41 protein-coding genes and 3 pseudogenes (1 of these 44 running past the window's edge) are annotated in these 57,671 nt (G+C 70.8%); 24 read left to right on the top strand and 20 right to left on the bottom strand.

The features are described 5' to 3' along the window. Positions 1-22, top strand: partial view of a helix-turn-helix domain-containing protein gene (locus ABZ441_RS17685; RefSeq protein ID WP_358974410.1) — the final stretch only. It extends 551 nt beyond the left edge of the window; only the last 22 of its 573 coding nucleotides appear in the window; its start codon lies beyond the left edge, outside the window; its stop codon occupies positions 20-22. 179 nt (positions 23-201) lie between these two features. Here the strand turns inward: ABZ441_RS17685 and ABZ441_RS17680 are convergent, their stop codons facing one another. Together ABZ441_RS17680 and ABZ441_RS17675 are read right to left on the bottom strand one after the other, a co-directional pair. After that, the gene (locus tag ABZ441_RS17680) at positions 202-576 is read right to left on the bottom strand and encodes a hypothetical protein (protein ID WP_358974659.1); all 375 of its coding nucleotides are present in this window, start codon (positions 574-576) and stop codon (positions 202-204) included. Between the two features lie 106 nt (positions 577-682). Next, a complete protein-coding gene (locus tag ABZ441_RS17675; protein WP_358974407.1) occupies positions 683-949 on the bottom strand; it encodes a hypothetical protein in 267 nt (88 codons plus the stop codon). A 184-nt stretch (positions 950-1,133) separates the two neighbouring features. Here ABZ441_RS17675 and ABZ441_RS17670 point away from each other — a divergent pair, with 184 nt between their 5' ends. Both ABZ441_RS17670 and ABZ441_RS17665 read left to right on the top strand, forming a co-directional pair. Then, on the top strand, positions 1,134-1,760 hold the full coding sequence (locus ABZ441_RS17670) for a proteophosphoglycan 5 (protein WP_358974404.1): 627 nt from the start codon (positions 1,134-1,136) through the stop codon (positions 1,758-1,760). Positions 1,761-1,871: 111 nt separating this feature from the next. After that, positions 1,872-2,564 (top strand): hypothetical protein, encoded by a 693-nt coding sequence (locus tag ABZ441_RS17665; protein WP_358974401.1) that lies wholly within the window; start codon positions 1,872-1,874, stop codon positions 2,562-2,564. Between the two features lie 69 nt (positions 2,565-2,633). Here ABZ441_RS17665 and ABZ441_RS17660 read toward each other — a convergent pair whose 3' ends face one another. From ABZ441_RS17660 to ABZ441_RS17650, 3 genes are all read right to left on the bottom strand, one after another. Beyond that, positions 2,634-4,601, bottom strand: a complete 1,968-nt coding sequence (locus ABZ441_RS17660) for a family 43 glycosylhydrolase (protein WP_358974398.1) — start codon at positions 4,599-4,601, stop codon at positions 2,634-2,636. A gap of 260 nt (positions 4,602-4,861) precedes the next feature. Continuing rightward, on the bottom strand, positions 4,862-5,437 hold the full coding sequence (locus ABZ441_RS17655; RefSeq protein ID WP_358974395.1) for a hypothetical protein: 576 nt from the start codon (positions 5,435-5,437) through the stop codon (positions 4,862-4,864). A 9-nt stretch (positions 5,438-5,446) separates the two neighbouring features. Then, on the bottom strand, positions 5,447-6,094 hold the full coding sequence (locus tag ABZ441_RS17650; RefSeq protein ID WP_358974392.1) for a 3'-5' exonuclease: 648 nt from the start codon (positions 6,092-6,094) through the stop codon (positions 5,447-5,449). Between the two features lie 361 nt (positions 6,095-6,455). Between ABZ441_RS17650 and ABZ441_RS17645 the strand changes: the two genes are divergently transcribed. From ABZ441_RS17645 to ABZ441_RS17590, 12 genes are all read left to right on the top strand, one after another. Then, positions 6,456-7,643 carry a cytochrome P450 gene (locus ABZ441_RS17645; RefSeq protein ID WP_358974656.1) on the top strand — a complete coding sequence of 396 codons (1,188 nt, stop codon included), beginning with the start codon at positions 6,456-6,458 and terminating at the stop codon, positions 7,641-7,643. 229 nt (positions 7,644-7,872) lie between these two features. Then, positions 7,873-8,829, top strand: a complete 957-nt coding sequence (locus ABZ441_RS17640) for an arabinan endo-1,5-alpha-L-arabinosidase (protein WP_358974653.1) — start codon at positions 7,873-7,875, stop codon at positions 8,827-8,829. Between the two features lie 152 nt (positions 8,830-8,981). Then, positions 8,982-9,776: an ATP-grasp domain-containing protein gene (locus tag ABZ441_RS17635; RefSeq protein WP_358974389.1), complete on the top strand. Its 795-nt coding sequence runs from the start codon at positions 8,982-8,984 to the stop codon at positions 9,774-9,776. Continuing rightward, on the top strand, positions 9,773-10,942 hold the full coding sequence (locus ABZ441_RS17630) for a pectinesterase family protein (RefSeq protein WP_358974386.1): 1,170 nt from the start codon (positions 9,773-9,775) through the stop codon (positions 10,940-10,942). Before ABZ441_RS17635 ends, ABZ441_RS17630 begins: the two co-directional genes overlap by 4 nt. A gap of 204 nt (positions 10,943-11,146) precedes the next feature. Further along, positions 11,147-12,154, top strand: coding sequence for a LacI family DNA-binding transcriptional regulator (locus tag ABZ441_RS17625; RefSeq protein WP_358974383.1), 1,008 nt, complete (start codon positions 11,147-11,149; stop codon positions 12,152-12,154). A 178-nt stretch (positions 12,155-12,332) separates the two neighbouring features. Next, complete coding sequence (locus tag ABZ441_RS17620) at positions 12,333-13,838, top strand: hypothetical protein (protein WP_358974380.1); 1,506 nt, start codon at positions 12,333-12,335, stop codon at positions 13,836-13,838. Then, positions 13,835-14,887 carry an AAA family ATPase gene (locus tag ABZ441_RS17615; protein ID WP_358974377.1) on the top strand — a complete coding sequence of 351 codons (1,053 nt, stop codon included), beginning with the start codon at positions 13,835-13,837 and terminating at the stop codon, positions 14,885-14,887. The genes ABZ441_RS17620 and ABZ441_RS17615 overlap by 4 nt, the downstream gene beginning before the upstream one ends. Further along, positions 14,887-19,218 carry an FxSxx-COOH system tetratricopeptide repeat protein gene (gene fxsT / locus ABZ441_RS17610; RefSeq protein ID WP_358974374.1) on the top strand — a complete coding sequence of 1,444 codons (4,332 nt, stop codon included), beginning with the start codon at positions 14,887-14,889 and terminating at the stop codon, positions 19,216-19,218. The genes ABZ441_RS17615 and fxsT overlap by 1 nt, the downstream gene beginning before the upstream one ends. Before the next feature lie 89 nt (positions 19,219-19,307). Continuing rightward, entirely contained in the window at positions 19,308-20,474 is a 1,167-nt protein-coding gene (locus tag ABZ441_RS17605; RefSeq protein WP_358974371.1) for a hypothetical protein, read from the top strand. Continuing rightward, the gene (locus ABZ441_RS17600; protein WP_358974368.1) at positions 20,471-21,586 is read left to right on the top strand and encodes a caspase family protein; all 1,116 of its coding nucleotides are present in this window, start codon (positions 20,471-20,473) and stop codon (positions 21,584-21,586) included. The genes ABZ441_RS17605 and ABZ441_RS17600 overlap by 4 nt, the downstream gene beginning before the upstream one ends. 101 nt (positions 21,587-21,687) lie before the next feature. Next, complete coding sequence (locus ABZ441_RS17595; RefSeq protein ID WP_358974365.1) at positions 21,688-21,876, top strand: aldo/keto reductase; 189 nt, start codon at positions 21,688-21,690, stop codon at positions 21,874-21,876. 54 nt (positions 21,877-21,930) lie between these two features. After that, the gene (locus tag ABZ441_RS17590; protein WP_358974362.1) at positions 21,931-23,700 is read left to right on the top strand and encodes an HEXXH motif domain-containing protein; all 1,770 of its coding nucleotides are present in this window, start codon (positions 21,931-21,933) and stop codon (positions 23,698-23,700) included. A gap of 149 nt (positions 23,701-23,849) precedes the next feature. Here the strand turns inward: ABZ441_RS17590 and ABZ441_RS17585 are convergent, their stop codons facing one another. The 8 genes and pseudogenes from ABZ441_RS17585 to ABZ441_RS17550 form a co-directional block, all read right to left on the bottom strand. After that, entirely contained in the window at positions 23,850-24,281 is a 432-nt protein-coding gene (locus tag ABZ441_RS17585; RefSeq protein WP_358974358.1) for a VOC family protein, read from the bottom strand. Positions 24,282-24,368: 87 nt separating this feature from the next. Next, complete coding sequence (locus ABZ441_RS17580; RefSeq protein WP_358974355.1) at positions 24,369-25,073, bottom strand: hypothetical protein; 705 nt, start codon at positions 25,071-25,073, stop codon at positions 24,369-24,371. A gap of 33 nt (positions 25,074-25,106) precedes the next feature. After that, positions 25,107-27,326, bottom strand: a complete 2,220-nt coding sequence (locus ABZ441_RS17575) for a glycoside hydrolase N-terminal domain-containing protein (protein ID WP_358974352.1) — start codon at positions 27,324-27,326, stop codon at positions 25,107-25,109. After that, positions 27,323-29,299, bottom strand: a complete 1,977-nt coding sequence (locus tag ABZ441_RS17570; RefSeq protein WP_358974350.1) for a beta-galactosidase — start codon at positions 29,297-29,299, stop codon at positions 27,323-27,325. Before ABZ441_RS17570 ends, ABZ441_RS17575 begins: the two co-directional genes overlap by 4 nt. A 15-nt stretch (positions 29,300-29,314) precedes the next feature. Continuing rightward, a pseudogene (locus ABZ441_RS17565) lies at positions 29,315-29,922 on the bottom strand (1,4-beta-glucanase); the annotation flags it as partial. 173 nt (positions 29,923-30,095) lie between these two features. Continuing rightward, entirely contained in the window at positions 30,096-31,031 is a 936-nt protein-coding gene (locus tag ABZ441_RS17560; protein ID WP_358974650.1) for a carbohydrate ABC transporter permease, read from the bottom strand. Positions 31,032-31,036: 5 nt separating this feature from the next. Next, complete coding sequence (locus ABZ441_RS17555; protein WP_266373403.1) at positions 31,037-32,056, bottom strand: ABC transporter permease subunit; 1,020 nt, start codon at positions 32,054-32,056, stop codon at positions 31,037-31,039. Position 32,057: 1 nt separating this feature from the next. Continuing rightward, positions 32,058-33,731: an extracellular solute-binding protein gene (locus ABZ441_RS17550; protein WP_358974346.1), complete on the bottom strand. Its 1,674-nt coding sequence runs from the start codon at positions 33,729-33,731 to the stop codon at positions 32,058-32,060. A gap of 413 nt (positions 33,732-34,144) precedes the next feature. Between ABZ441_RS17550 and ABZ441_RS17545 the strand changes: the two genes are divergently transcribed. Both ABZ441_RS17545 and yicI read left to right on the top strand, forming a co-directional pair. Further along, complete coding sequence (locus ABZ441_RS17545) at positions 34,145-37,078, top strand: glycoside hydrolase family 3 C-terminal domain-containing protein (RefSeq protein ID WP_358974343.1); 2,934 nt, start codon at positions 34,145-34,147, stop codon at positions 37,076-37,078. Next, complete coding sequence (yicI, locus tag ABZ441_RS17540; protein WP_358974339.1) at positions 37,075-39,342, top strand: alpha-xylosidase; 2,268 nt, start codon at positions 37,075-37,077, stop codon at positions 39,340-39,342. Before ABZ441_RS17545 ends, yicI begins: the two co-directional genes overlap by 4 nt. A 99-nt stretch (positions 39,343-39,441) precedes the next feature. Here yicI and ABZ441_RS17535 read toward each other — a convergent pair whose 3' ends face one another. Beyond that, a complete protein-coding gene (locus ABZ441_RS17535) occupies positions 39,442-40,368 on the bottom strand; it encodes a hypothetical protein (RefSeq protein WP_358974336.1) in 927 nt (308 codons plus the stop codon). 488 nt (positions 40,369-40,856) lie between these two features. Between ABZ441_RS17535 and ABZ441_RS17530 the strand changes: the two genes are divergently transcribed. The 6 genes and pseudogenes from ABZ441_RS17530 to ABZ441_RS17505 all read left to right on the top strand — a co-directional run. Beyond that, positions 40,857-42,389 (top strand): aldehyde dehydrogenase family protein, encoded by a 1,533-nt coding sequence (locus tag ABZ441_RS17530; RefSeq protein WP_358974333.1) that lies wholly within the window; start codon positions 40,857-40,859, stop codon positions 42,387-42,389. A gap of 76 nt (positions 42,390-42,465) precedes the next feature. Continuing rightward, positions 42,466-44,037 carry a GMC oxidoreductase gene (locus tag ABZ441_RS17525; RefSeq protein WP_358974329.1) on the top strand — a complete coding sequence of 524 codons (1,572 nt, stop codon included), beginning with the start codon at positions 42,466-42,468 and terminating at the stop codon, positions 44,035-44,037. Beyond that, entirely contained in the window at positions 44,034-45,098 is a 1,065-nt protein-coding gene (locus ABZ441_RS17520; RefSeq protein ID WP_358974326.1) for a glycine betaine/L-proline ABC transporter ATP-binding protein, read from the top strand. Before ABZ441_RS17525 ends, ABZ441_RS17520 begins: the two co-directional genes overlap by 4 nt. Further along, positions 45,098-47,080: an ABC transporter permease subunit gene (locus ABZ441_RS17515; protein ID WP_358974323.1), complete on the top strand. Its 1,983-nt coding sequence runs from the start codon at positions 45,098-45,100 to the stop codon at positions 47,078-47,080. The genes ABZ441_RS17520 and ABZ441_RS17515 overlap by 1 nt, the downstream gene beginning before the upstream one ends. A gap of 1 nt (position 47,081) precedes the next feature. Next, positions 47,082-48,065 carry an ABC transporter substrate-binding protein gene (locus ABZ441_RS17510; RefSeq protein ID WP_358974320.1) on the top strand — a complete coding sequence of 328 codons (984 nt, stop codon included), beginning with the start codon at positions 47,082-47,084 and terminating at the stop codon, positions 48,063-48,065. Between the two features lie 108 nt (positions 48,066-48,173). After that, positions 48,174-48,758, top strand: a pseudogene (locus ABZ441_RS17505) (ABC transporter permease); the annotation flags it as partial. On the opposite strand, the gene ABZ441_RS17500 reads toward ABZ441_RS17505, so the two are convergent. The 6 genes from ABZ441_RS17500 to xylB all read right to left on the bottom strand — a co-directional run bounded on the left by ABZ441_RS17500 (position 48,751) and on the right by xylB (position 57,337). After that, the gene (locus ABZ441_RS17500; RefSeq protein WP_358974317.1) at positions 48,751-50,001 is read right to left on the bottom strand and encodes a low temperature requirement protein A; all 1,251 of its coding nucleotides are present in this window, start codon (positions 49,999-50,001) and stop codon (positions 48,751-48,753) included. The pseudogene ABZ441_RS17505 and the gene ABZ441_RS17500 overlap by 8 nt on opposite strands. Positions 50,002-50,148: 147 nt before the next feature. Then, positions 50,149-52,038, bottom strand: coding sequence for an ABC transporter ATP-binding protein (locus ABZ441_RS17495; RefSeq protein WP_358974314.1), 1,890 nt, complete (start codon positions 52,036-52,038; stop codon positions 50,149-50,151). A 100-nt stretch (positions 52,039-52,138) separates the two neighbouring features. After that, positions 52,139-53,506: a cytochrome P450 gene (locus ABZ441_RS17490; protein WP_358974311.1), complete on the bottom strand. Its 1,368-nt coding sequence runs from the start codon at positions 53,504-53,506 to the stop codon at positions 52,139-52,141. A 158-nt stretch (positions 53,507-53,664) separates the two neighbouring features. Next, positions 53,665-54,492: a hypothetical protein gene (locus ABZ441_RS17485; RefSeq protein WP_358974307.1), complete on the bottom strand. Its 828-nt coding sequence runs from the start codon at positions 54,490-54,492 to the stop codon at positions 53,665-53,667. Further along, on the bottom strand, positions 54,492-55,778 hold the full coding sequence (locus ABZ441_RS17480; RefSeq protein WP_358974303.1) for a VWA domain-containing protein: 1,287 nt from the start codon (positions 55,776-55,778) through the stop codon (positions 54,492-54,494). The genes ABZ441_RS17485 and ABZ441_RS17480 overlap by 1 nt, the downstream gene beginning before the upstream one ends. A 71-nt stretch (positions 55,779-55,849) precedes the next feature. Beyond that, on the bottom strand, positions 55,850-57,337 hold the full coding sequence (gene xylB / locus ABZ441_RS17475) for a xylulokinase (protein WP_358974300.1): 1,488 nt from the start codon (positions 57,335-57,337) through the stop codon (positions 55,850-55,852). A 161-nt stretch (positions 57,338-57,498) separates the two neighbouring features. Between xylB and ABZ441_RS17470 the strand changes: the two are divergent. Then, positions 57,499-57,671: pseudogene (locus ABZ441_RS17470) on the top strand (xylose isomerase); the annotation flags it as partial.

Raw genomic sequence — 57,671 nt, 5'->3', positions numbered from 1 at the left:
GTTCGGCCTGCCCGCTGACTGACCGGCAGCCGGCAGCCGGCCGACGGTCGTTCGGGTCGAAGGTCGACCAGCGGCGATCGTCCGGATGGCCCCACTCCAAGGGATGCCTGCGGAGGGCGTGGGGTGGGCGGCGGCCGAGGCCACCGCGAGACGGTCAGGTGGCGGGCTGCCTGACCTGGTTGTCGAGGTGGCAGCGGGCGATCAGGCGTCGGGGTCGACTTCGGGGTGCGTGAATCGCACGGGCTTGCCCAGAGAGCGGGCATAGGCGATTTCGGCTCGCGTGCTGTCTCCGATGTAGTCGCCGACCACGAGCACCTCATCAGCGAGCAGGATCTTCGCCCGGTGCAGATCCTCGAGTCGAACCTTCAGCGCCTCGGCCTCGACGGGATCGGACCAAAGTTCGTGTGGCGACTTCATGTCACAGCCAGGTTTGACGACGATCCTTCCGGCTTTGGTCTCCCGCAGATCGGCCTCGTTCATCTGGGTCATGAAGCGGGTGGAGCCGCAGATCACGACGATACGCGGAAGGCTCAACAGCTTCTTCGCGTCGGCGAGCTTCTCCTCGGGGGTGAACAGTTCTTGACCTCCTGGCAGTCGAACGCGAGCTTCTGCGAGAGCGCCCCCGGCGCGCCGAACGCGGACGACTTCAGGGGGTACGAGAAGTCAGCAGTACGGGCGGATGTCAAACGATCCGGGCGAGCTTCTTCGCCGTACTGCAGTGCTTGGTGCGCCCGTGCCGCCGCAACTGCACCGCGGTCAGAGTGAGGAGCGCGGCGAACACCGCGAGGAAGATGCCTGCGATCGCCGCCTGACGGCCGTTTTCCGGCGAATTGCCGAGGGAGAGCAGGCCGAGGACGGAGAGCAGCACCCCCGCCACGTACACCGAGCGGACGCGCCGCAACTGCCGAACCGCACGAGGAGCAAGAGCAACACGCTTCACGAGAGCCATGCTCACCTCTGTACCCCCTGTGGGGGCGATGAGACACCGATTCGCGGGGCGATCTCCCCACGGGGGCGGCCTCTTGGGGAGGAGTGCCGCGCCTGCGGGCGGAAACGTGTCAGCTGCGTGGCGGCCGGGGCTTTCCGGGCACCAGAAGGGCTGACCGTCAATCGACCGGCGTGAGGAGCCCACCGTGTCCCTGGTTCAGCTCGATCTTCCCCACCCGACGGTGATGCGAGGGCGCTGGGCGGCACTCGCCGCTGTGCAGGCCGCCGCGGGGCACGGCGAGCAGTGCCGGGCCCTCTGGCCGCTCTGGCACTACGACGACGGGCACGGCAGCTGGGCCGACCTGCACCACCTCGACGAGGGGCACGCGGTGCTGCTCGGGCAGGACCGGAACGACTCCGAGACCTTCTACGCCGAGGCGTCCGACTTCTTCGAGGAGCCCGAGACGGACCTGCTGGCCGGTGCGCCCGACTGGTGGGAGCCGCCCGTGCGCAGGGTGCGTGAGGCGCAACTCTTCCTCGGCTTCGTGTACGGCTTCGACGGCAACATCTGGCAGCGTGCGGAGTACGACCTCGAGGACGGTTTCGAGAGCGTCCGGCTGCCGGCGCTCAGCACCGAACGGACCCGGGAGGCGGTCCTGGAAACCGCCCGGCAAACAATCGGCCGGGGCATCCCCGAGCCCTCCCAGGCGTGCGTCGACGCGCTGATCGCCGCTGATGCCGCCGTCGATCCGTCCCAGGTAGCCGCTGTCGTCGACACCGGCTGGGACGCGGATGTCGGGGCAGCGGCGGCCTGTGCGTTCCGCGCGGGATGACGACGCGGGATGGGAGGCGAGATGGCGAGGACCCCTCCCTGCCTGTCGAGGGTCGCTCGTCACCAAGTATCTTGATTATTGAAATACATGCAGAGGTGGAAGAGGAGTCCTGTGATCTCGTCGGTGTTCGCCGTGCTTGCGGCCGCCCAGTTGTGCCTGGCGGTGTCCGCGGGGCGCTACTGGCGTTCGGCACCAGGGCTGTTGGCCGCTGTGCCGACCCTGGTGTGTTCCGCGCTGGTCTGGGACAACGGCGTCATCGCTGTGGGGAGTTCGGTGGGGGCCGGGCAGCTGCTGGAGACGATGAGTGTCCCCCGCTTCGTGGCGCACGCGCTGCTGACCCCCCTCCTCGTGCTCTGGTCACTGTCGGCGGCGGAACACGCGGGGCTGCGCTGGGCGAGGCGCAGGGCGGTGCGGGGCGCTGCCGTCGGCCTCACGGTCCTGCTGGTGGCAGCGGGGGTGCTCCACGACGTCCTCGGCCTGACGCTGCGTACGGAGCGATGGGCGGACACCCTGCGCTACGTGAACGATGCGGCGTCTCCCGCAGGACCGCTGCCGGCCATCATCACGGGACTCGTGGTGCTGTCCGCCGGGATCGTGCTGTGGCGGTCCACCGGGTTCGTCCTGCTGGCGGTCACCGCCGCCGTGATGGTCGTGGTCTCCGGGGCGGCCGTCCAGATACCCGTGCTCGGCAACGCCGGGGAAGTCGTCCTCAATGTCGGACTGCTTCTGACGGTACGCAGGCTGCTGCCCGGCCGCGCACCCCGGTCCAGCGCCGGGAAGGTGCCCGCCGAGTCGTCCTCGTAGCCCGAGGGCGAGGGCTGCGGAGGGATCGGGGCCGACCGGGCCGCCGCCCGGCCGGCCCCCTTCATCAGCTCACCAGGCCCGGAAGGTTGCCCCCGACCGGTCGGCGGCGGTGACCTCCTCGACGTACAGCAGAGCGTCGCGGTGCCTCAGGTAGTGGCCGGGTGAGCCGAAGGACTCGAAGGACACCAGGGACCGGTCGGACAGGCCCGGAACTCGCCGCCACGTCGCGTCCGCGCGGAAGCCCGCGTCGTCGGTGCGCTCATCGATCCACACCTCCCCGTCCCGCTGCCGGAGGAACGTCCCGGGGAAGTTGACCGACTCCAGGGACACGGCCGCCGGGTCAGCCAGGCCGGGAACCACCTTCCACCGCATGTCGGCGTACGGCGTGACGTCGGCGTCCACCCGGCCTCGGCTCCACGCGTGGCGGACGAACCGGTTCGGCGCGTCGGCCGACTCGAAGCTGAACACGTCGGACCGGACCGAGATGTTGTCGAAGCGTGCGACAGTCCTGGCGGCGCCCGGCGTACCGGCCTGTGACGACTGCCGGGTGGCGGCGTGTACGCCGTTGGAGCCGGAAGCGAAGGACGCGTCCGTCGTCCTGATCTTCGGCTTCGTCATGTCGTCGACGTAGACCTCGATGGAGGATCCGACCGCCTCGACCTTCACCCGGTGGGTCGTGCCGACCGTTCCCTTCAGCCGGGTCTCCGCCAGAGGGGTTCGCACGTCGCCCGTCGCCTTGCCGAGGACCACGCCCTTCGTGGTGAGGTCCGCGTAGTAGCCGTGGAAGCCCGCGCCCGAACCCGGTTGCGTGGCGCGGAAGACGACCCCCGCCTCGCTGCGGCCGTGCTCCAGCGTCACGTCTGCCTCCTGGACCAGGTCCGAGAAGTCGGTGTCCTGGACGGCCAGGCCGCCGGAGGGCGATGCCGTGGTGGCGGAGTAGGAGCCGTTCTTCGCGGCCCAGCCGGCGTCGCCGTACGTGCGCCAGCCTACGGAGTTCCCGTCGTCGAAGTCGTCGTTGACCTTCATGGTGACCGGCCGGATCGTGCCGTCCTCGTTGAAGTGGATCCGGTCGTAGGCCAGGGCCCGGTGGTTGCCGTCCGTCTCGCTCAGCGGGCGCCGGTGGTAGAAGATGTACCAGATGTCGGTGCCCGGCACGTTGAGGATTGAGTTGTGCCCGGATCCTCGGGCGACCGCCTGGTCCTGGGCCAGCACCCTGTCGATCTTCTTGAACGGGCCGGTGGGGGAGTCCGACATCGCGTACGAGACGGAGTAGTCCGGGCCGGTCCAGCCGCCTTCGGACCACATCATGTAGTACGTGCCGCCGCGCTTGAACGTGAAGGAGCCCTCGGTGTAGTTCTCCGGCGTGATCTCCTTGAACGTCGAACCGTCGGAGAAGGAACCGAGGCTGGTCATGTCCGCGTTGAGCTTGACTACGTTCGCGTGGCCCCAACCGCCGTAGTACATGTACGCCTGACCGTCGTCGTCGATGAAGACGTCCTGGTCGATCGGCTGCGCGCCGTTGTGGAACTGCGAGATGAGCGGACTGCCGATGGCGTCCTTGTACGGGCCCTCGGGGCGGTCCGCGACGGCGACGCCGATGCCACCGTGCTCGGAGTTGTCCTGGATGTCGTTGGCGGCGAAGTAGAGGTAGTACTTGCCGTCCCGGAAGACCGGCGCGGGCGCCCAGAGCGCGTACTCGGCCCAGGGGACGTCGGCGATGTCCAGCACCCTCGGGTGCTTGGTCCAGTGCACCATGTCCGTCGAGGAGAACGCGTCCATGAAGGTCTGTTCGCCGTAACTGCGGGACGTGGTCGGGTAGATCCAGAAGCGGTCGCCGTAGACCGCGACGTCCGGGTCGGCGTACCACCCGTCGACGATCGGGTTTCCCGACTCCGCTGTGCTCGGGGCCGGTGTGCCGACCGACGGGGCTGCGGGGCGGTGGCCGGCCCCTGCGGAAGGGGGTGCGAGGCCGACCAGCAGAACGGTGGCCAGCGCGGCGGTCAGGGTGGCGGAGAGCTTGTGGATGGTGCGCACCATGGAGCGGAGTCCCTTCTCGCAGTGCGACAACGTTGTCGAGCGTCGGGCATGGCAGGGCTTCGGTGCGGATTCGAGGGTGGTGCGGGCGATGCGGAAGGAGCGGGCCGTCCGGCTCCGTGCTTCTGCGGGCGGCTGTCGGCAGGGTCCGGAGCGGGCGTGGTTCGACGGGGTCGGCAGGAGCCGTGCGCGGCACCGGGCGCACCGGTGAAGCCACGTCACATCGGGCCTCGCCCGCAGTCCTTGTACTACGTTGGAAATGACTATGACGTGAGCATCACAACATGGGCTCGGCGCTCTGTCCACCCTGCCTCCCACCACGACGACGCCGCCCCCGTCCATCCGCAGCGACCCTCGTCCACGATGACGGTGAGGGGCAGCTCGACGCTGGTCACCGCGGGCTCGGGCTCCGGCGGGGACACGCTCAGGCAGTAGACGGTGTCGACGTCCTCGGTGCCGGCCTCGAAACGGTCCACCGTCGTATCGGCGTCCCGGTCGTACGTGTCGTCCACCTCCGAGACACGCACCACGCCGCCGGTCGAGGGACCCTCGCCGCTGTCCTCGATCGCGTCCCGGATCATGCTGCTGTAACCGCCCGTCCAGGAGGCGAACTTCTGGTCCTCGGCCTCCAGCGTCCGGGCCGCGGAGTGCACGGCGTCGTGCAGTTCGCCCTCACTCCACGACGAACTCGCGCGGAGGTGGTAGAGGGCGCCCGCGGCGAACAGCACGGAGCCGATGATGAGGGTGAGGCCGATCGGGTTGCGTGGGTTGTAGACGTATCGGGTGGTCCCCCACTCCGAACGTCTGAAGACGGGCTCGTCATCGTGATCTCTGTGCACAGGACGAGCCTACGGGCCGCCCCGTGACCCTCGGCGATCAAGCTCCGGACGGTCCCGTGGAAGCGTGAGCCGGACGGTTGTGGCCGCCCCCGGCCACGCCCCGCGGCCCGCCAGATCGAGGACGAGTGCGGCGATGTTCCACGCGTCGTCCCCGGCGCGGTGGTGGCGGCCCTCCAGCGGCAGACCGGCGATCCGTAGAGCCTGGTCCATGCCGGGTTTCCTGCGCAGCCCGTAGGCTTCGGTGAAGACGGCCTTGGCGTTGGTGTGGGTGCGCTCCGCCGGGAAGCCGAACGGGTAGGCCACCCCGTCGGCCCGGCTCTGCCGGGCGAACTGCCGTCGGTCGTACTCGCCCCAACTCGCCCAGGGGCGCTCCCCGGCACCGTACTCCTCGACGAGGATCCGGCACGCACCGGCGAAGGTGACTCCCCGTTCCACCTCGGCCTGCGTCAGTCCGGTCAGTTCCGTGCAGAAGTCGCTCACCGCCGACCGTGCGGGGCGGACCAGGACGCGGTGGCGGGACAAACGGCTCCCCGCCGACAGGTCCACGACGGTGAGGCCGATCTCGATGATCTCGTTCACGGAGCCGGGCGGCGGTTGTCCGTCCCAGCAGGTGGCTTCGACATCGATGACGTTCAGGAGGGAGGGCCCGTGGCGCATGGGGGTGAGAGTAGGTGTGCACGCAGGGTTCCGGCACCTCCATTTCCACGGTCGCCGGTGTCGCTGTCACTCCCCGAAGTTCCACCCAACCCCTCTATATTGGTGCCGCGTTGAGCGTATGGCCGCAAGGCGCGAAGCCGTCTCCGGGAGTCCGTACGATGACGACCACCCCTATGACCGGCGGCTGTCCCGCGCATACCGCGACCGCCCCCGTGCCACTCAGCGGGTCCGCCTTCCACGTTCCCGCCGGTGCTCGGCCCCCCACGGCGAGTACCGCTGCCCCTTCCCGGCCGGTTCGCCCCCGTACAGACGAAGGAGACCAGCTGTGAACTGCCCCTACGCGACCGTGGTCATCGACCCCATGGTCCAGGACCTCGACGGTGAGACCGAACAGCTGCGGACCTCCGTACCGCTCGCGCGCATCGAGCTCCTCGGAGTACCCGCCTGGACCGTCACCCGGCATGCGGAGGCCCGCCAACTCCTGATGGACAGACGCCTGGTGAAGGACCTGGACGCCTGGGGGCTCTGGCAGAGCGGGAAGGTCACCCACGCCTGGCCGCTCATCGGCATGATCGACGCGGGACGCTCCATGTTCACCGTGGACGGTTCGGAGCACCGCCGGCTGCGGACGAAGACCTCCCAGGCCCTCACTCCCCGGCGGCTGGAGGAGATACGCCCGGACATCGAGAGATTCACCGAGCACCTGCTGGACGCACTCGCCGAACAGGGCAAGGACGGGGCCGTCGACCTCAAGACCGTCTTCGCCCAGCCGCTCCCGATGAAGGTGGTCGGGCTGCTGATGGGGGTGGACGAGGCGCTGCACCCCATGCTGACCCGGCAGTACAAGGCGTTCTTCTCCATGCTCACCCCGCAGGAGGACCGGCTGGCGCTGCTGGCCGAGCTCGACGTCTTCTACGCCGTGCTCGTACGGGAGAAGACCGCGCACCCCACCGACGACCTCACCAGCGCGCTGATCCTCGCCGAGGAAGGCGGTGAGCCCCTCACCGAGGAGGAGGTCGTCGGCAACCTCAAGGCGATGGTGGCCGCGGGCCACGAGACCACGATCGGGCTCATCCTCAACGCCGTACGGGCACTCCTCGCCCACCCCGACCAACTGCGCAAGGTGCTGGACGGGGAGATCCCGTGGGAGACGGTCGTCGAGGAGACCCTGCGCTGGGACACGCCCACCACCCACCTGCTGATGCGGTTCGCCACGGAGGACATCCAGGTCGGCGACCAGGTCATAGCCGAGGGGGAGGGCGTGGTGATCTCCTACCGCGCCATCGGCCGCGACACCGCCCACCACGGGGACGACGCCGACGCCTTCGACATCACCCGGCCGACCCCGATCCGGCACATGACCTTCGGCCATGGGCCCCACATCTGCCCCGGCGCCGCGCTGTCCCGGGTCGAGGCGGGCATCGCGCTGCCCGCGCTGTTCGGACGCTTTCCTCGGCTGCGGCTCGCGATCGCCGACGACGAGATCCGCAAGCTGCCGGTGATGACGCAGAACGACATGGAGGCCTTCCCCGTCCTGCTCCATGGCTGACGACTGACGGCCGGCAACCGGTGGGTGCACGCCCGCGCGTGACGGTGTGCACCGGCGGCCCCGATGTCGCAACGCGACCTGCGCGTAACCCTGTTCGGTATTTCGCGCGACGTGCGAATTCTCGGTCAATGCGGGTGGCGCACGGCAACCGATGCGGTCACGGCGACGACTGCCGAGTGGACTCCCCACCCCCGGCCCTCAAGGAGGCCCCCTCGTGAACCGCACTCCGATGAGAACCCTCGCCGTACTCCCCGCCGCGCTCCTCCTGGCCCTCGTGCCGGGCAGCGCCTCCGCCTACCCCAACCCCGGCACGGTCAACGGTGACATCGTCGTCCACGACCCCAGCATGGTCCGCAGCTCGTCCGGCCAGTACCTGCTCTACTCGACCGGCGAAGGACTGCAGCTGCGCACCTCCGCCGACCGCACCGCCTTCGGCCGCTCCGGAAACGCCTTCACCACCAAGCCGGGCTGGTGGAAGAACTACTCCTCGGCATCGGACCCCTGGGCCCCGGACATCTCGTACCGGGGCGGCAAGTACTTGATGTACTACGCCGTCTCGTCCTTCGGCTCCAACACGTCGGCCATCGGCCTGGCCGCCTCCACCAGCGGGCAGGCCGGCAGTTGGAGCGACTACGGAATCGTGTACACATCGAGTTCGTCGAGCGACTACAACGCCATCGACCCCAACCTGTTCGTGGACGACGACGGCAAGTGGTGGCTGTCCTTCGGTTCCTGGTGGACCGGGATCAAGATGATCCGCATCGATCCGTCCACGGGCAAGCAGTACGCCGGGGACACCACCCGCCGCTCGCTGGCCGCCCGGCCCACCGGGACCAAGGCGGTCGAGGCGCCCTCCATCGTGAAGCGCAACGGCTACTACTACCTCTTCGCCTCGTACGACACCTGCTGCGCCGGCACCAGTTCGACGTACAAGATCAAGGTGGGCAGGGCCACCGGCGTCACCGGGCCGTACAAGGACCGCAACGGCGTCGGCATGCTCAGCAACGGCGGCACGCCCGTCATGGAGTCCCACGGACGTTACATCGGGCCCGGCGGCCAGTCGGTCCTGGCGGACTCCGACGGCGACCTGCTCGTCTACCACTACTACGACGGTCAGGACAACGGCACCCCGAAGCTCGGCGTCAACCTTCTGAACTGGAGCAGCGGATGGCCCGTCGCCTACTGACCCCCTGCGACAGGGGAGCCGGCTGAACCACACCTGTCGCCTGTTCGAGCTCGTCCCGGCCGCCCGTCGAGCTCGTACCGGCCGCCCGAGACCCCGGCTCGGTCCAGGTCCGCCGCGGTTCACGGGCACCGGCGCCCGTATGCTGCGGCGGCATGGCCGATCTCCTCGCCCTCGCCCCGCACCGCTCCACCACTGCCACCCTGCTGGCCCGAGCGGCCCGCGAGCGCGGCATGGACGTGACGGTCCTGCCGCGCGGCGCCCACCTCGCTCCGCGGTCCCCGGACACCCGGGCGCACTACTACGGCGGTCCGCACTTCGCCGACAGGGTCGCCGGCCCCCTCGGGATCGCGCTGCTCGAACCGGGCGACGGCTGGCTCGGCGCACTGCCGCACGCCTTCACCGGACGCCACGTCCGGTGCGTACCGCTCAGCGAGGCCCGCCGCAGCCCGGGCCCGCTCTTCGTGAAGCCGCCCACCGACAAGAGCTTCCCGGCCGCCGTGTACGCGGACGGCAACGCGCTACGCACCCCCTCGGGACCTCAGGGCGATCCCGTCGTCCAGATCAGCGAAGTGGTCTCCTGGGTGCGGGAGTTCCGACTTCACGTGCTTGACGGGGAGATACGCACCGGCTCGCAGTACGCCACCTTCGGCAGGCTCGACGCGGCGCCGCTCGCGGGCCACCCGGATGAGCCCGCCGTACGCGAGTTCGCCCGGCGACTTGCCGCGGCGCAAGCCGAGACCTGGCCCAGCGGGGTGGTGCTCGACGTCGGACTGATGCGCGGGGGCGACGACGCGGGGGACGCTCGGTGGGCGGTGGTCGAGGCCAACATGGCCTGGTTCAGCAACGTGTACGCCGCCGACCCCGCCCGGGCGCTCGACGTGGTGCTCCGCTCCGCGGGCCCCGGAGCCGCCGTTCGTGCGAGGGACGCGTGCTTCCGGCGCACGTGACACCGGCACCCGGCAACCTTCGGGAGGGCTGCGGCGACTACTGCCCGGAACCCCACCTCTTCCCCGACGAACGGATAGCCATGGCAGCCGAGCGACGACGACACAGCGACCTCCACCCCGGACCGCGCCACGTGACGAGGGCAGGGGCGGCGCTCCTGGCCGTCGCCTCGGTCTGGACCTTCGGGACGGCCTCCGGTGCCGAGGCGGCGACCACCCTCACCGTCGCCAGGGACGGCAGCGGGCAGTACACCACCGTGCAGGCGGCCGTGAACGCGATACCCTCCGGCAACACCGCACGGGTCGTCGTGTCCATCAAACCGGGCACCTACCGCGAGCTGGTGAAGATCCCCTCGACCAAGCAGAACGTCACCCTCCAGGGCAGCGGGTCCAGCCGCAACGACACCGTCATCGTCTACGACAACGCCTCGGGCACCCGGAAGCCCGACGGATCCGGCACCTACGGGACCAGCGGCAGTGCGACCGTCGCGGCCGAGGCCGACGGTTTCCAGGCCCGCAACCTCACGATCTCCAACGACTTCGACGAGGCCGCGAACCAGAACATGAGCGGGCTCCAGGCCGTGGCCCTGCGCACCGCCGCTGACAAGGTCTTCCTCGACTCCGTGATCGTCACCGGCGACCAGGACACCCTGCTGCTCGACACCGCGTCCAAGGCGAAGCTCGGCCGTGTTTACATGTCCAACTCCTACGTCACCGGCAACGTGGACTTCATCTTCGGCCGTGCCACCGCGGTGATCGACAAGTCGGTCATCACCCTGAAGAAGCGGTGGGACGGCAGCTCCGGCGGATACATCGCGGCCCCCAGCACGGCCGCGGACCGCAAGGGCTTCCTGATCACCGGCTCGACCGTCAACGGTGACGTCTCGGCGTCGTCCTTCCATCTCGGCCGGCCGTGGCACGCGGGTGGTGACGCCTCGCTCGACCCGATGGCCACCTTCCGCGGCACCACTCTCAGCTCGGCGGTCAGGTCCGCCCCGTGGACGGACATGAGCGGCTTCTCGTGGAAGGACGACCGCTTCGCGGAGTACCGGAACACCGGGCCCGGATCCGGCCGGGCGAGCAGCGACCGGCCACAGCTCACCGACTCCCAGGCCGCCGAACAGGAGACCGCCGACTGGCTGGCAGGCTGGACACCCTCGGCGTCCTGAGACACGGTGGCGGCAGTGGAACAGCGACAACGACGACCGGCGGCCGGTCGAAGCGCTTCGACTCCACTCTGGACAGTACCTGTGAGCAAGTCTAGGCTCGATACTGTCTGTGCATGTCAGAGTGCGAAGGGGAGCACAGCAGGGCGCTGTCGAAGCGCTTCACCCGCTCTCCCTTGCGGTCGCCCACTGTGAGGGAGAAGCCGAATGGTCACGCTTGCCGAGGTCGCCCAGCACGCCGGAGTCTCCGCGAGCACGGTGAGCTATGTCCTCAGCGGCAAGCGGTCGATCTCGGCATCCACCCGGGAGCGGGTCGAGAACAGCATCCAGCAGTTGGGCTACCACCCCAACGCCGGTGCGCGTGCCCTCGCCAGCAGCAGGTCCAACATCATCGCGCTGATGGTGCCGCTGCGCACGGACATGTACGTGCCGGTGATGATGGAGATCGCCATCGCCGTCGCCACGAGCGCCCGTACGCACGGCTACGACGTCCTGCTGCTCACGGGCGAGGAGGGCCCGGCTGCCGTACGGCGGATCGCGGGGAGCTCACTGGCGGACGCGATGATCCTGATGGACGTCGAACTCCACGACGAACGGCTGCCGCTGCTCCGTGATTCCGGCAGGACCGCCGTTCTCATCGGCCTGCCCGCCGACACCTCCGGGCTGACGTGCGTGGACCTCGACTTCGAGGCCACCGGAGCGCTCTGCGTGGACCACCTCGCCGGCCTCGGACACCGGGAGGTGGCGGTGATCGGCGAGGCCGCCGCCGTCTACGAGAGGCACACCGGCTTCGCCGAACGGACCGTCGACGGCATACGGGCCAAGGCGCAGGAGGCCGGGATGCGGATCCTGCACCGCCCCTGCGAGGGCGGGTACGCCGCGATGGCCGGCACGCTGGGCCGGATCTTCGACGAGCGGCCGGGTACGACCGGCTTCATCGTCCAGAACGAGTCGGCCGTCGAGCCGCTGCTCAACCTGCTCCAGCAGCAGGGGCGTGCCGTGCCGGAGGACGTGTCCGTCGTGGCCATCTGCCCCGAACAGGTCGCCACGCAGGCATCGGTACGGCTCACCTCCGTGGCCATTCCGGCGCAGGAGATGGGGCGCAGATCGGTGGAACAGGTGGTCGCGAAGCTCGCCGGCCGGGGTACGGACGAAGTGGAACTGCTGGAGCCCGTCCTGACGGTGCGTGCGAGTTCCGGGCCGGCGCCGGTCTGAGCGGGGCGTCGCGCGTTCACCCGTCCGGGTGGTGCCTTTCCCGGCGTGCTGTCCCGCAGCCCCAGCGCATGCGGAGCAGGTGCTCAACAGGGCCTGGATTGAGCCTGGTTGCTGAAGATCCGGCGTGATAACTTCACGGTCTGTCATAACGGCGTTACCGACTCGACGGGGGTGGTCGGTGGTGGTGCACGGGCTGCCCGGAGTGGTTGAACCGGACGAGACCAGGGCGCAACTCATCGGAAGACTGGTCGAATTCCTGTGCGTGCAGGACTTCGTGACCGACCGCGACCAGTGCGCCCAGTTCATCGCCTTCGCCGCGGAACAGCTCGGTGCGCAGTTCACCTACCGGCGACAGAATCCACGTGCCGACATGTTGTTCTTCGTCAGGGACCTCCTGCGGTACGAAACGGGCCTCGGAGCCCTGGCCTTCACCGCGGGCGTCATCGGCGGACCCGAATGCGCTGCCCATCTGACCCGGCTCTCGGAAGCCGTCCAGCCCGACGGGACGGGCGCCGGCGGCTCGCCCGACTTCACCGACAGATCGGTGCGCGAGATCCACCGGCTGCTCGCCGACGTGCGGCGCGTCGACGACGGCCGGCTGCACGCCCTGCTCAACCACGAGTTGGGTGTCGACATCCCGTACGGGCAGACACCGGCCCAGCGGTTCGACCACCTGTGCGGGGTGAACACCCAGGCCGACGGTCTGCCGCCGGCGCTCGTACTGGTCGAGATCACTGCGTTCCTGGAGCAGACGGCGCTGCGCGAAGAGCTCAGGGAGTGGTCGGACACATGGGCCCGCGAGGTCGGCCCGGAGGCCGTGCAGGCGCTGGGGGAGCGCAGGCGTGCGATCGCGGCCCTGCCGACGGCTGATCCTGGAGTGGCACGTTGCCTCGTCGTGATGGTGGAGCCCGCGGACGACAGTTCGGCCGATATCCACGTACGTCACTGGGTCAACGCCGCGCCAGGTTATTGGGAGCCCGTCGCCGGTGAGGTGCGCCGCACGACCCTCGACGGACTGGCGGACGAGGTCGAGCGAGCCATCGGGCGTGGTCAGAAGCGCTGGGCGGGAATGCCGGTGACGGAGAGCGAACCGACTCCGCAGGTGGAGTTCGTCCTGCCGTTCTCCCTGATGAACCACGACGTGGCCCGGCTGGAGATGGGGACCTGGAGTGGTGACCCGCTGCCGATCAGCCTTCGCTACCACGTCCATCTGAGGTCGCTCGAACGCATGAGAGCCGCCCGGAGGGACGGATATCTGCCTCTGTGGCGGGAACGCTGGACACAACTCAGGAACGCCGGTGTGGCCGAGTCGTACCGCTGGCACGGCGAAGAGGGTGAGCGGCTCGACCGCTGGCGTGCCAAGCTGATAGCGGATCCAGGTCTGACCGCGGTCATTCTCGACGTACCCGCACTGCCCGGCCTCGGTCTGGAAGCACTCGTCACCGCGATCGCTCAGGGGGTGGGCCTTGCAGCATGGGACCGGAGAACGGACAGCCCCGAGCTGTCCGGCGAGGTGCTGACGCTGCTGCTGGCGCACCCACCCTCACAAATCCCCTCGAAGGTCAGCGCGTTGCGCAAGAAGGCCGAGGGGATGAACCGTGACCACTGGTCCCTCGGAAAACATCTGGCACTTCTATGGGACGACCCCAACCGCCTGGTCGACTGCGAGGAGTTGACAGCATGACCGAGCAGGTCTCGGTGGCGCAGTCCGTCACGCCCCCCTCCTGGAGGGTGTTCCACGCAACGGGGCAGCCTCCTGCCGGGGACGCCCCGCAGCTGCCGCAGCCGCCGCCCTGGCGGGTGTTCTCCGGAAGCCCTCTGCAGCAACCTCCGCCCGACGACTCGCAGTCGGCGCTGCGCCGGCTCGGCACCGTGCAGGAAGGCCCACAGTTACGCGAGGAGGAGATCAACGCGGTCAACGCCGCCCTCCTGCTTCGCCGCCCCCTTCTGATCACCGGCCCGCCCGGGGTCGGCAAGTCCACCCTCGCCTACCTGATCGCGAGGGAACTGGGACTGGGCCGGGTGCTGCCGTGGAGCATCGTCAGCCGCACCACGCTGCGCGGCGGGCTGTACGAGTACGACGCCATCGGCCGGGCCCAGGCCATCGCCGCCTGGCGGGCCGAGGGCGCCGCCGAACCGGAGAGTGAAACGGGAAGGGCCCCTGACCTGGGGGATTTTGTGACGCTCGGCCCGCTGGGGACGGCTCTGCTCGCGTACGAGCGTCCTCGTGTGCTGCTCGTCGACGAGCTGGACAAGAGCGATATCGATCTGCCCAACGACCTGCTCCACGTCCTGGAGAACGGCAGCTACGAGATCCCGGAACTGGTGCGCGCCAAAGTGGCCGAGGTGTCCGTCTTCACCGACGACCCACAGGGCCGGGCCGTCATCGGGGCCGGCCGTGTCGAGTGCTCGGAGTTCCCCGTCGTCGTGATCACGAGCAACGGCGAGCGCGAGTTCCCGGCGGCCTTCCGGCGCCGCTGCCTGCCGCTGGAGATGCGTCCGCCCAGCCGTGAACAGTTGGTCTCCATCGTGGTGAGCCACCTGGGCCGGCGTCCCGAAGGCATCGACGACCTCGTGGACGACTTCGTCAGGCGTCTGGACGGCGGGGGAACCCAGTCCGTCGACCAGCTGCTCAACGCGGTGCAGCTCACCACGGCTCACGGGTTCCGCACGGACGGCGACGGGCTCAAGCTTCTCGAGACGCTCCTCCGCGACCTCTCGAAAGGCCGCTGATGCACGGCTCGCCACGGGAACGCGCCCCGGACGCGCAGCCCGCGCCGAGCGGCGGCCACCTTCGGGAAGCGGACGGCGAAGCGAGCTGGCAGGACCTCGCCGACGCCGTATGGCTGGCGGCGGCATGGCATCGGGCCGGCACCCGCACGGACGGAGGGGAGGAGCCGGACCCCTTACGCTCACCTGACGGCTCGGCAGAGCTGTCATCCGATGTCGCGGCCCCGCCCATGGAGCAGGGGTCACCGGAGATCGTGCCCATCCGAAGCGGTGGTGCGAACCTTCACGGTGCCGAGGTCAGCGGCCTCCAGGAGAGCCGCCAGGACCTGCCGGAATCGATTCTTCCGCACGAGACGCGCCCCACCCGCCCCGCTGTGCCGCTGCGCCTGGCCAAGGCCCTGCGCGGCTTCGGCCGGCGGGTCCCCTCGCGCCGCGAGAGCAAGCTCGATGAGGCGCGCACCGCGGAGAACGGTGTCATCGACGGACTGTGGATCCCCTACCTCGATCCGGTGCAGGAACGCGCCTTCGATCTGATGCTGCTCGTGGACAGGGCGCCCACCATGGCCGTGTGGGGCAGTTCCCTCCGCCGGCTGTCCGACGAAGCGGTGCGCAGTGGTGCCTTCCGGGACGTCCGCACGGTCGACGTCACGCTGCCGGGCGGGGACGCACCCGTTCTGCGCTGGCCCGGCAACCGGCGCGCCGACCCCGCCGAGCTGCTCGACGGTCGCGGGTCACGGCTCTTTCTCGTCGTGACCGACGGGCTGGCACCCGGGTGGGCGGAGGGCGGCGCCGACGAACTGCTGGGGCGGCTCGCGTCGTCCGGGCCGACGGCGCTGGTCCATCTCCTGCCGCCGTATCTCCGCCACCGGTCCTCGGTCTACCCGTTCCGCGCGCGGCTCGACGCTGCCGGGTTCGGATCGCTCAACCGCCACGTCCTGTGCCATCCACCGCAGGGCGTACCCGAGCACGCACACGTCCTGCCCGGCACCGGGGACGGATCGGTGGCTGTACCCGTGCTCAGCCTGCGCCCCGGTTCGTTCAGGGCCTGGGCCGACCTGGTCACAGGGGAACGCGGTGTACGCCGGGCGCTTCCGGTCGTACTGGCCGGGGCGATGGCCAAGGGGGTGCCCGCCCCCGGCCTGCGGACGCCGAGGCTCGACGGGCCCCGCTCGGCGGCGGACGCCGTACGAAGGTTCTTCTCACTGGCCAGCCCGTTCGCCCGACAGCTCGCCGTGCTGCTGGCCGTGGCGCCGGTGCGGTTCGACGTCATCGAGGAACTGCGGGACCGCGCTCTGCCCGAGACGCGCCCGGAGCACCTGTCCGAGGTGCTGATGGGCGGCCTCATCGACTGGGACCGGGAGGGCGAGGGTGGACCCGACTTCGCCGACGGCATACGCGAAGCCTTGCTCGCCACCGGAAGCCGTACCCAACTCGCCCAGGCGGTCGGCCTGCTGGCGGAGTCGCGAACCGGTCGTGACCACGGGATACGTCTGCGTGCGGCCCTGCGTGACCCGGTCGGCGCGGCGCTGCCCGACCGTGCAGGGGGGCCGGCCTGGGTGCGCATCGAGGTGGCGGTGCTCCGGGCACTTGGAGGCCTGCCGTACCGGCGCCGGGCCGCGCAGTTGAACCAGGGGCTGTCGCGTGGCGCGGGAGCGCCGACAGAGGGGACAAGAGATGATAAAGAGGCACCTGATGTGAATGAGAACGGCCCCGCTTCCCCGTCGCAATCGACGGTTCCACCTGGAGGACCTGTGTCGCCGACGACACCACCCGTAGACACCGAACCGGATGCCCGGAGGGTCGACGAGCGTACGCACACGACGGCGCCGGAGCTGCGGTTCGTCCGCACGGGCCAGCCCAAGATCATGGGCAACGTGCCACCGAAGAACCCGAACTTCACCGGGCGGGAGAGTCTTCTGGCAGCCGTGGAGCGGCAGTTGCGGGAGGACGAGACCACAGCGGTCCTCCCGCACGCGCTGCACGGCATGGGCGGTGTCGGCAAGTCGCAGATCGCCGTGGAGTACGTGTACCGCCACAGCGGCGAGTTCAACGTCATCTGGTGGATCCCCTCGGAGCAGGAGAACCTGATCCTGGGGGCGCTCGCCGACCTCGCGCGGAGCCTCGGCTTGGAGGTGGGACCGCAGGCCAACGCCGCGGTGCCCGCCGTGCGCGAGGCACTCCGTACGGGCAAGCCCTTCGACAACTGGCTGCTGGTCTTCGACAACGCCGAGGACATCGAGGCCGTCCGGTCCTATTTCCCCAACGGTGGACCCGGCAAGATCATCGTCACCTCGCGCAACCGTGAGTGGGAACGCGTCGCCACGCCCCTGAGCGTGGACGTCTTCGACCGGGACGAGAGCATCGCGCTCCTGCAGCGCCGCGCCCGCGGCCTGAGCTCCCGTGACGCCGACCGGCTCGCCGCGGCGCTCGGCGACCTGCCCCTCGCCGTCGAGCAGGCGGGCGCCTGGCACGCCGCCACCGGAATGCCCGTCGACGAGTACCTCACCCTGCTGGACGAGCGCCGCCCCGAGATCCTCGAACTCGATCCGTCCCCCGACTACCCGCTGCCCGTCGCGGCGGTCTGGGACATCTCCCTGGGACGTCTGTCGCAGGACAATCCGGCGGCACGCCAACTCCTGGAGATCTGCGCCTGCATGGCGCCGGAGCCCATCCCGCTCAGTCTCTTCCGGGGCGGCCGGAACGTCGAGGTCACTCCCGAACTCGACCCGGTCCTGCGGGACCCCCTGCTGCTCGCCCGCGCGACCCGCGACCTCAGCAAGCTGTCCCTGGTGAGGCTGGACCACAAGACCGCGACCCTGCAGATGCACCGGCTGATGCAGAACGTGATCGTGGCCAGGATGGACCCCGAGGAGCGGGCCAGGATGACGCGGGCGGCCCACCTGCTGCTCACCACGGCCAAGCCCGGTGCCCCCGCCTCCCCCGACCAGTGGCCCGCCTACCAGGCGATCCTCCCGCACGTGATCGCGTCCGGAGCGGTGGAGAGCTCCGACGCGTGGGTCCGCGACCTCGTCTACGACATGGTGTTCTTCCTCTACTACTGGGGAGCGCACGAATCGGGCGCGGCCCAGGCCCGGCTGGCCTGGTCCGCGTGGCGCGCGCAGTCCGGTGACGAGGACCTGCACGTCATCAGGATGACCAAGCTTCTCGGCTTCTACCTACGGCTGCTGGGGCGCCCGGGTGAGGCGATCGTGCACAACGAGCGGGCCCTGGCCATTTCACGCGGGGCGCAGATCCCCGACGAGGAACTCATCGACTCCATGTGGCAGATGGCCGGCGCGCTACGGCACCAGGGTGAGTTCACTCAGGCGCGCGTGCTGGCCGAGGAGGCGTTCACCCGGGCGAGCGACCTGTTCGGTCCCGAGGACCCCGCGACGCTGAGCGCGGCTCACGACTACGGCGTGGCGCTGCGGCTGAACGGGAACTTCGCACTCGCGCGTGAGATCGACGAGGAGACCGCGCGGCAGAGGGAACTGCTGTACGGACCGGTGAACGGGCTCACCCTGAACACGTTGAACGGCCTGGCCATCGACCTGCGTGAGGCAGGCGACTACCTGGGTGCCCGCGCACTCCAGGAGTCCAACTACCTCCCCTACGTCGCCCACTTCGGTGAGACGAACGCGGCCACCATCCGTGCGGCGCTGAATCTCGCGGTGTGCCGGCGCAGGGCCGGTGTGGTCGAGGGAGGAGCCGCACTCGCCGAGCAGACCCTCGAGCGGTTCACCAGCCGCTACGGCCTGAACAACACCGATGCGCTGTGCGCCGCAGTCCACGCCATGGTCGAACGCCGCCTGCACGGCGACCTCGTCGGCTCCCGCGAACTGGGGGAGCAGGCCCTGTCCGCGTACCTCAAGGTGCTCGGCGACCATCATCCCTACACCCAGTTCGCCAGGGTGAACCTTGCCGCGACCCTGCGGGCCCAGGGCGACACGGACCGGGCGGAGGCGCTGGACACCCGTGCGCTGGAGGGTCTGGAGAGCGCCCTGGGGACGCTGCACATCAGCACGCTGACGGCGGCGATGTGCCGGGCCAACGACCACTACGCGCGACTGGACTTCGCACAGGCCATGGCCGCCGACGCAGATCTGCTCCCCAAGCTCACGGAGACCGCCGGGCCCGAGCACCCGCTGACACTCGCCTGCACGGCGAACCTGGCACTCGACCGCCGCGGCCTCGGCGAGTCCGATGAGGCCGACCGGCTCAACCGCTCGGCGGCACAGGGCCTTTCCCGCCTGCTCGGCGCGAGCCACCCCTGGCACACCGCGGCCAGGCTCCACCAGCGCATCGAGTGCGACATCACTCCACTGCCGATGTGACGTCGCGAAGGACCGAGCAGTCACACGCCCCGTCCGCCGTCTCCTGACGGCGGGCAGGGCCGCCGCACACAGGCAACGGGGGGCGACTCATGACCACGGTGGTCTTCATACACGGCACCGGCGTGCGCGAACCGCACCTCGGGACGCTGCTCGCGCGGATCGTCCCAGGTCTCGCGGCAACGGCTCCCGGTGCACACGTCGTCGCGTACGACTGGGGCGGGCAGCACGGAGCGGAACTCGCCGCGGACGGCGCCAGCATCCCCGCCCCTCCCGGCTCCGGGACCGGACGCGGCACCGGGGACCTCGACGACAGTGACGAAACGGAGGAGTGGGCCCGGCTGTACGAGGACCCGTCGGCCGAGCTCGCCACCGCAGCGGCCGGAGCGAGCCCACGTGTCACAGCGCCCGGCGCGGCTTTTCCGGACGAACGTCCCAGGGCGGTCCTCCGGGAGATCGCGGCGGAGGGTGTCTGCCGGGCGGATGCGCTCGGTCCCGAACTGACTCGGGAAGCTGCTGAGTTGGCGCGCAGTCCTCTCCTCCGGCCCGCCGCCGAGGCGCTGGACCAGGAGACCCTCGCATGGGTGCTGGCCCGTGCGCTCGCCGCTGCGGCCGTCGCCGCGGATCTCGCGGCCGACAGCCCCGTGCAGTGCGGGGGAGGCGTCAGGGACACTGCCGTCGCCGAACTCGCGGAGCGTCTGGGCGCCCCGCCCGCCGGTACCGGCCGCGGCCCCCTGCTCCGGATGGCCGGCCGCCCGCTCGTGCGCCTCGGCTCGCGCTACGCCGTGCGACGCCGACGCGCGCTGACCGACGCCGCGCATCCGGCGGCCGGCGACATCCTCAAGTACCTCGCCAGAGGCGAGGGCATGCGTGAGGGGCTGCGCGAGCTCGTGGCCACCCTGGAGCCGCCCGTCGTCCTGCTCGGACACAGCCTCGGCGGCATCATGGCGCTCGACACCCTCATCTCCGCCCCGCTGCCGGGGGCCGAACTCCTGGTCACGGTCGGCTCTCAGGGCCCCTTCCTGTACGAGACGGGCGCGCTGCCCTCACTGCTCCATCCGGCTCTGCTGCCCGGTCACGTACCGCCGTGGCTGAATCTCCATGACCGCCGCGACCTCCTGGGCTACGCCGCCGAGCCGCTCTTCCCCGGCCGGGCCCACGATGTCGCCACCGACAGCCGACAGCCCTTCCCCGTGGCGCACAGTGCCTACTGGACCGATCCGGCTGTCTACCGCGCGATCGGGGAGCGGCTGCCGTGAACCGCAGGCCCGTGCCGCCGGACCGCGTCTTCGCCCTGGTCGTCGGCATCGAGCAGTACGCCGCCGGATCCGGCTGGGACCTTCCCGGGCCCGCCCGGGACGCCATGCGCTTCCGCGACTGGCTGCTGGCCCGCGGAGTGCCCGACAGCCAGATTCAGCTCCACCTCGCACCGGTGACCGGAACCGCCCCCGGCATTCCGTTCCACCCGGCCGACCACGACTCGCTGAGGCGCGCCTTCATCAAGGACATCCCGGAGCGTGGGGAGGATGCCCTGTGGGTGTGGTGGGGCGGCCACGGCGTGCTGGACCAGGACGAGAACACACGGCTCTACACCGCCGACGCCACGCAGACGGACCGGCGCAACATACACGTCGAGTCCGCACTCGCCCGGCTCAGGAGTGACGTGGCCCCGGGCCTCGGAGTGCAGATGTGGATGGTCGACGCGTGTCGCACCTTCGACGAGATGCACCACTTCCCCCAGTCGCTGCCCACCGAGCGCCTTCCCGCCGGGACGCGCGTCGCCGCGCACGAGCAGACCCTGATGTTCGCCGCCGGTCGTGGGCAGCGGGCGGGCAACGACCCGGAACGCCGCCTCGGGTTGTTCTCGGACATCGTTCTGCGCGAACTGCCGGACGATCCGCTGCCGGAACCCCTGCCGTTGTTCGGCGCGGTCAAGGCGAGGATGAGCGCTCTTCGGCAAGCGGGCCTCACCGCCCAGGGGCCCGGCCTCCGTTTCGACGCCCCCAGCCTCCGTCTCGAAGCGCCCGGACACCGCGAGCTCATCGGTTGGGGCAAGGAGACGCGTCCCCGGCCGGCGGTACCTCCGACCGCGCGGGTCGTCTCGGCCCTGATGGCGTATCCGCTGATGGGCGACCGTGACGAACGGCAGGCCCTGGTCAACGAGCTGCCCGCCGCCGTCGTCGCTCGGATGCCGAGGCACCCCATGCCGCGGACCGATGTGATCGGGATCTTCCGCGCCCTCAGAACTCAGCCGGACGGTCTGTGGAAGCTGTACGCCGCAGTGACACTGATCGATGACGATCCCGCCCGAGCCTCCGAACTGAAGGCAGCAATACAGGACTTCCTCGCATACCCGGGGCCCGCCATGTGATCCGCTGGCGTGATCACACGGGTTTCGGGAAGGAGTTTCAGTCGTCATGATGGAGTAAACGGTGGCATCCTGTGCCACCGCACGCGAAGGGGGAGCGCGCCTTGTACCAGCCGGTGCCCGCCGACGGCACATCCGACCACCTCGAATCCGACCTCATGGACCTGGCCTCCGTGGGCGTCGCCGATCTGAGGCACCTGACCGCTCCGGACGGGGCAGCACGGCTCCTTGCCGAACTCCGCCGCGCGCGCACCAACGCGATGGGCGGCGGTGAACCGGGGCGGGCCGAGTAGGCGGGGGCGTAAACGGGACCGCCGCGATGAGACCCGTCCACGACAGGGAGCGATGTGTACGAGCCGATCCGTATGCCCGGCCCGCTGTTCGACGAGATCGCCGCGGGCGGTGGCTCTCCCGAAGCCGTGGCGTTCCTGGTCCGGGGCGAGCGTACGCGTCGTCTCCTCCTGCTCCGTGAGCTCCTCGACTTCTTCGACGCCGACCCGAGTGTTCTGGGGAACCTTGAGTCCCGGGTGATCTGGCCTGTCCTGCAGGCCGCCGCCACCCGGGCTCCCGAGGCGGTCGACGCGCTGCTGCTGACCCCTCAGGTCGGCAGCTGGCTCGCCCACATGCTCCGCCGGCTGCACGGAACGGCGTCCGGGCCGCCGATGTGGGCGGACGCCGGACAGATCGCCGCCGTCGCCGCGGCGGCGGCCCTCCATGCCGGTACGGACGCCGAACTCCTCCTGCCCGCCAAGGGTGCGGCGGCCGGCCTGCCCGCCCTCGGAATGGTCCGGCTGCCCGGCCCCGACGACGGCGCGTACCGTACGGTGCGGGTGTCGGTGTCCGACGGAACCCTCACCGTCCGCACGGAGCACGGGCCGGACGTCGTCGTCACCCCGCTCACCGAGCCGGAGTCGGAGCGCTGGCTACCGGTGCACCGGCTGGACACCGGGCCGGGGTCGCGCGCCGTCCAGCTCGACGACCTCGACCCCTACCGTGACCTGGACGAACCGATAGCCCCTGGACGCCTCGCGCCCGAGGAACTGCGAGCCTGGCAGGGGCTGTTCAGGGACGCCGTGGCGATCCTGCGACGGGGCGGCAGCGGCCCCGGCGGGCTGCGGCCCGAGGAGATCAGCCGCATCGTGCCCTGGCAGGCCAAGAACGGCGACGCGGTTCTCCCGGTGCCCGCCGAGGGGCTCAGCGCCTCCACCGGGGACGCCTTCGCCTCCATGGTGATCGCCCGCCCCGGGGACGGCCTCGCCCTCGCGGAGACCCTCGTCCACGAATTCCAGCACAGCAAACTCGGGGCGCTGCTCCACCTGTTCCCCCTCCTCGAGGAGGACCGGTCCGAGCGTCACTACGCGCCCTGGCGCGCCGATCCCCGGCACCTGCCCGGCCTCCTCCACGGCGCCTACGCCTTCGTCGGTGTCACCGGATTCTGGCGGGAGCGGATCAGGGACACCGGCACCGACCCGGACGGGCGGGCGGCGTTCCTCTTCGCGATGCGCCGGCTCCAGACCCGCATGGTGCTGCGTACCCTGGCGACCCACGCGCGGCTCACCGCGCCCGGCCTGCGGCTCGTCACCCGGCTGTCCGAGACGGTCGACAGCTGGCTGAGAGAGCCCCTGGCGCCCGCCACCGTGGCCAGGGCGCGGGCGGCGGCGGTCAGTCACCGGGTGGAGTGGCGGCTGCGCAACCTGCGGTGCGCCGAGGACGACGCGGTCGGCCTCGTCGAGGCGCTGCGCCGTGGTGCCGCCCCCGCACCCGGCGGTGGGCCGCTGGTCGCGCCGGACGCGGGACGCGGATACTGGCAGGACGACCGCGCCCGCCTCTATCAAATGCGGGAGTTCGAGGCGGGCAGGTCACCGGCTGCCGACGAACTGCTGGTGGCCGGGGAGACGGAGGCGGCACGCGCGGCGTACACCGAACAGCTCGGCGGCACCGACCCGTTGGACCCGCACGCGCTGGCCGGGTGGCTGCTGGCGCACACCGCCCTGTATCCGCGTGACCGCCGGTTGCTCGCCCGGCCCGAGCGGTTCGCGGCGCTGCTGCGGGAGTCCCCGCCCGACCGCTGGACGCGGACCGCCCGCTGGCTGGCCGGTGGCCCTGTCGCTCGCTGACACCTGGTACGAGGACTCACGCAGGCACGGGGAGGGGTGACCGGGACTCATCCGCGAGCGCTGAGGTACGCCTCCCGCTCCGGGTCCCGGACGCGCTGTCCGCGCGGCCGCCGCTGCGACACTCCTGTCCCGGCTGCAGGCCGCACCACTCAGTCGAGACAGAACTCGTTGCCCTCGACGTCCTGCATCACGAGGCACGACTCGTAGTCGCCGTCGGCAAGCATCAGGCGCACACGTACCGCGCCGAGCGCGACCAGTCGTGTGCACTCGGCCTCCAGTGCGGCGAGGCGCCCCTCACCCACGAGCCCGGTGCCGACCCGCACGTCGAGGTGCAGCCGGTTCTTGACGACCTTGCCTTCGGGCACGCGCTGGAAGAACAAGCGGGGGCCCACCCCTGACGGATCGACGCAGGCCGCCGACCCCTGGTGGTCGGGCGACAGGGTGCGGTCGAAATCGTCCCAGGTGGCGAACCCCTTCGGCGGCGGCGGTACGACGTACCCCAGCGCCTCGCACCAGAAGCGGGCGACGCGCTCGGGTTCCGCGCAGTCGAAGGTGATCTGGACCTGCTTGACCGTGGACATCGGACCATCGTAGAGGCGGGTCCGATGCCGGGGCCATCCCCGCGTACGCGTTGACGGCCCCGGCGGCCTCCGGACGGGCCGGCCGGATCAGCTCGACGAGACGTGGAACCCGTTGGTCGTGAAGTTCAGCCCGCCCGACGACGACGTGATCTCGTAGCCGAACTGGACGTCACCGATGGTCTCGTTGCCCCACCAGCCCTTGGTGTCCTTGATCCACTTCAGGATCGGCAGGATGTTCACCGTGCCGGAGGAGGAGTCCGAGGTCCGCAGGAACGAGAAGACCTCGTTGGCGCCGTTGTCGCCCTTGTAGACGGCCCAGGTGTGCCCGCCGAGTGTGACGGTGCCCTGGGACGTGCCGAGGGGGCCGACGGCGCCGTTGTGGTTCACCCAGAGCATCACCTCGTAGTCGTAGTCCGTGTCCCAGATGTCGTACGACGTGTTGTACGCGCCGGATGAAGGGACCGTCACGTTGTAGCCGCTGGTCAGCGACGAGAGTGACGTGATCGGCTTGTCGACGATCTTCTTGGCGTTCGGGTACGACTTGATGCCGCCGGTGTTCGGGTGGTTCGCCGTCACGCCCCAGTTGCCCGACGAGTTGGCCCAGATGCTCTGGCTGCCCGCTCCGGAGCCCCAGATGTTGTTGTAGAGGATGTAGCCGTCGGATGTGGTGTAGTTGCCCCACTGCTCCGACGAGGTCCAGATCGCGGCGTGGGCCGGAGCCGCCGCGAAGCCGATCAGTGCGGCGACCGCTGCCGTCGGGGCCAGCAGCCTGGTCAGGGTGGATCGTGCCATCGGGTGTTCCTTCCATGTGGGGATGGAGGAGTGCTACCGCGGCCCCAGGGTGAGGACGCGGTCCACGCCGGCCGTCAGCTCCAGCGGAGCCGGGGGGTTTCCGGCGGAGGTCTCGGTGAGGGTGAGCCCCGCGCCCGTACGCAGATCGACGCGGGCGTCGCGGGTGGGTCGCAGCACGGCGGTGGCACCGTCCGCCGACCACCGCAGATCCAGATGCGCGCCGAACCGGGTCCGAACGCCCCGGAGTTCACCGGCCGGGTACGCCGCGGGAACGGCGGGCAGCAGAACCAGGCGGCCGGGCGTCGACTGGACCAGCGACTCGATCACGACGGCGGGCAGGGCGTGTGCCGCGTCCGCGTTGTAGACGTTCCGGGACGGATAGTGCGCGCTCATCAGCGAGTCGTGGAAGAAGTCGCCGCCCAGCACCGAGCCCAGCGCCGCCGACACCCGGGACGGGTCCCGCAGCCGTGCGGCGATCAGGGCCTGGTGCAGATGCCCGTGGGCGGAGTCGTTCTCCGAACCGCGCAGTTCGAGGGCGCGGTGCGCCGCCGTGGCCAGCTCCGGGGTGTCGTACGGATTGATCGCGTCCAGCGGCCACACCGGGTAGAGGTGGCTCAGGTGGCGGTGGTCGTACGTCTCCCTGAGACCCGGCCACGCCCACTCGGCGAGGGCCCCCTCCTCGTTCACCAGGTAGTCCGGGAGCCGGGCCGCGAGTGACTGCCAGTGGCCGGCCGACGGGTGCCCGGGGGCGTGCGCGGCGGCCGTCGTCAGGGCGTGGCGGGCCGCGGCGATGTCCATCGTGGCGTTCACCGTGCCCCAGCCGGCGTTGGCCGGCCGGTTCTCGGGGGAGTACGACGGCACGACCGCCAGGTTTCCGTCCGGGTCCTCGTGGCTGAGGAAGTCCTCGTAGAACAGCGCCGCTTGGACGAGGGCGCCGGTCAGCGCGGCGTCCGGAGTCCCCGCCGTGACCTCGGCGTGCTCCAGGAGCGGCTGCAGCAGCCAGTCCGCCCCGGCCGTCCACAGATGCAGCGGATAGGCGCGCTGGAAGTGCCGGGTGTGCCCCGACGTACCGTCCGTGTGGGACGGCGCGACGATGCCCCGTGCCCCGAAGAGCGCGCGGGCGTTGTCCCGCCAGTCCGCCAACTGCCCGTGGACGAGTGCCGCATGGGCTTCGGTGACCTCGGGGAGTGCGGCTGCCGCGGCCGAGGCGACCTGGAGGTTGAGGTTGGCGTTCGTGGTGAAGGCTCCGGACCACGCCGTGTCCCAGTCGCCGGTCCACAGGCCGGTGAGCCGGGGCGGCAGCAGTCCGGAGGAGGAGAGCAGGTGGTAGCGGCCCGCCGCGAAGAGCCGCTCCAGGAGCGCGGGCGACCCCGGCGCACGCAGCAGCTCGCTGCCGGGCAGCTCCCGATCCGGTGCGGCGTCCCGCAGCGTGAAGGAGGTGCGCCCGTACGCCGTACGGTGCAGAGGTCGGTGGCGGTCCAGCAGTGTGGCGTAGTCCCCGTCCGGCAGGGCCGCCCACAGTTCCCCGAGGTCGGGGCGGCCGGCCCCACGGACGACCCGGGTCGTCAGGGTGAGGCTCCTGGCCCCCTCGATCCGGATGCCCTCCCCGGACACCGAGACCGTGCCGCCGTCCACTCGCGCCGCCGTGACTCCCGTGTACCCGAGCGCGCTGCCCGGATAGCCCACCCGCAGGGCCAGACGCGCGCCCTCCGGGGTCAGGACGGTGGAGCGGCCGACCGCCAGGCGGGCGGGGGCGCCGGGCAGGGCGTGGTCCAGGACGAGGTCGGCGGTCAGCCCGAGGTCGGTGACGTGCTGCACGATCACGTCGTCGGCCCGTGAGACGAAGACCGCGCTGCGCCAGGCCTCGTACGACGCGGTCACCTCACCCGTCGTGAAGTCGACCTCGCGCCGGTATCCGGCGACCGCGTCGTGCAGCCCCCGGGTGCGGCGCACGCACGAGCGGAACGCCGGGTGGAAGGGCTGGACCCACACCAGCGGACGCCCCGCGCCGAAGCCCTCGGCCGCCTTCGTGTCGCCGGCCAGGAGAGCGTCCTGGAGGCGGCCCAGCCCGTCGGCGAGCTCCGGCGGCCGGAGGTCCTCGCTGCCGTTCGGCCGGACCAGGGTGTGGTGGTTGACGATCACCCGGTCGTCCGCCGGGTCGCCGTGGACCATCGCCCCGTGGTGGCCGTTGCCGCTGAGGAACGCGTCCTCCCAGCGGGTGGCGGGGAAGGGCTCCCACGTGCCGTCGATCATGCGGAGACGTCTCTCAGGACGGCCACGCCGTAGCGCTCCAGCACGACCGAGCCGTCGGTCACGGTACCCGTGAGCAGGTCGGCATACCTGCCCGGCAGCTTCACCCCGGCCGGGGACCGGCCGTGGTTCAGCAGGAAGAGCAGGCCGCCCCGCCGCACCGCCTCGACCCCGGCGGGCAGCCCCTCCAGGACGGGGCGCACGCCCGCCCCGGCCGCCGCCCGGCCGAGCAGGCCGCGCAGCGCCTCCGGCTCGGGCAGCGTCGAGACGTACCACGCGGTGCCCTTGCGGAGTACAGCCGGAAGCCCGTCCAGCTCGCCCTCCCGATATGCGGCGACTGTCTCCGCGCTGCCGTCCGGTTCCAGCTCCTCCGACCACAGGGTGCCGCGGAAGCCGTCGCATTCCACGGTCGCCCCCGCGTCCAGGGGCCACCACTCGTGCACCGTACGGATGCCGAACAGCTCACGCAGCCGCCCGTCCATGCCGCCGGGCCTGATCCGGTCGTCCACGTCCGCGACGCCCGTGAAGAACCCGCACACGAGTGTGCCGCCGCCCCGCACGTACGCGACGAGGTTGTCGATGGCCGCGTCGGTGAGGAGCTGGAGCTGGGGCACGAGCACCATGCGGTAGGCGCCCAGGTCGCCGCCGGGGCGGGCGAACTCCGTGCTGATCCCGATCTCCCACAGACCCCGGTGCCAGGCCTGGACCAGCTCCGTGTACGAGACGAGTGAGGACGGCCGGCCCTCCTGCGTGCTCGACCACCAGGCGTCCCAGTCGTGCAGCACGGCCACCTCGACCGGTACCTCGGTCCCGCTCACCTCGGCTCCGATCTGGGCGAGTTCTGCGCCGATGCGCTTGACCTCGCGGAAGGTGCGGCCGTGCTCACCGGCGTGGCTCAGCATCCCGGAGTGGAACTTCTCCGCCCCCTGCCGGGACTGCCGCCACTGGAAGTAGCAGAGGGCGTCCGCGCCCCTGGCCACCGACTGCAGCGACCAGAGCCGGTTGAGGCCCTGTGGCTTGGGGTGGTTGACGCCGCGCCAGTTGACCGTCCCGGCGGCCTGCTCCATCACCATCCACGGTCCGCGTGCCTGCGAACGGGTCATGTCGGCGAGCATCGCGTTGTACTGGCCGCCCCGGGGGTCAGCCGGATCCGGGTAGACGTCGACGGAGACGATGTCCTCCTGCTCCGCCCAGGCCCAGGCGTCCTGCCCCGACCACAGCGGCATGAAGTTGGTCGTCACCGGGATGTGCGGGGTGTGCCGGGCGACGATGTCCCGCTCGGCGACGTAACACTCCATCAGGGCATCGGAGGTGAACCTCTTGAAGTCCAGCTCCTGCGCGGGATTGCGCATGTACTGCGCCCGGCGTGGCGGCAGGATCTCCGCCCAGTCGTCGTAGCGCTGACTCCAGAACGCCGTACCCCAGGCGTCGTTGAGCGCGTCCAGGGTGGTGTACCGCGAGGCCAGCCAACGGCGGAAGTGGGCCGCGGTCCCGTCGCACCAGCAGTGCGTGCAGTACTCGTTGTTGATGTGCCACACGGTGAGCGCCGGATGGTCCGCGTACCGCGCGGCGAGGTCCTCGGTGAGGGCCGTGGCGTAGCGGCGGTAGACCGGGGAGCTCGGACAGAAGTGCTGCCGGGAACCGTAGTTGACGAGAGCCCCGTCCTCGGTGCGCGGCAGCGTCTCCGGGTGCAGGGCGCCCATCCACGGGGGCGGTGACGACGTCGGTGTGGCGAGGACGACCCCGATCGCGTTGTCCGCCATGAGGTCCAGCAGCCGGTCCAGCCAGCCGAACTCCCGCGCACCAGGGCGTGGTTCGATGGCCGCCCAGGAGAACACCCCGACGGTGACGGAGTTGACCCCGGCCTCCTTCATCAGCCGGACGTCATCGGCCCACACATCCTCGGGCCACTGCTCGGGGTTGTAGTCGCCTCCGAAGAGGATGCGGCCACGGGCGGCGTCGTGCAGGGACGGCATGGACTTCTCGTTCCTCTACTGGGGATCTGCGTACTGGATGCCCCGGCCGTTGGTGCCCAGGTAGACACGGCCGTGGACGCGGGGGTCGCCGGTGACGACCTCACCGGTCCACCCCCACTGGAGGGCGTCGTCGTTGATGCGAACCCAGGTCGCGCCCGCGTCGTCCGACCGGAGCACGGCGACGCCGTCGTACGTCGCAAGGACCCGCCCGGTCCGGTAGACCGCCGGATAGCCGGCCCGCCCCTTCGAAGGGGCGGCCTTCCCGAAGCCGAGGGCGTGCGAGGCCTGGCAGCCGGCCAACGGTGTGAACGTGCGGCCGCCGTCCGTCGAGCGGAGAAGCCCGTTGTCCTCGGCGGAGAGCCACAGGCCACCGGAGCGCCCCGAAGCCGCGACGATGCGGAACTGCACGTCGCCGGAGGGGAGTCCGGTGGCTCCCTCGGCGAACGTCAGGCCCCGTCCGTGGAGAGGAGCACCGCGCCCGTGTCCGTGTCGTACACGTAGAGGCGTTTCGGGTCGAGCGGGTCTGCGACCGGTGTGCCGCTCTTCGGGAACGACGCGACCTCGGCCCATGTGGCGCCGCCGTCCGTGGAACGGTGTGCCGCGTACTTCGTGCCGTCCCCGTGGGACGGCACCCGCCGTCGGAAGCACGGACGCCGAGGCCGCGGCCGCCGCCGCACCGGCCAGGACGGTCCGGCGTCGGGGGTGCGAGGCGGGTTCCGGCTGTGGGACGGACGAAGCGCGCATGACGGGGACCCTCCGGTGGGGGAGTGCGGGACGTGCGGTACGGGTGCGGGGTTCAGCCCTTGACGGCGCCGGTGAGCATGCCTTCCTTGAAGTGCTTCTGGACGAACGGCGACAGGAACGCGACCGGGATCAGTGCCAGCACCATGACCGCCATCTGGACGGCGAGCAGCGACAGGTGACCGGTGTTGATGACCTGCGTGAGACCCGTGGGCCGCTCCTGCTTGAGGACCAACTGGTTCATCACGTTCTGCAGCGGCAGCATGTCCGGGTCACTGATGTAGATCGACGCGTTGAACCAGGCGCTCCAGTAGCCCACCGCGTAGAACAGCGTGATCACGGCGATCACCGCGCGGGACAGCGGCATGACGATCTGCCACAGGATGCGGAAGTCGCCCGCGCCGTCGATACGGGCGCTCTCGATGAGCTCCTGCGCCGTGCTCATGAAGAACGCCCGCAGGACCAGGATGTTGAAGACGTTCAGCGCGCTCGGGAGGATCAGCGCCAGATAGGAGTCCGTGAGACCGAGCCCCTGCACCACCAGATAGGTCGGGATCAGTCCCGCGCCGAAGAACATCGTGGCCAGCATGAAGAGCAGCAGCGGGCGGTGCAGCACGGAACCGGTACGCGAGAGTCCGTAGGCGCACAGGATCGAGACGGCCATGCTGAAGAGCGTCCCGACCACGGTCACACAGATGCTGATGAGAGCCGCACGGGTGACCTGGCCGCCGCCCAGGAGCTCCTGGTAGGCGACGAAGGTGACGCCGCGCGGGATCACCACGAGACCGCCGGCCTCGGTGATGGTCTTCACCGAGGACAGACTGGTGACGATCACGACCCAGAGGGGGAAGAGGACGGCCAGGCAGATCAGGACCATCACCACGCCCTTGGAGGCGAGGCCGGGCTTCGACGGCTCCTCCTCCCACACGGGACGCAGGCGGCCACGGGTTCCCGGCTTCACACCACCCAAGCCGGTCAGGCCGGAGAGCAGGCTGCTCACTTCTTGTACACCCCCTGCTCACCCATGAGATGGGCGACCTTGTTGGCCCCGAGGACCAGCAGCAGACCGAAGATTCCCTTGATGATCCCGACGGCCGCCGCGTAGCTGAATCCACCGTTGGTGATGCCGACGTTCCAGACGTAGGTGTCCAGCACCTCCGACGCTCCCGGGCCGACCGCCGTGCGCTGGAGCAGGATCTGCTCGAAGCCGACGGTCAGCGCGTTGCCCACCTGGAGCACGAGCAGCAGGGCGACGACGGGACGCAGGGCGGGCAGGGTGATGTGCCACATCCGGCGCCACCGGTTCGCGCCGTCCATGGCGCTCGCCTCGTAGAGGTCCGGACTCACCGCCGCGAGGGCGGCGAGGAAGACGATGACGCCCCAGCCGGCGTCCTTCCAGATCATCTCGAAGGTGATCAGGAACTTGAACAGACCGGGGTCGGTCATCAGGTCGAAGCCCTCGTGACCGTTCTCCCGCAGCGTCTGCGCGATCAGCCCGGCGCCGCCGAACATCTGCTGGAACACCGTGACGACGAGGACCCAGGAGAAGAAGTGCGGCAGATAGAGGATCGCCTGGGCCACCGCCCGGACCCGGGGCCGCACGAAGCTGTTGATGAACAGCGCGAGCAGGATCGGCACCGGGAAGAACAGCGTCAGCTGCAGGAGGAAGATCGTCAGGGTGTTCCGCAGCGCCGACCAGAACAGCCGGTCGTTCACCATCTGCTGGAACCACTCGAACCCGACCCACGGGCTCTGGGCGATCGCCTGGAACGCGTTGTCGGCGATGTACGGGTCGTAGTCCTGGAACGCCACGACGTTCCCCGCCAGGGGGATGTACGCGAAGACCAGCAGCAGGACCATCGCCGGCAGCGTCATCAGGATCAGCGTGCGGTCCCGCCGCAGCCGGTGACGCAGCGGCATGTCCTTGGTGACGGGCCGGTCACCGGCCGCCGCCCTCGTCTTGACCGGCGGCGTCCGTGACTCCTGCGCGCGCCGGTCGTCTGTGCTCAGTGACATGTCAGGAGGCCGACTCACCGGTCTCGTCGAGCAGCTTCTTGTACCAGTCGCGAAGCTTGTCGCCGCCCTTGGTCTTCCAGTCGGAGACGGCCTGCTGCATGTCGCCGACCTTCTTGCGGCCGCGCACGATGTCCTTCTCGAGGTCCTCGAACTGCGCGTTGAGCTCGGTGTAGCGGGTCGGCTCCTGGATCTGCATGCCGTGGAAGAGGGGCTTCTGGAGGTGCGCGCCCTGACGCTGCTGCCACTCGATGACGCCCTTGGCGACGTCCGGGAAGTCCGGGTAGGCGCGGAAGGGGGCCGGGGACGCCACGTACTCGTAGGTGGCGAAGACCTGGTTGTTGCCCTGCTCCGTCTTGACGAGGACGCCGTCCTTGAGGGTGTGGTGCGTGCCCTCCAGGCCGTAGGCCTTCAGGCGCTGCTCCTTGGTTCCGTAGGGGGCGGCGGTGTAGTTGGCGAGGGCGAGGACGTCCTGGACGGTCTTCTTGTCTGCGTTCTTGTTGACGAAGCACCAGATGTTGGAGGGCGACGCCTCGTAGATGACCGGGTCACCGCCGGCGGCGGCGAAGAAGTCCATCGCCCCCATCCGGAACTCCGGCTTGTCGAGGCGCTGGACGGCGGTCGCGGCGTACCAGTCGGAGATGTCCGCGTTGTACATGAGGACGTTCCCCGAGGAGAACGTGGTCCGCATGTCACCCGTCTCGGCCTTGGCGTCCGGGTGCACGAAGCCCGCCGAGTACAGCGAGCGCGACCACGCCAGCGCCTCCAGGTACTCGTCGGTCTCGTAGCGGTTGACCAGCTTGCCGTCGACGAGCTTCCAGTAGTACGGCTTCTCCGGCAGCACCCCGAAGAAGACGAACGCCGACCACGTCATGTCGCTGCACGCCCACACCTTGCTCTTCGGGGCGTTGATCTCCTTGCAGAGGTCGTAGAACTCCTGCGTGGTGGTCGGTACCTCGTACCCCTTCTCCTCGAAGATGTCCGCACGGTAGAAGGGCGTGATGTTCGGTGTCGCCTCGGCGGGCATGGGGAGACCGCGCAGCTTGCCGGCGAAGATCGCCCGCTGCCAGGCGCCGGTGGGAATGGCCGCCAGGTTCGGGTAGTCCTTGACCTTGTCGCCCGACAGGTAGGGGCCGAGGTCGGCGAACTTGTTGGCGATGGCGCTCGGTATCTTGCCGCCCAGTTCCCAGCCGGGGACGACGACCGCGTCGGGGATGTCGCTGGAGGCGAGCACCGCGCCGAGCTTCTGGCCGTAGACGTTGCCGTCCTGGTTCTGCCACTTGACGCTGACGCCGGCCGCCTCGTCCATCGCCTTCCAGTACGGGTTGCCCTCACCCGGCGACGTGCCCCACAGCGGTGCCATGACCCTCAGCTCACTGCCCTGGCCCAGCTTCTTCGGCACCGACACCGCGAGCCGGTCGGCGGGGAGCGCGGTCGTGAAGCCGGCCGCGGAGCCGTTCTTGCTCGGGATGTCCGGGGTGACCGCCTTGGAGGGCACGTAGGCCGGAAGGATGTCCTTCAGCTTCTTGCCCGTGGTCGTTCCCTCGTTCTTCGCACCGCCGGAACCGCCGCCGCAGGCGGTGAGGAGCGGCATCCCGCCGCCCACGGCTGCCGCGACGACCACGGAGGAGGCGAGGAATCGTCTCCGGCTGGGAGCGGAGGGGGAGTTCGGCGTCATTGCGTCAACCCTTCGTGGTGCAACAGGACGGCCCGCGGCGGCGACTGCCGCTCGGCCCTGTGTCTGAGGTAGGGGCGTTACCGGCCGAGCCGGTGGAACTGCACCGGCTGAGCTGAAGCGGTCGGACGGGCTGCCTCGTCGAAGCGCTTCGATGTTGCAGCGAGATTAAGTGAAGGGTCTCGGCCGCACAAGAGTTCGTTTCGAGATTCCTCCGACCTGTTTCCGAACCGTTTCCCGGGGCGACGCGACTTCGATACGTCCACATGAACCTCTTTGCGGCGGTAGCACCCTTGACACCTGCGGGGTGAGGCACAGAGCATCGAAGCGCTTCGAAAGATCTTTGCCTGCGCGTCGAACGGTCTTTCGGCGTCGGCAGACCGGAAAACCTCCCACCTCTCCAAGGGGCCCCGCACGTGACGGACCATCCGCTTCCCTTCCGCGACCCGCAGCTGTCCTTCTCCCGGCGCACCGACGACCTGCTCGGACGGCTCACGCTCGACGAGCGGATCGCGATGCTGCACCAGTTCGCCCCGGCGGTGGAGCGGCTCGGGCTCGGCCCGTTCCGTACCGGACAGGAGGCCCTGCACGGGGTCGCCTGGATGGGCCCCGCCACCGTCTTCCCGCAGGCCGTCGGCCTCGGCGCCACCTGGAACGACGACCTGGTCCGCCGCGTCGGCGAGGCCGTCGGCAACGAGGTGCGGGCCAAGCGCGCCCAGGACGACCGTGTCGGCCTCAACGTCTGGGCGCCGACGGTGAACCTGCTGCGCCACCCGCTGTGGGGCCGGGGCGAGGAGGGGTATTCCGAGGACCCGGCACTCACCTCCGCCATCGCCGTCGCCTACACGCGAGGACTGCGCGGGGACGACCCGCACTACTGGCGCACCGCACCCGTGCTCAAGCACTGGCTCGCGCACAACAACGAGACCGACCGCGACACCGCCTCCTCCTCGGTCCGCCCGCGCGTCCTGCACGAGTACGACCTGCGGGCCTTCCGTGACGCGGTGCGGGCCGGGACCGTGGCCGGTGTCATGCCCGCCTACAACCTCGTCAACGGCCGCCCCAACCACGTCTCGCCCCTCCTGGAGCAGCACCTGAGGAGCTGGACCGACCAGCCGCTCGTCGTCTGCTCGGACGCGGGTGCGCCCTCCAACCTGGTCGATTCCGAGCACTACTTCGACACCCACGAGGAAGCCACAGCGGCCTCCCTCAAGGCGGGTGTCGACAGCTTCACCGACCACGGCACGGACTCCACGGTCATGACCGGCCGCATTCGTGACGCCCTGGCCAAGGGGCTCCTCGACGAGAGCGACATCGACACGGCGGTCCGCCGGCTGCTCGCCATGCGCTTCGCGCTCGGTGAGTTCGACCCGGAACTCGACCCGTACGCCCAGGTGGACGACCTGGACACCGCGGAGCACCGTGCGCTCGCCCTCGAGGCGGCCGAACAGGCGGTCGTCCTCCTCAAGAACGACGGACTCCTGCCTCTGGAGCCCGGGCAGGGACGCACCGTCGCCGTGGTCGGACTGCTGGCCGACGACTGCAAGCTCGACTGGTACAGCGGCACGCTCATGCACCGCTCGACCCCGCTCGACGGCATCCGCGAACGGTACGGCGCCGAGAACGTCCTCCACGCCGATGGCGTGGACCGGGTCCGCCTGAAGACCTCCGACGGCTGGCTCCGGGTGCCCGTCGCCGACGGGGCGACGGACGGGGCGGCGCGAGGCGCGGAAGGCGCGCTCGACCCCGCGCTCCTCGCCGGCCGCACCGACCTGCCCCCGCTGACCTGCGGCGACGAGGCCACCGAACTCGCCCTCGTCGACTGGGGAGACGGTGTTCTGACCCTGCGCACCGACGAAGGGCTGTACCTCTCCGTCGCCGACGACGGATACGTCAGGGCCTCCGCGGACGAGCCGGGCGGCTGGGTCGTCCAGGAGACGTTCCGCAGGGAAGCGGCGGAAGGACACGACGGCGGGCACCGCCTTCTGCACATCGGGACCGGAGGATACGTCTCTGTCGCCGCCGACGGCGCGAAGGTTGCCGCGTCCGGCGAGAAGATCTCCCGGGACGACGCCACGGTCTTCGAGACCGAGACCGTCGAGCACGGCGCGGACGCCGTGGCCAGGGTCGCCGCGGCCGCCGACACCGTGATCGTCGTCGCGGGCAACGACCCCCACATCAACGGCCGCGAGACCGAGGACCGCACCACCCTCGCCCTCCCCGCCCAGCAGGACCGGCTGTGGCGCGCCGCCCTCGCCGCCAACCCGCGTACGGTCCTCGTCCTGTCCTCCGCCTACCCGTACGCCGTCGTCGACGCGGCCGCCGCACTGCCGGCCCTGCTCTGGACGGCGCACGGCGGCCAGGCCGCGGGTACCGCTCTCGCCCGCGTCCTCGCCGGCGACGTGTCCCCGGCCGGGCGCCTGCCGCAGACCTGGTACGCGAGCGACGACGATCTGCCCGGCCTCCTCGACTACGACGTCATCGGCTCACGGCAGACGTACCTCTATTTCCGCGGCACCCCGCTCTTCCCCTTCGGACACGGCCTCGGCTACACCGACTTCACCTACTCCGGGCTGCGGACGGAGCTGGACGGTGAGCTGCTGCGGGTTTCGCTGACCCTCACCAACGACGGCACGGCCGCCGCCGACGAGGTGGCCCAGGTGTACGTCCGCCGGGCCGGGCCCGTAAGGGCGGCCCTGCCGTCGCCCCAGGGCCTGGGACGGCTGCTGGGAAGCCTGGACGACCCCCTGGACCTGCCGCTGCGCAAGCTGGTCGGCCACCGCCGGGTGCACCTCACGCCCGGCGCGCAGGAACGCCTCGACTTCACCGTGCCCCGGGAGGAGTTGGGGCACTGGAGCGTGGCACACGGCCGGTGGACCGTCGAGCCGGGCGCGTACGAGATCCTCGCGGGAGCGTCCAGCGCGGACATCCGGCTCACCGCGATGGAGGTCGTCGACGTCGAGGCGCAAGGCCCGAGGCCAATGGCGGCACGAGGTCTGGAGGCCGTCGACTTCGACCGCCAGAAGGGCACGGTCATCCTCGACCGTTCGAAGACGGACGGTGACGTCGTCGCCCCCGCTTCCGCCGGGGAAGAGGGCCATCTCTTCTACCGGGCGTGTGACTTCGGCGAGGGTGTCGAGGGACTGGCCTTCCTGTATTCGGGGGAGGGGAGCATCCACGTGAGCGCGGTCGGGCACAGCGTCCAACTGCCGGACACCGGCGGCCCGTACACCTACCGCACCGTCGCGACCGACGTCGACCTCCGTGGAGTGCGCGACCTGAGCATCAGTCTCTCCGGTTCCGTGCGGCTCGCCCGGATCGACGCCGTCCCCGGCAAGGAGTCCGCGTGAAGTTCACCGACGGCTTCTGGCTCATGCGCGAGGGCGTCCGCGCCTCGTACGCGACCGAGATCCGCGACCTGAGGGTCGAGGACCACCGCTTCACCGCGTACGCCGCGGTCAAGCGTGTCGCCGCACGCGGGGACACACTCAACACCCCCCTGATCACGGTCGAATGCTTCTCCCCGGCCGAGGGCGTCATCGGGGTCCGCACCACCCACCACGCGGGAAAGGCCCGTCGGGGGCCCGACTTCGAGCTGTCGGCCGGCGATGCCACGGCCCCCTCGGGCAACACCCGTCGGGACGGAGCGGTCACCGAACTCACCAGCGGGCCCCTGACACTGCGGATGGACGGCGACGGGCCCTGGGGCATCACCTTCCTCGACGGCGACGGGAAGCGCCTCACCCGGGTGGACCCGAAGGGGACGGCGTTCGCCACCACACCCGACGGCGTCCACCACATGATCGCCCAACTCGCCCTGGACGTCGGCGAGAACGTCTACGGCCTCGGCGAGCGCTTCACCCCGTACGTGAAGAACGGCCAGACCGTCGACATCTGGCAGGCCGACGGCGGCACCAGCAGCGAACTGGCCTACAAGAACATCCCGTTCTACCTGTCCTCCTGCGGCTACGGCGTCTTCGTCAACCACCCCGGCAAGGTCTCCTTCGAGGTCGGCTCGGAGTCCGTCGGCCAGGTGCAGTTCAGCGTCGAGGACCAGTCGATCGAGTACTACGTCGTCGCCGGCCCGACCCCGAAGGAGGTCCTGTCCCGCTACACGGCCCTGACCGGCCGGCCCGCGCTGCCCCCGGCATGGTCGTTCGGCCTCTGGCTGACCACCTCCTTCTGCACGTCCTACGACGAGGAGACCGTCACCTCCTTCGTCGACGGCATGGCCGAGCGCGGCATCCCGCTGAGCGTCTTCCACTTCGACTGCTTCTGGATGCGCGAGTACCAGTGGTCGGACTTCCTCTGGGACCCGGAGGTCTTTCCCGACCCGGAGGGGATGCTGGCACGCCTCAAGGAGCGCGGGCTGCGCATCAGCATGTGGATCAACCCCTACATCGCCCAGAAGTCCGCCCTCTTCGCGGAGGGCGCCGAGCACGGCTATCTGGTGCGCCGCCCCAACGGCGACATCTGGCAGTGGGACCTGTGGCAGCCCGGCATGGCCCTGGTCGACTTCACCAATCCCGCCGCCCGGGCCTGGTACGACGACAAACTGCGGGTACTGCTCGACCAGGGCGTCGACTGCTTCAAGACGGACTTCGGCGAGCGCATCCCGACGGACGTCGTCTGGCACGACGGCTCCGACCCGGAGCGGATGCACAACTACTACGCGCAGATCTACAACCGCACCGTCTTCGAACTCCTGGAGAGGGAGCGGGGCGCGGGGGAGGCGGTGCTGTTCGCCCGGTCGGCGACTGCGGGCGGCCAGCAGTTCCCCGTGCACTGGGGCGGCGACTGCTTCGCCTCGTTCACGGCGATGGCGGAGTCGCTGCGCGGCGGGCTGTCACTGAGCCTGTCCGGGTTCGGCTTCTGGAGCCACGACATCGGCGGCTTCGAGGGGACCCCCGATCCGGCCGTCTTCAAGCGCTGGCTCGCCTTCGGCCTGCTCTCCTCGCACAGCCGGCTCCACGGCAACGTCTCCTACCGCGTGCCGTGGGAGTTCGGCGAGGAAGCCGTCGACGTGGCGCGGAAGTTCACCCTGCTCAAGCACCGGCTCATGCCCTACCTCTACGGGGTGGCCGCCGAGGCGCACCGCACGGGCGTCCCGATGATGCGGCCCATGCTGGCGGAGTTCCCCGGCGATCCCGCCTCCCGCACCCTGGACCGGCAGTACATGCTCGGCCCCGACCTGCTGGTCGCCCCGGTCTTCACGGAGGACGGCGAGGTCGAGTACTACGTCCCCGAGGGCACCTGGACCTCGCTGCTCACCGGTGAGCGCGTCACCGGCCCCGCCTGGCGGCACGAGACGCACGGCTTCGACAGCCTGCCCCTGCTGGTCAGGGATGGTGCCGTGCTTCCGTGGGGCGCCGACGACCAGCGCCCGGACGGCGACTGGCTGGACGGCCTCACACTGCGTGTCTTCGGATCCGCCACCGGTGAACGGGAGGTCACGGTGCCCGACCTGGCCGGCAGCCCGTCGGCTGTGTTCAGCGTCGTGCGGGACGGCACCGTCGTGCGCGTCACGGCGCGGGGCACCGAGCGTCCCTACCGCGTGACCGTCGAGGAGTCCGGCGCCACGGAGGAGGGAACGGGCACGGTCTCAGCCGGCTGATCCCCCGGCCACGGCGGTCAGAGGTCACGGTGGCCCGGTGCGCTCGCACCGGGCCACCGTGACGCGGTCCGACCGCTCGGCGCCGTGACCCTCCCGTGACTACGTCCCCCGCCGGGGGCGGTGGCCCTCGCCCGCCGCACGCCCGGCCTTCCCGCCCGTCGACCGTTTCGCCACGCTGCCGGCCTTCTTCGCAGCGGGTTTCGCCGAAGATGCCTTCTTGACGGCGGCCTTCCTGCCCGAAGCTCCCTCGGCAGGCCCGTCCGACGCGGTGGTGGCCCTGGCTGCCGACTTCTCACCCTGTGCACGTTTCCTGGCGTCACCGGTCGTGCTCCGTTTCGTGGAGCCGTGTTCGGAGGCTCCGGCCCGACGGCGGGCGGACGGGCGCCGGGGCTTCTGCGCCTCATCGCCGAGTTCCTCCCCGACTCCGTCCCGGACCGCCTCGACCGCGCCCGCACCGCTGCGGCCCACGTCCTCGACGGCGTCCCCCGCTCCCTCGCCCACGCCCTCCACCGCCGTACCCGTGCTCTCACCGACGGACTCGACCGCGGCCCCGGCGGCTCGCCCGACATCGCTCACGGCCGCACCGGCACCCTCTCCCAGCTGTCCTACGGCCCTTCCGGCTCCGGACCCGACGTTCTCGACGGCCGCGCCCGCGCCGCGCGTCAGTTGCTCGAGGATCTCGGGATTGCGGTCCACCGTGGCCAGCAGCCTGGTGACGATGGCGGCGATGTGGTGGAGCCGTACCTTGAGCTGGGCCTGTACATCCACACCCTCGATGTCCAGCTTGACCCGACCGAGCCGCACGTCCGCCCCCACGTTCAGCTTGAGGAGGTCGAGCACCTCCGCCTGCAGGGAGACGTGGGCCTCGAGATCTTCGACTTCCAGGTCCAGTTCGTCCACATGGAGAGCGGGAACATCCAGAAATACATCCGAGGGACCCGCCCCCGGCCCGTGGTCCTGCGGGAGCGTGCTCCCGTCATGGTCCAGGTCCTGGCGTTCGCGGTCTGCGCCGTCTGCGCTGGGCATGATGCGTACACATCCTTGCTGACCCTCCGGGGCAACTTCACGTCCAAGTGTCGACCGGCTGAAACCATCACGCAATCGCCCGGCTGACACCCCTTGCCGCGACTCGCAGAGCTGTCGGCGCCGCCGTGGAGCGGTCGCCGGCGTCGTACGCCGTCATCGTGCTCCTCACGATTGCTGATCTCCGGCATGAGCGATGCGACTCCCCTCCTCGACCGGCGCGCCTCTCGCGGCGGCGCCGCGCCCGTCCGCCCGACCACATCGGTCTGCCCGGATCAAGGGGAATCCCTGGTCGGAGCACCGTCGGGTCGGATTCCCGCAATGCCACCGGGCGTCTCAGTGAGTCACATCACCCAGAGTGAATATCTCGGCATACATCTCGCCGGAACGGAAAGGTTCCCAGACTGCTGGTGCCGAATCCCGGTACACCGGCGCGTATGTGCTCGGCCGGACCGGTGCGGAGCAATCAGGCACGGAAGGCAGATCACCACATGTCGGCTCCCCGCTCGTCGGCCCACCCCCCGGCCGCCCTGGAAACCCTCCACATCGACGGTACCTGGCAGGCTGCCGCATCCGGCGCCACCCGCGAGATCCTCGACCCCGCGGACGCCACCGTCCTGGCCCTCGTCTCCGAGGGCGGCACCGAGGACACCGACGCGGCCGTGGCCGCCGCCCGCCGCGCCTTCGACGACGGCCCCTGGCCCCACCGGCCCGTCGCCGAGCGCGCCGAGCTGCTGCGCAGGGTCGCCGGCCTCCTCCAGCGGGACCGCGAGGAGATCGCGATCACCGAGAGCCGCGACACCGGCAAGACCCTGGAGGAAGGCCGCGTCGACGTCGACGACGTGACCAACGCCTTCCGCTACTTCGCCGACCTCGTCATGAACGAGAGCGGCGGCCGGGTCGTCGACGCGGGCGACCCCGACGTGCACAGTGTCGTCGTGCACGAGCCGGTCGGCGTCTGCGCCCTGATCGCCCCGTGGAACTACCCGCTGCTCCAGGCCAGCTGGAAGATCGCCCCCGCCCTCGCCGCGGGCAACACCTTCGTGCTCAAGCCCAGCGAGGTCACCCCGCTCTCCACCGTCCACCTCATCCGACTCCTCGCCGAGGCGGGGCTGCCCGACGGCGCAGCCAACCTCGTCACCGGCGCGGGCGACCCCGTCGGCGCACAGCTCTCCGAACACCCCGACGTCGACCTGGTCTCCTTCACCGGCGGGCTCGCCAGCGGTACGAAGGTCGCCCAGGCGGCCGCGCCCACCGTCAAGAAGGTCGCCCTGGAGCTCGGAGGCAAAAACCCCAACGTGGTGTTCGCCGACGCGTGCGCCACCGGCGAGGGTTTCGACACCACCGTCGACCAGGCACTGAACGCCGCGTTCTTCCACAGCGGCCAGGTCTGTTCCGCCGGGGCCCGCCTCATCATCGAGGAGTCGGTCCGAGACCGGTTCGTCACCGAACTCGCCCGCCGCGCCGACGCGATCCGGCTCGGCCGGGGCACCGTCGACGGGGTCGAATGCGGCCCGCTCGTCTCCGCCCAGCAGCTCGCCAAGGTCGAGGCGTACGTGGCATCCGCCCGCGAGGAGGGCGCGGTCGTCCGCTCCGGTGGGGCCCGCCCCGAGCCGTCCGACATCCGCCCGGCAGACGGTTACTTCTACCGGCCGACCGTCCTGGACGGCTGCCACCGCACGATGAAGGTGGTCCGCGAGGAGACCTTCGGCCCGATCCTCACCGTCGAGACCTTCCGCACCGAGGAAGAGGCCGTCACCCTGGCCAACGACACCGACTACGGTCTCGCCGGCGCCGTGTGGACCACCGACGCGGGCCGCGCCCGGCGCGTCGCGGGCCGGCTGCGTCACGGCACCGTCTGGATCAACGACTACCACCCCTACCTCCCGCAGGCCGAGTGGGGCGGCTTCGGCAAGTCCGGCACCGGCCGCGAGCTCGGCCCCACCGGTCTCGCCGAGTACCGCGAGTCCAAGCACATCTACCAGAACCTCAACCCGCGCCCCCAGCGCTGGTTCGCCGGCTGAGCGCAACCGCCCTGCCCCGCCCGGCTGTTCGCAGCACCACGTACACGCAAGAACCTTGCAGAAGGAGCAGTGACCGATGCCCCCGCCCCCCAGCACCGCACGCCCCGAACCTGTCGACTACGTGATCGTCGGAGGCGGTACGGCCGGTTCGGTCATCGCCTCCCGCCTCACCGAGGACCCCGACGTCACCGTCACCGTCATCGAGGGCGGCCCCACCGACATCGACCGCGACGACGTACTCACCCTTCGCCGCTGGCTCGGTCTTCTCGGGGGTGACCTCGACTACGACTACCCCACCACCGAACAGCCCCGCGGCAACTCCCACATCCGGCACAGCCGCGCCCGCGTCCTCGGCGGCTGTTCCTCGCACAACACGCTGATCAGCTTCAAGCCGCTGCCCGGCGACTGGGACGAATGGGCCGAGGCCGGGGCCGAGGGCTGGGACGCCGCCGCCATGGACCCCTACTTCGACCGGCTGCGCAACAACATCGTGCCCGTCGACGAGAAGGACCGGAACGCCATCGCCCGCGACTTCGTCGAGGCCGCGCGGGCCGCCGCCGAGGTTCCCCGGGTGGAGAGCTTCAACCAGCAGCCGTTCCACGAGGGCGTCGGCTTCTTCGACCTGGCCTACCACCCGGAGAACAACAAGCGCTCCTCCGCGTCCGTCGCCTACCTCCACCCGCACATCGAGGCCGGTGACCGCCCCAACCTCTCGATCCTGCTGGAGACATGGGCGTACCGCCTGGAGTTCGACGGCGACCGCGCCACCGGCGTGCACGTGCGGACCAAGGACGGCGAGGAGACACTCCTGCGCGCCACCCGTGAAGTGATCGTCTGCGCGGGCGCGGTGGACACCCCCCGGCTGCTGATGCACTCCGGCATCGGACCGGCGAAGGACCTCACCCGGCTCGGCATCCCCGTCCTCCACGACGCCCCCGGCGTCGGCGAGAACCTGCTCGACCACCCCGAGTCCGTCATCGTCTGGGAGACCGACGGGCCCATCCCGGAGAACTCCGCGATGGACTCCGACGCGGGCCTCTTCGTGCGCCGGGACCCCGGATCCAGGGGGCCGGACCTGATGTTCCACTTCTACCAGATCCCCTTCACCGACAACCCGGAGCGCCTCGGCTACGAGAAGCCCGAGCACGGTGTGTCGATGACCCCGAACATCCCCAAGCCGCGCAGCCGCGGCCGGCTCCACCTCACCAGCGCCGACCCCGAGGTCAAGCCCGCCCTGGACTTCCGCTACTTCACCGACGAGGACGACTACGACGGCCGCACCCTGGTCGACGGCATCAAACTCGCCCGCGAGATAGCGAAGACCGAACCTCTGGCCCACTGGCTCAAGCGTGAGGTGTGCCCCGGCCCCGAGGTCACGTCCGACGAGGACATCAGCGAGTACGCCCGCAAGGTCGCGCACACCGTCTACCACCCGGCCGGCACCTGCCGGATGGGCGCTGAGGGCGACCCGGCGGCCGTCGTCGACCCCCAGTTGAGGATCCAGGGCCTGCAGGGCATCCGGATCGCCGACGCGTCCGTCTTCCCGACCATGCCCGCGGTGAACCCCATGATCGGCGTCCTGATGGTGGGCGAGAAGTGCGCCGAGCTGATCCGAGCGACCCCGACCACCGGAGACGATGTCCGATGAGTGAAGCCGGTACCCCTGTGTTCAGCGTCCGGAACCTCTGGAAGGTCTTCGGGCCCAAGGCCGACCGCATCCCCGGAAGCGAGTACGCCGCCCTGCCGCCCGCCGAACTGCGTGAGCGCACCGGCTGCACCGCTGCCGTGCGGGACGTCTCCTTCGACGTCAACAAGGGCGAGGTCTTCGTCGTCATGGGCCTGTCGGGCTCGGGCAAGTCCACCCTCGTGCGCTGTCTGACCCGGCTCATCGAGCCCACCAGCGGCACCCTCGCGATCGACGGCGAGGACGTCCTGGCCATGGACACCACCCGGCTGCGCGAACTGCGCCGCCACCGCGCCGCGATGGTCTTCCAGCACTTCGGGCTGCTGCCGCACCGCACGGTCCTCGACAACGTCGCCTACGGCCTGGAGATCCAGGGCCTCGGCAAGGCCGAACGGCGCGCCAAGGCCGCCGAACTGGTCGAGAAGGTCGGCCTCGCCGGACTCGAGGACCGCCGCCCCTCGCAGCTCTCCGGCGGTCAGCAGCAGCGTGTCGGGCTGGCCCGCGCCCTCGCCGTCGACCCGTCCGTCCTCCTCTTCGACGAACCGTTCAGCGCGCTCGACCCGCTGATCCGGCGTGAGATGCAGGACGAGGTGGTCCGCCTGCACCGCGAGGAGGGCCGCACCATGGTCTTCATCACCCACGACCTCAGCGAGGCCCTCCGCCTGGGCACCCGCATCGCGCTGATGCGAGACGGAGGCATCGTCCAGCTGGGCACCCCCGAGGAGATCGTCGGTTCGCCCGCCGACGACTACGTACGCGAGTTCGTCCGGGACGTCCCCCGCGAACAGGTCCTCACCGTCGCCACCGCCATGCGTCCGCCGACCGCCGGCGAGAGCGAGAGCGGCCCCGCCCTGCGCCCCGGGGCCACCGTCTCCGAAGCCATCGAGGCCGTCGCCCGATCCGGCGAACCGGTCGCACGGGTGACCGAGGACGGCAGGCTGCTCGGCGTGGTCGACCACGCGTGCCTGCTCGATGTCGTCGCCGGGGCCGGCGGGGGCCCGGGAGCCCATGAGGTGACCGTCTGATGGCCACCGCCCAAGCCACCACCCGTACCGCGTCCGGCCCCCCGGGGAACGGCCCGCTCGCCGCCCTGCGCGGCCGTCCCGCCCTCGGCAAGATCCTCCTGCTGCTGGTGATCGCCGCCGTCGCCGTACCCCTCGCACACGCCCGCTGGGGCGGCGGGGTCTGGCCCGGCGCACTGACCGTCGACCTGAGCGGACCGCTCGGCGAGGTCAACGACTGGATCATCGGCAACCGCGACAGCCACCCGCTGTTCCTCTACTTCTTCGGCCACATCAGCAACGCCGTCGTCCTGTCGGTGCGCGGCGTCTACCTGGCGCTGCTCGCACTCGGCTGGGCCGGTGTCACCGCCGTCGCCGCCCTCGTCGCCTGGCGTACCGCCGGATGGCGCCTGGCACTGACCGCCGGACTGTCCTTCCTCCTCTGCGGGCTGCTCGGCATGTGGGTGCCGACCATGCAGACCCTCGCCCTGATGACGGTCGCGGTCCTCGCCTCCGTGGTGCTCGGCCTGCTCCTCGGGCTCGCCGCCGGGCTCTCGGACCGTACGTTCCGTGTCCTGCGCCCCGTCCTGGACACCATGCAGGTGCTGCCCGCCTTCGCCTACCTGCTGCCCGTCGTGCTGGTCTTCGGTATCGGTGTGCCCGGCGCGGTCCTCGCGACCGTCGTCTACGCGGCTCCGCCGATGGCCCGGCTCACCGCTCTCGGGCTGCGCGGCGCCGACGCCGGCGTCATGGAGGCCGTCGCCTCGCTCGGTGCGACCGGCCGGCAGAGCCTCTTGAGCGCACGGCTGCCGCTGGCGCGCAAGGAACTGCTCCTCGGCCTCAACCAGACCATCATGATGGCGCTGTCCATGGCCGTCATCGCCTCCGTCATCGGCGCCGGCGGTCTCGGCGACCGCGTCTACCAGGCGCTCTCCTCCGTCGACGTGGGCGCCGCACTCGCCGCGGGCATCCCCATCGTGCTGCTGGCCGTCGTCCTCGACCGTACGACCGAGGCGGCCGGACGCGGAATCGGCACGGAACCCACCGGCCCCGCCGCCCTGCGCGGGGCGCGCGGCTGGGGGATCGCCGCCCTGATCGCCGTGGCCGTCGCCGTCGTCGGCCGCTTCACCGGCGGGCGGATCTGGCCCGAGGGCGGTGTCGTCCCCATCGCGGAACCGGTCAACACCGCCAAGGACTGGATGGTCGACCACCTCTACACCGGCATCCCCGTCATCGGGGGAACCGCCGACTGGGCCGCCCACTTCACCAGCTGGATCCTCAACCCGCTGCGCGACGGACTGCAGGGCCTGCCCTGGTGGGCCGTCCTGCTGATCGTCGCCGCCCTCGCCTGGACCATCGGCACCTGGCGCACCGCGCTCACCGCCGTGCTCGCCATGGCCGCCATCGGGGTCCTCGGTGTCTGGGACCTGTCGATGGACACGCTCAGCCAGGTCATCGCCGCCGTCGCCGTCACCCTGGTCCTGGGCTTCGGCATCGCCGTCGGCGCCGCGCGCAGCCGGCGCCTCGAACGGCTGCTGCGGCCCGTCCTGGACGTCTTCCAGACGATGCCGCAGTTCGTCTACCTCATCCCGGTCGTCGCCCTGTTCGGCGTGGGCCGCGCCCCCGCGGCTGCGGCGGCGGTCGTCTACGCGCTGCCCGCCGTCGTCCGCATCACGACGCAGGGCCTGCGGGGCGTCGACCCCGCCGCGATGGAGTGCGCCCGCTCGCTCGGCGCCACCAGCGGCCAGCGACTGCGCCAGGTCCAGATCCCGCTCGCCAGGCCCGCACTGCTGCTGGCCGTCAACCAGGGCGTCGTCCTGGTCCTCGCCGTCGTCATCATCGGCGGTCTCGTCGGCTCCGGCGCGCTCGGCTACGAGGTCGTGTTCGGCCTCGCCCAGGGCGACCTGGCCACCGGTCTCGTCGCGGGTGCCGCCATCGTCTGTCTGGGGCTGATGCTGGACCGCGTCACCCAGCCCACCGCCCGCCGCCAGCGGAAGGAGAGCTGACATGGCTCGCACCCGAACCCGCGCCCGTCTCCGTACCTCCGCGATCATCGCCTCGGCGGGCGCGCTGCTCGCCGTCACCGGCTGCGGCGCGGCGGACATGACCAAGCAGTCCTCTCCGTTCGCGGCCCCGGCCGACATCAAGACCGTGACGCTCTCCGTCCAGTCGTGGGTCGGTGCGCAGGCCAACGTGGCCGTCGCCCAGAAGATCCTCGAAGACGAACTGGGTTACCGCGTCGACCTCGTGCAGACCGACGAGGTGCCCGCCTGGGACGCCCTCAGCCAGGGCCGGGTGGACGCCATCCTGGAGGACTGGGGCCACCCCGACCAGGAGCAGTTGTACGTCAAGGACAAGAAGACCATCGTTCCCGGGGGCGACCTCGGGGTCACGGGCCACATCGGCTGGTACGTCCCCAAGTACTGGGCGGACGAGCACCCCGACGTCACGGACTGGAAGAACCTCGACAAGTACGCCGACGAACTGCGCACCCCGGAGAGCGGTGACAAGGGCCAGTTGATGGACGGCTCGCCGTCCTACGTCACCAACGACAAGGCGCTGGTGAAGAACCTCGGCCTGGACTACAAGGTCGTCTTCGCAGGTTCCGAGGCCGCGCAGATCACCCAGATCCAGCAGTTCGCCAAGGAGAAGAAGCCCTTCCTGAGCTACTGGTACCAGCCGCAGTGGCTGTTCAACGAGGTGCCGATGGTCGAGGTGAAGCTCCCCGAGTACTCCGACGCGTGCGCGGCCAAGGACCCGGCGGACATCGACTGCGCGTACCCGACGACCCCACTCCAGAAGTACCTCAACGCGGACTTCTCCGAGCGGGGAGGGGAAGCCGCGGCCTTCCTGAAGAAGTTCAAGTGGCGGGAGGAGGACCAGAACGAGGTCTCCGAGCTGATCGCCTCCGAGCGGCTGTCACCCGACGAGGCCGCCGGGCGCTGGATCGAGGAGCACCCGGACACCTGGAAGAAGTGGCTGGACCGGTGACCTGAGCCGAGATCCCGTCCGACGACGTCAGCCGCCCCGGCACCTGCCGGGGCGGCTGACCGCGTTCCCGGCCGCGGAGGGCACCGTCCCACACCAGCGGCCTTCCTGGGCCGCAGGCTCACGCTCCGCGCGGAGAGCCCGGCGGTGCTCATCGCCGCGAGCCGCCTCCGACACGACCCGTGGGCCGCCGCGCGGACGCATGCCGCGCTCCGGCTCGTCACGGTCGTCGGCGTGGGTTTCGTGGGCGTGCGCGGGGTTCTCCTCGAGGCGCTGTCGGTCGGCTACCAGCCGATGGAGAGGGCCTTCTACGCCATCGGCATCGACCTCGCCGGATCGGCCGTGCTGATCGCCCTCGCGATCAGCCTCTGCGGACTCGCCGTCGGCACCGCCGAGTCAGTGGTCACCCGCCGCAGGGGCCTCGCCGCCCAGTCCGCCGCCGGGGTGTCCCACCGGGTCCTGGCCCGAGCCGCACTCCTGGAGACCGCGCTCCCGCTGGCACCCGCGCTCCTGCTCGCCGGGGCCGGAGGCACGGTGGTGTACCTGGTGTACGCCACCGTCGCGGGCACCGGCTTCGTCACGCTGCTGCCACTGCTCGTCCCGGTGGCCCTCTACGCGGCCTGCCTGCTTGCCGCGGCGACGTCCCTGCCGCTCCTGCGGCGCGCGGCTCACCCGGCGGAACTGCGTTTCACGTAGTGGTCCCCGGCGCGCGGCGGCCCTGACCGCCGACTGCGCGCCCGGGCTCCTCCCCTTCCGCCGCGCGTTCCGACCGGCCGCGCGCACGCGCCGCGACGACGAGCGTCGTCGCCACGAGCACGGAGGTGATGACGCCGGTGGCGAGCACCGGACCCGGGGCGAACGTCACGGCCAGCACGGCGAGGACCGCCACGGGGTGGATGAGGTCGTTCCGGCTGCGGAGTTCCTCAGCCCGGTGGTGGAGCAGCCACACCAGGGTGATGAAGACGGCCACCGGAACGGTGAACGCCGCCGCGGCGGCGCGGTCGGACAGGTGACCGTGACCCGTGGTGTGGGCGACACCCAGGGCCAGTCCGGCTCCCACGGCCGCGGCCGAGGCGAACACGGCGTAGTGCCCGTAGCCCCAGAGGATCGCGGACCTCAGGCCCGTGAGCCGGCGAGGGGCGTTCTGGGCGAAGTAGAGCCACCACAGGGCGAAGACGGTCAGTACGCCGCCGATCACCAGGGTCGCGATGTCGCCGAGCGCCGCCTCGTCGTCGAGTGCGGTGCGTACGGCCACCGTCGCCGCGGTGATGGTCTCGCCCAGGACGATCAGGGTGAACAGGCCGTATCGTTCGGCGATGTGGTGGGGGTGCCAGGTGGTCCTGCCCGCGCTCTCGGCCCAGACGGGGACGGCGAGCTCCGCGATGACCAGGACCGCGAAGAGCGGCAGCCCCCAGTCGTCGGGCACGGCCAGCCGGGCCACCCAGCCGACCTGCACGACCAGGATGCCGACCGCGTACCGCACGCAGCAGCGCCGGCGTTCGGGATCGGAACGGGCCGCGCGCAGCCACTGGGTGACCATGGCGAGCCGCATGATGACGTAGCCCCAGGTGATGACGGTGAAGTCCTCGTGCTGGAGGGCCTCGGCCGCACCGGCGGCCACCACCAGCGCACCGGCGATCTGGACCAGTGTCAGCAGGCGGTACGGGACGTCGTCGGTGTCGTACGCCGACGCGAACCAGGTGAAGTTCATCCACGCCCACCAGATGGCGAAGAAGACCATCGCGTAGCCGAGCAGCCCGCGACCGATGTGGCCTTCGGCGAGTTCGTGCTCGAAGGCTCCCGACGCCTGGGCGACCGCTGCGACGAAACACAGGTCGAAGAAGAGTTCGAGCACGGTCGCCGTGCGGTGCTCCTCACCGGCGAGGCGGGCGACCATCGGGCGGTGCCACGCACGGGAGGCGGGGTGTGACTGACTCATTCGTACCCGGTTTCAGCGGTGGGAGGAGTGGCGGCGGGGCCTGCCGACGCACACTGCGCAGGTCACGGGCCGGGTCGGTCTGCTCGACGGACACCGGGACACGTTACGCGGGCCCGGAGGCACGCAACGTCGACAGGCCGCCCGCGATCACGCCACAGGCCGGTCGGCCTCCGTCGCCGGCCGCTCGAACTGGGTGCGGTGCAGCTCCTCGTACCGTCCTCCCGCGGCCAGCAGCTCGTCGTGCGTGCCCCGCTCGACGACCCGGCCGGCCTCCACGACCAGGATCAGGTCCGCGGCCCGCACCGTCGACAGCCGGTGGGCGATCACCACGGCCGTCCGGCCCTCCAGGGCCTCGGCCAGCGCCTCCTGGACCGCGGCCTCCGAGGTGGAGTCCAGATGCGCTGTCGCCTCGTCCAGGATGACCACCCGCTGACGGGCCAGCAGCAACCGGGCGATCGTGAGACGTTGGCGCTCGCCGCCGGAGAGCCGGTAGCCGCGCTCACCGACCACCGTGTCCAGTCCCTCGGGCAGTGACGCCACCAGACCGTCCAGGCGGGAGCGGCGCAGCGCGTTCCAGATCTCCTCCTCGGTGGCCTCCGGCCGGGCGAGCAGCAGGTTCTCGCGCACCGACTCGTGGAAGAGGTGCCCGTCCTGTGTGACCATGCCGAGCGTCTCGCGGATCGAGTCGGCCGTCAGGTCGCGTACGTCGACACCGTTCAGCCGCACGGCGCCGGCGTCGGCGTCGTACAGCCGGGGGAGCAGCTGCGCGATCGTCGACTTCCCGGCTCCGGACGATCCGACGAGCGCGACCATCCGGCCCGGCTCCGCCGTGAACGAGACGTCGTGCAGCACCTGCGCACCGCTGTCGGAGTCGAGCGTGGCGACCTCTTCGAGCGAGGCGAGGGAGACCTTCTCGGCGGAGGGGTAACCGAAAGAGACCCCGTCGAACTCCACCGACACCGGCCCGTCCGGGACCCGGCGGGCGTCGGGCTTCTCGGCGATCAGCGGTTCGAGGTCGAGGATCTCGAAGACCCGCTCGAAGCTGACCAGGGCGCTCATCACCTCGACCCGGGCTCCGGCCAGTGCCGTCAGCGGCGCGTAGAGCCGGGTGAGGAGCAGCGCCAGGGCGACGACGGCCCCGGGTTCCAGGCTGCCGCGCAGCGCGTAGTAGCCGCCGAGGCCGTAGACCAGGGCCAGGGCGAGCGCCGAAACGAGGGTGAGCGCCGTGATGAAGGTGGACTGGAGCATCGCCGTACGGATGCCGATGTCACGCACCCGGCCCGCGCGGGCGGCGAATTCGGCGGACTCGTCCGACGGGCGCCCGAAGAGCTTGATGAGCGTCGCACCCGGGGCCGAAAAGCGCTCGGTCATCTGGGTGCCCATGGTGGCGTTGTGATCGGCGGCCTCCCGCTGGAGGTTGGCCATCCGGGCGCCGAGCCGACGGGCGGGGACGACGAACACCGGCAGCAGCACCAGGGCCAGCAGGGTGATCTGCCACGAGATCGTGAGCATCACCGCCAGGGTCAGCAGCAGCGTGACGAGGTTGGACACGACGCCGGAGAGCGTGTTGCTGAACGCTCTCTGGGCGCCGATCACATCGTTGTTGAGCCGACTGACCAGCGCGCCGGTCCGGGTGCGGGTGAAGAAGGCGACCGGCATCCGCTGGACGTGATCGAACACGGCGGTACGCAGATCGACGATCAGCCCCTCACCGAGGGTCGCCGACAGCCATCGGGTGAGGAGTCCGAGACCCGCCTCGGTCACAGCGATCAGTGCGATGAGCAGGGCGAGCCGGGTGACGGTGCCGGCCGCCCCGCCCTGGACGATCGCGTCGACGACCCGCCCCGCGAGCACCGGTGTCGCCACCGCGAGCAGGGCGGTGACCACACTGAGGAGCAGGAACCGGAGAATCCGGCTCCGGTGTGGTCCGGCGAACACCGCGATGCGGCGCAACGTGGCCCTGGAGAAGGGCCGTCGGTCCTTCTGCGCGTTCATCGTGCTGTGCAGCGAATGCCACGCGGTGACTTCCATGTCCATGCGGGTGCCTCCGGAAGGGTCGGTCGGTATGCACGGCACGCTATGACCTCAAGTAAAGTTGAGGTCAAGTGTTCCGGTTCGGCTTCACCCGTCGGCGTGTTCAGCGCGCCCGTACGGTCGCCATGACCGCCCGGTCCGGCTGCAGTGTCAGCGTCGGCACGGGGTTGACGGTGCCCGGGTCCACCTCCAGTTCGAAGCGGCGTGCCAGGACGGCGAGGATCAGCACCGCCTCCACCATCGCGAAGCGCGTACCGATACAGGCCCTGGGGCCGCCGCCGAACGGGTACCAGGCGTACTCCGGGATCTCGTCCCCGTCCTCCGCGTCCCAGCGCCCGGGGCGGAACACCTCCGGCTCCGGGAACCACCGCTCGTCCCGGTGCGTGGTCCACTGGCTGCTCCACACCCGGGTGCCCTCGGGCAACGGCACGCCGCCGATCCGGGCCCCTTCTCCGGCCACTCCGGTGACCAGCCAGATCGTCGGGTAGAGCCGGAGGGTCTCCTTCACCACCGCCTGTGCGTAGGTCAGTTGTGCGTAGTCGTCGATCCCCGGCTCACGGTCGCCGAGGACCCGGTCCAGCTCCTCGGTGAGTGCCGCACGCGCCTGCGGGTTGCGGGACAGGAGGTACCAGGCCCATACCAGCGTGGAGCTGGTCGTCTCGTGGCCGCCGATGTAGAGCGTGACCGTCTCGTCGCGGATCTCCTGGTCGGAGAGGTGTGCCCCTCTCTCGTCGACCGCGGTGAGCAGCCGACTCAGCAGGTCGGGCCGCCCACCCTCCCCGTCCCGGTGGCGGGCCACCACGCGTCCGACCTCCGCGTCGATGACCGCGGCGGCCTTCTTGATCCTGGCCCGCCCGGGAGTCGGGACCCAGTCGGGCAGGACGGCGCCGAGACCGCTGAACTCCTTGCCGATCTCCTGCTGGGCGATGTCCATGGCCCGGCCCATCGACTCAGCGTCGGCCGGTGTGTCCACCCCGAAGATGGTGCGGACGGCGATCTTCTGCGTGAGTGCCGCCATCTCCGGCTTGATGTCGACGCGTTCGCCGCCCGTCCAGGTGTCGGCCAGCTCCACCGTGGACGCCGTCATCGTGGAGGCGTAGGACTTCACCTGTCCGGGCCGTACCGAGGGCTGTACGAGCGACCGCTTGCGCCGCCAGTCCGCGCCACGCGCCACCACGACGCCGTTGCCCATGACCGTACGGAAGGCGATGCCCAGCAGGGGCTGGTCGAAGGTGCGTTCCGTCTCGGCGAGCAGTTCGCCGATGCACTCGGGGTCGGCGATGAAGACGCAGTCGTTGCGGCCGAACCGCCAGCGCACCATGTCCCCGTGTCCGCGCAGGCGTTCGAAGAAGGCGAGGGGGTCCTTGCCGAACTGCAGCAGGCTCCCCAGCAGGGGGAGGCCCTTCGGCCCCTGGACGAGCCGGTGGCCGCGTGGCTCGGTGCCGAGGGGCGCACCGGTTTCCGTGGACATGGGGAACTCCCGTCATCTGCCGTGCGCAGTAGGTGAGTTGCAGAGCCTAATGCGAGTGGGCCGTCAGTTCGACGTGGCTGCCTCCCGTATTGCCCCGGACAGGCCTGAGGGCCGCAGGCGGTTGCCTGCGGCCCCCCGGGCCGACGTGCGCGAGCCGGTCAGACCCCCGGCGGCACCTGGGCGGGACGGCCGCGGCCGCGGGTGAGGCCGTAACCGAACACCCCGGCCAGCGCGGCGAGTACGCCGCCTCCCGCGGTCCACAGCCAGCGGTGTGTCCACCAGCCGGAGGACCAGCCGTCCTCCGGCTCGCTGCCGGCCACGGTGGAACCGCCCTGTGCCGAGATCACGGACGTGCCCGGCACCAGGGGTTCGGCGAGGGCGCCGTCCACGTCGGCGGCGCCGCCCTGGCCGGCCGAGGTCACCTCGGTCTCGACGTGCACCGGAAGGCCGAGGTCCTCCTCGGCCAGGCCGACCACGGTCAGGCGTACGTAGTAGCTGCCGGGCAGCGGGTCCGACGCCCACGGCTCGGACCAGGCGCGGACCGTACGCAGGACGCAGGACAGCTCCACGGTGCCCGCGTCCGGCGCCGCCTTCCTGGTCTGGTGGCCGTACACACAGGCCTGCCGGCGGCGGAGCCCGTCGTACACGTCGACCTGCCAGGTCGACGCGCCGCTCCGCGTTGCGCTCTCCGGCAGGCTCACCTTCGCCCGCACGGTGGGACGCTGTCCGCTGTCGGCGGGGAACGCCCAGTACAGGTAGTCGCCCGTGGACGCGTCCGCGGTGGCCGTCTGTTCCTGCTGGATCGCCGTCGCGGTCCGGAAGGTGGTGCCCGCCTCCGTCGGTCCCGCGCCCTCGCCGTCCGCCGGGCTCGCGTCGGCGGACGGGTCGTCCGCTACAGCTACGCCCGCCGGGGCGAGGAGGGTGACGGCGGCCAGGAGCGCGCCCACGCATCCGCGCCTCAGGGTGTTTCTCCGGGTGCTACGCATCAGTTGGTCCTCCATACGGCCACACGCCAGCGCGAGATCCAGCCGAAGAGCAGGCCGGCGATCAGTCCTGCCAGCACCATGACGCCCAGCAGCCACCAGCCGCGGCCCAGACCGAACGCCGCCGCGTCGGCGGCCTCGTCGGGGGCGTCCACCAGATCGATGGTCAGCTCGACGGGCATGCCGGGCGTGGTCTTCACGGACGCGGGCGCCGAGAAGGAGTTGCTGAGCTGGAGGCACACGGCCTCGGCGGCGGGCTTCACGTCGCCGTCGGAGACATCGGCGTCGTCCTGTTCGGGCTTGGGGTAGCGCAGTCCCGTGGACACGGCGTCCGTGCGCCCCGTGCCGGACTCCGCGCCCCGGACGATCTCACGGCCGTGCGCGGTCACGGCACGGAGCAGCACCCCGTAGTCGTTGTTCACGGCGCGGTCCGCCGCCACACTCACCGAGGCGCGCAGTTCCTGGCCGGGCAGCACGTCCACCCGGTACCAGCGGTGCTTGCCGATCTCCTGCCGGTCCGTGTAGAGGCCGGCCTTCAGCGCGGGGGCCGCGGAACAGCTGCCCGCCCCCTCGGTCGCCACGGGGGTGACGACGGGCTCAGCTGCCCGGTCGACCAACTGCTTTACTCTGCCTGAGAGTTCATCGGTGTGCTGGACCGCCGTGTAGGTGCCGCCGGTGGCCTCGGCGATGCAGGTCAGCTGCTGCCGGATCTTGGCGTTCGGTACCAGGCCCAATGTGTCGATGACCAGGTGGATGCCCCGGGCGGCGATGTCACGCGCTACCTCGCAGGGGTCGAGCGGGCCGCAGGTGTCCTCGCCGTCGGTGATCAGGACGATCCGCCGGGTGGCGTCCCCGCCCTCGAGGTCGTCGGCCGCGCCCAGCAGCGCCGGGCCGATCGGGGTCCAGCCGGTCGGAGCCAGAGTGGCGACAGCGGTCTTGGCCTCGGTGCGGTCGAGCGGGCCCACCGGGTAGAGCTGCTTGGTGTCCTTGCAGCCGACCTTGCGGTCGTCGCCCGGATAGTCGGCACCGAGCGTACGGATGCCGAGCTCCACCTCCTCGGGCACCGCGTCCAGGACGTCGTTGAACGCCTGCTTGGCGGCGGATATGCGGGACTCTCCGTCCATGTCGCGGGTGCGCATGGAGCCGCTGACGTCAAGGACCAGTTCGACCTTGGGCGACGGGGTGGTGGAGGGTTCGTCGGCGGCGGCCGGCAGGGCGGTGCCGAGCCCGGCGGCCAGGGTGGCGAGCAGGACGCACACCCCGGCCTTCAGCCGTTTTCTTATGATCATCGCCGGATCCTATTGAAGATCCGCGGCCATCCCCAAAACCGTTCCGCCGGGCGCTGTTTCGGCCCTTGCCCTCACGCGCCGAGCAGCGGCTCCGAAGCCCTGTCCAGCACCGAACCGACACGCTCCCACGTCTCGGTGTCCCTCTCCACCGGCGGGAGTTCGGCATCGGTGTCGGCCGACTTCGCGTTCCACCGGGTCGCCACGGCGACGGGGTCGCCGCCACCCGCCGCGGAAGCGGCCAGTGCCGCCGCGCCCAGCGCCACCAGTTCGCCGCTGCCCGGCACGATCAGGGGCCGGCCGGAGAGGCGGCGCACCGTCTCCACCCAGGTGCGGCCCTGGGCGCCACCGCCGATCAGCCGCAGGGGCCTGCCGGCGACCTCGGGGTCGGCCGGGTCGAGGCCGCAGGCCAGCAGGAGCTCGTCGAGCGCCCGCAGCACGGTGAAGGCCGCGCCCTCGTAGGCCGCGCCCAGCAGTTGCTGTGGTGTGGTGTCGTGCCGGAGCCCGGTGAGCAGTCCGGAGGAGGTGGGCAGGTCCGGGGTGCGCTCCCCGTCGAGGTACGGGAGGAGGACGGCCTCGCCGCCGGGCGTCGCGTCGTCGCGGTGCAGGCCGAGGAGCGTGGCCACCTTGTCGACGGCCAGAGTGCAGTTGAGGGTGCAGGCCAACGGGAGGAACGTACCGTCGGCTGCGGCGAATCCCGAGAGGGCCGTGGACGCCGGGCGGGTCAGTGAGGCGGCGAAGACCGTGCCCGAGGTGCCCAGGCTCAGTACGGGGTGGTCCAGCAGCCCCGCGCCGCCCAGGCCGAGGCCCACCGCGGCGCTCATGTTGTCCCCGGTGCCGGCGGCGACGGCGATGCCGGGCGGCAGGCCGAGCGCCTCGGCCGCGGCGTCGGTCAGGGAGCCGATCCGGGTCCCGCCCGTCGCGGCGACCTCGGGCAGCATGGAGGCGTCCAGGCCGAGGCGGTCCAGGAGCTCGGAGTCGTACGCGCCCGTCGCGGTGGAGTACCAGCAGGTGCCCGACGCGTCGCCCGGGTCCGTCGCCGCCACGCCCGCGAGCCGCTCCGTGAGGAAGTCGTGGGGCAGGCGCAGGGAAGCCGTCGCCTCGGCGTTCGCCGGGTCGTTCTCGCGCAGCCACCGCCACTTCGTCGCGGTCATGGACGCGACGGGCACCGTGCCTGTACGCGCGGTCCACGCCTCGGGGCCGCCCAGCTCGGCGACGAGCGCGGCAGCCTGCGGCGCGGAGCGCGTGTCGTTCCACAGGAGCGCGGGACGCAGCGGGCGGCCGGTCCGGTCGAGGGTCACGAGGCCGTGCTGCTGTCCCGCGACGGCGATGCCGACGACGGCGGAAGCGGAGAGCCCGGACTCCTTCAGCCCGGCCGCGACGGCATCGCAGAGCGCAAGCCACCAGACCTCCGGGTCGGTCTCGCGTGCACCGCCCTCACCCGTGACGACGTGCGGGGCGCGGCCGACGGCGAGCAGTTCACCCGTCTCGGTGTCGGTGACTGCAGCCTTGGTGGACTGGGTGGAGCTGTCCACGCCGATGACGACGGTACGCGGCGGCATGGGCTACCTCTTCTCGTGCGGATCTGGCGGTGCGGTTTTGGGAGTGCGACAAACAAATTACGTGATCGAGGGCGACCGGAACAGGGGTGACCCTCGTTTCGTCGTTCGGGGGGTTACGAGCACGGGGTGCGGTGTGCATAATTAATCATGTCAGTGAACAAATAGGCTCGGGCTGCGGACGGCGGTCCCGGACCCCAGGCAGGCGAAGGCGGACACACACCATGACGGATCGCTTCACCCCCACCCCTGCGGACAGGTTCACCTTCGGTCTGTGGACCGTGGGCTGGCGTGGCAACGACCCGTTCGGTGACGCGACGCGTCCCGCGCTGGACCC

This window comes from Streptomyces sp. NPDC005752, from assembly GCF_040630715.1.
Lineage (GTDB): Bacteria > Actinomycetota > Actinomycetes > Streptomycetales > Streptomycetaceae > Streptomyces.
The sequence above is the reverse complement of the archived record's forward strand: the minus strand, read 5'-3'. Positions and strand labels throughout refer to the sequence as shown.

What these genes read in the sequence shown, in the direction of transcription:
- ABZ441_RS17605 (WP_358974371.1), top strand. Translation starts at nt 19,308, where the DNA reads ATGACCACGGTGGTCTTCATACACGGCACCGGCGTGCGCGAACCGCAC.
- ABZ441_RS17555 (WP_266373403.1), bottom strand. Translation starts at nt 32,056, where the DNA reads ATGTCACTGAGCACAGACGACCGGCGCGCGCAGGAGTCACGGACGCCG.
- ABZ441_RS17635 (WP_358974389.1), top strand. Translation starts at nt 8,982, where the DNA reads ATGGCCGATCTCCTCGCCCTCGCCCCGCACCGCTCCACCACTGCCACC.
- ABZ441_RS17530 (WP_358974333.1), top strand. Translation starts at nt 40,857, where the DNA reads ATGTCGGCTCCCCGCTCGTCGGCCCACCCCCCGGCCGCCCTGGAAACC.
- ABZ441_RS17480 (WP_358974303.1), bottom strand. Translation starts at nt 55,778, where the DNA reads ATGATCATAAGAAAACGGCTGAAGGCCGGGGTGTGCGTCCTGCTCGCC.
- ABZ441_RS17570 (WP_358974350.1), bottom strand. Translation starts at nt 29,299, where the DNA reads ATGCCGTCCCTGCACGACGCCGCCCGTGGCCGCATCCTCTTCGGAGGC.
- ABZ441_RS17495 (WP_358974314.1), bottom strand. Translation starts at nt 52,038, where the DNA reads ATGGACATGGAAGTCACCGCGTGGCATTCGCTGCACAGCACGATGAAC.
- ABZ441_RS17580 (WP_358974355.1), bottom strand. Translation starts at nt 25,073, where the DNA reads ATGGCACGATCCACCCTGACCAGGCTGCTGGCCCCGACGGCAGCGGTC.
- ABZ441_RS17550 (WP_358974346.1), bottom strand. Translation starts at nt 33,731, where the DNA reads ATGACGCCGAACTCCCCCTCCGCTCCCAGCCGGAGACGATTCCTCGCC.
- ABZ441_RS17490 (WP_358974311.1), bottom strand. Translation starts at nt 53,506, where the DNA reads ATGTCCACGGAAACCGGTGCGCCCCTCGGCACCGAGCCACGCGGCCAC.
- ABZ441_RS17515 (WP_358974323.1), top strand. Translation starts at nt 45,098, where the DNA reads ATGGCCACCGCCCAAGCCACCACCCGTACCGCGTCCGGCCCCCCGGGG.
- ABZ441_RS17645 (WP_358974656.1), top strand. Translation starts at nt 6,456, where the DNA reads ATGGTCCAGGACCTCGACGGTGAGACCGAACAGCTGCGGACCTCCGTA.
- ABZ441_RS17520 (WP_358974326.1), top strand. Translation starts at nt 44,034, where the DNA reads ATGAGTGAAGCCGGTACCCCTGTGTTCAGCGTCCGGAACCTCTGGAAG.
- ABZ441_RS17660 (WP_358974398.1), bottom strand. Translation starts at nt 4,601, where the DNA reads ATGGTGCGCACCATCCACAAGCTCTCCGCCACCCTGACCGCCGCGCTG.
- ABZ441_RS17500 (WP_358974317.1), bottom strand. Translation starts at nt 50,001, where the DNA reads ATGAGTCAGTCACACCCCGCCTCCCGTGCGTGGCACCGCCCGATGGTC.
- ABZ441_RS17535 (WP_358974336.1), bottom strand. Translation starts at nt 40,368, where the DNA reads ATGCCCAGCGCAGACGGCGCAGACCGCGAACGCCAGGACCTGGACCAT.
- ABZ441_RS17615 (WP_358974377.1), top strand. Translation starts at nt 13,835, where the DNA reads ATGACCGAGCAGGTCTCGGTGGCGCAGTCCGTCACGCCCCCCTCCTGG.
- ABZ441_RS17625 (WP_358974383.1), top strand. Translation starts at nt 11,147, where the DNA reads ATGGTCACGCTTGCCGAGGTCGCCCAGCACGCCGGAGTCTCCGCGAGC.
- fxsT (WP_358974374.1), top strand. Translation starts at nt 14,887, where the DNA reads ATGCACGGCTCGCCACGGGAACGCGCCCCGGACGCGCAGCCCGCGCCG.
- xylB (WP_358974300.1), bottom strand. Translation starts at nt 57,337, where the DNA reads ATGCCGCCGCGTACCGTCGTCATCGGCGTGGACAGCTCCACCCAGTCC.
- ABZ441_RS17675 (WP_358974407.1), bottom strand. Translation starts at nt 949, where the DNA reads ATGGCTCTCGTGAAGCGTGTTGCTCTTGCTCCTCGTGCGGTTCGGCAG.
- ABZ441_RS17650 (WP_358974392.1), bottom strand. Translation starts at nt 6,094, where the DNA reads ATGCGCCACGGGCCCTCCCTCCTGAACGTCATCGATGTCGAAGCCACC.
- ABZ441_RS17510 (WP_358974320.1), top strand. Translation starts at nt 47,082, where the DNA reads ATGGCTCGCACCCGAACCCGCGCCCGTCTCCGTACCTCCGCGATCATC.
- ABZ441_RS17585 (WP_358974358.1), bottom strand. Translation starts at nt 24,281, where the DNA reads ATGTCCACGGTCAAGCAGGTCCAGATCACCTTCGACTGCGCGGAACCC.
- ABZ441_RS17575 (WP_358974352.1), bottom strand. Translation starts at nt 27,326, where the DNA reads ATGATCGACGGCACGTGGGAGCCCTTCCCCGCCACCCGCTGGGAGGAC.
- ABZ441_RS17640 (WP_358974653.1), top strand. Translation starts at nt 7,873, where the DNA reads ATGAGAACCCTCGCCGTACTCCCCGCCGCGCTCCTCCTGGCCCTCGTG.
- ABZ441_RS17485 (WP_358974307.1), bottom strand. Translation starts at nt 54,492, where the DNA reads ATGCGTAGCACCCGGAGAAACACCCTGAGGCGCGGATGCGTGGGCGCG.
- ABZ441_RS17525 (WP_358974329.1), top strand. Translation starts at nt 42,466, where the DNA reads ATGCCCCCGCCCCCCAGCACCGCACGCCCCGAACCTGTCGACTACGTG.